Annotated in this window: 60 protein-coding genes and 1 other RNA gene (2 of these 61 cut by a window edge); 19 read left to right on the forward strand and 42 right to left on the reverse strand. The window is 71.2% G+C overall.

Going from position 1 to position 55,097, the window contains the following annotated elements; genetic code table 11:
* The 3 genes from BM223_RS11885 to BM223_RS11895 all read right to left on the reverse strand — a co-directional run.
* On the reverse strand, positions 1-358 hold the beginning of the coding sequence (locus BM223_RS11885; RefSeq protein WP_038677663.1) for an SGNH/GDSL hydrolase family protein. The gene continues 401 nt to the left of window position 1, outside the view; 358 of the gene's 759 nt are visible here — the first part of the coding sequence; the start codon lies at positions 356-358; the stop codon falls past the left edge of the window.
* Between the two features lie 86 nt (positions 359-444).
* Positions 445-1,242: an ABC transporter permease gene (locus tag BM223_RS11890; protein WP_038677661.1), complete on the reverse strand. Its 798-nt coding sequence runs from the start codon at positions 1,240-1,242 to the stop codon at positions 445-447.
* Entirely contained in the window at positions 1,239-2,177 is a 939-nt protein-coding gene (locus BM223_RS11895) for an ABC transporter ATP-binding protein (protein ID WP_052138362.1), read from the reverse strand. Before BM223_RS11895 ends, BM223_RS11890 begins: the two co-directional genes overlap by 4 nt.
* 130 nt (positions 2,178-2,307) lie before the next feature.
* Between BM223_RS11895 and BM223_RS11900 the strand changes: the two genes are divergently transcribed.
* Positions 2,308-3,507: a sensor histidine kinase gene (locus tag BM223_RS11900; protein ID WP_038677659.1), complete on the forward strand. Its 1,200-nt coding sequence runs from the start codon at positions 2,308-2,310 to the stop codon at positions 3,505-3,507.
* Complete coding sequence (locus BM223_RS11905) at positions 3,504-4,169, forward strand: response regulator (RefSeq protein ID WP_038677657.1); 666 nt, start codon at positions 3,504-3,506, stop codon at positions 4,167-4,169. The genes BM223_RS11900 and BM223_RS11905 overlap by 4 nt, the downstream gene beginning before the upstream one ends.
* A 4-nt stretch (positions 4,170-4,173) precedes the next feature.
* Here BM223_RS11905 and BM223_RS11910 read toward each other — a convergent pair whose 3' ends face one another.
* Both BM223_RS11910 and murI read right to left on the reverse strand, forming a co-directional pair.
* Entirely contained in the window at positions 4,174-4,998 is an 825-nt protein-coding gene (locus tag BM223_RS11910; protein ID WP_082003589.1) for an MBL fold metallo-hydrolase, read from the reverse strand.
* Positions 4,995-5,828, reverse strand: coding sequence for a glutamate racemase (murI, locus tag BM223_RS11915; protein WP_200887091.1), 834 nt, complete (start codon positions 5,826-5,828; stop codon positions 4,995-4,997). Before murI ends, BM223_RS11910 begins: the two co-directional genes overlap by 4 nt.
* 81 nt (positions 5,829-5,909) lie before the next feature.
* Between murI and BM223_RS11920 the strand changes: the two genes are divergently transcribed.
* A complete protein-coding gene (locus BM223_RS11920; protein ID WP_038677655.1) occupies positions 5,910-6,977 on the forward strand; it encodes an alkaline phosphatase family protein in 1,068 nt (355 codons plus the stop codon).
* 40 nt (positions 6,978-7,017) lie between these two features.
* On the opposite strand, the gene BM223_RS11925 is transcribed toward BM223_RS11920, so the two are convergent.
* The 11 genes from BM223_RS11925 to BM223_RS11975 all read right to left on the reverse strand — a co-directional run bounded on the left by BM223_RS11925 (position 7,018) and on the right by BM223_RS11975 (position 16,932).
* Entirely contained in the window at positions 7,018-7,860 is an 843-nt protein-coding gene (locus BM223_RS11925; protein WP_052138361.1) for a DUF3152 domain-containing protein, read from the reverse strand.
* 16 nt (positions 7,861-7,876) lie between these two features.
* Positions 7,877-8,902: a FecCD family ABC transporter permease gene (locus tag BM223_RS11930; RefSeq protein ID WP_052138360.1), complete on the reverse strand. Its 1,026-nt coding sequence runs from the start codon at positions 8,900-8,902 to the stop codon at positions 7,877-7,879.
* A complete protein-coding gene (locus BM223_RS11935) occupies positions 8,899-9,873 on the reverse strand; it encodes a FecCD family ABC transporter permease (RefSeq protein WP_038677653.1) in 975 nt (324 codons plus the stop codon). The genes BM223_RS11930 and BM223_RS11935 overlap by 4 nt, the downstream gene beginning before the upstream one ends.
* The gene (locus BM223_RS11940) at positions 9,870-10,850 is read right to left on the reverse strand and encodes an ABC transporter substrate-binding protein (RefSeq protein WP_158510184.1); all 981 of its coding nucleotides are present in this window, start codon (positions 10,848-10,850) and stop codon (positions 9,870-9,872) included. Before BM223_RS11940 ends, BM223_RS11935 begins: the two co-directional genes overlap by 4 nt.
* A 127-nt stretch (positions 10,851-10,977) precedes the next feature.
* A complete protein-coding gene (locus tag BM223_RS11945) occupies positions 10,978-11,814 on the reverse strand; it encodes a helix-turn-helix domain-containing protein (protein WP_052138358.1) in 837 nt (278 codons plus the stop codon).
* Positions 11,814-12,782 (reverse strand): PLP-dependent cysteine synthase family protein, encoded by a 969-nt coding sequence (locus BM223_RS11950; RefSeq protein ID WP_038677651.1) that lies wholly within the window; start codon positions 12,780-12,782, stop codon positions 11,814-11,816. The genes BM223_RS11945 and BM223_RS11950 overlap by 1 nt, the downstream gene beginning before the upstream one ends.
* A gap of 21 nt (positions 12,783-12,803) precedes the next feature.
* On the reverse strand, positions 12,804-13,082 hold the full coding sequence (locus tag BM223_RS11955; protein ID WP_038677649.1) for a MoaD/ThiS family protein: 279 nt from the start codon (positions 13,080-13,082) through the stop codon (positions 12,804-12,806).
* Position 13,083: 1 nt separating this feature from the next.
* Positions 13,084-13,530: a M67 family metallopeptidase gene (locus tag BM223_RS11960; protein WP_038677648.1), complete on the reverse strand. Its 447-nt coding sequence runs from the start codon at positions 13,528-13,530 to the stop codon at positions 13,084-13,086.
* Positions 13,531-13,573: 43 nt separating this feature from the next.
* Entirely contained in the window at positions 13,574-14,515 is a 942-nt protein-coding gene (locus BM223_RS11965) for an acyl-CoA desaturase (protein WP_038677645.1), read from the reverse strand.
* Positions 14,516-14,554: 39 nt separating this feature from the next.
* Positions 14,555-15,250, reverse strand: coding sequence for a response regulator (locus tag BM223_RS11970; protein ID WP_235319201.1), 696 nt, complete (start codon positions 15,248-15,250; stop codon positions 14,555-14,557).
* Complete coding sequence (locus tag BM223_RS11975) at positions 15,247-16,932, reverse strand: sensor histidine kinase (RefSeq protein ID WP_075018567.1); 1,686 nt, start codon at positions 16,930-16,932, stop codon at positions 15,247-15,249. Before BM223_RS11975 ends, BM223_RS11970 begins: the two co-directional genes overlap by 4 nt.
* Before the next feature lie 106 nt (positions 16,933-17,038).
* Here BM223_RS11975 and BM223_RS11980 point away from each other — a divergent pair, with 106 nt between their 5' ends.
* Genes BM223_RS11980 through BM223_RS11995 form a run of 4 tightly spaced genes read left to right on the forward strand, consistent with a single transcriptional unit; the run spans position 17,039 to position 20,458 of the window.
* Complete coding sequence (locus BM223_RS11980) at positions 17,039-18,013, forward strand: Bug family tripartite tricarboxylate transporter substrate binding protein (RefSeq protein WP_038677642.1); 975 nt, start codon at positions 17,039-17,041, stop codon at positions 18,011-18,013.
* Entirely contained in the window at positions 18,010-18,540 is a 531-nt protein-coding gene (locus BM223_RS11985; RefSeq protein ID WP_038677640.1) for a tripartite tricarboxylate transporter TctB family protein, read from the forward strand. The genes BM223_RS11980 and BM223_RS11985 overlap by 4 nt, the downstream gene beginning before the upstream one ends.
* Positions 18,540-20,066 carry a tripartite tricarboxylate transporter permease gene (locus tag BM223_RS11990; protein WP_038677638.1) on the forward strand — a complete coding sequence of 509 codons (1,527 nt, stop codon included), beginning with the start codon at positions 18,540-18,542 and terminating at the stop codon, positions 20,064-20,066. Before BM223_RS11985 ends, BM223_RS11990 begins: the two co-directional genes overlap by 1 nt.
* Positions 20,063-20,458 (forward strand): universal stress protein, encoded by a 396-nt coding sequence (locus BM223_RS11995; RefSeq protein ID WP_038677637.1) that lies wholly within the window; start codon positions 20,063-20,065, stop codon positions 20,456-20,458. Before BM223_RS11990 ends, BM223_RS11995 begins: the two co-directional genes overlap by 4 nt.
* Before the next feature lie 14 nt (positions 20,459-20,472).
* Here the strand turns inward: BM223_RS11995 and BM223_RS12000 are convergent, their stop codons facing one another.
* Genes BM223_RS12000 through BM223_RS12010 form a run of 3 tightly spaced genes read right to left on the reverse strand, consistent with a single transcriptional unit; the run spans position 20,473 to position 21,953 of the window.
* Complete coding sequence (locus BM223_RS12000) at positions 20,473-21,057, reverse strand: DUF2017 domain-containing protein (protein ID WP_038677636.1); 585 nt, start codon at positions 21,055-21,057, stop codon at positions 20,473-20,475.
* Positions 21,058-21,070: 13 nt separating this feature from the next.
* A complete protein-coding gene (gene clpS / locus BM223_RS12005; protein WP_038677635.1) occupies positions 21,071-21,379 on the reverse strand; it encodes an ATP-dependent Clp protease adapter ClpS in 309 nt (102 codons plus the stop codon).
* 31 nt (positions 21,380-21,410) lie between these two features.
* Positions 21,411-21,953: a DUF1697 domain-containing protein gene (locus BM223_RS12010; RefSeq protein ID WP_038677633.1), complete on the reverse strand. Its 543-nt coding sequence runs from the start codon at positions 21,951-21,953 to the stop codon at positions 21,411-21,413.
* A gap of 66 nt (positions 21,954-22,019) precedes the next feature.
* On the opposite strand from BM223_RS12010, the gene BM223_RS12015 reads away from it, so the two are divergent.
* The 4 genes from BM223_RS12015 (at position 22,020) to BM223_RS12030 (ending at position 25,247) form a co-directional block, all read left to right on the forward strand.
* Positions 22,020-22,454 (forward strand): MarR family winged helix-turn-helix transcriptional regulator, encoded by a 435-nt coding sequence (locus tag BM223_RS12015; RefSeq protein WP_038677632.1) that lies wholly within the window; start codon positions 22,020-22,022, stop codon positions 22,452-22,454.
* Positions 22,451-23,728 (forward strand): MFS transporter, encoded by a 1,278-nt coding sequence (locus tag BM223_RS12020; protein ID WP_038677631.1) that lies wholly within the window; start codon positions 22,451-22,453, stop codon positions 23,726-23,728. Before BM223_RS12015 ends, BM223_RS12020 begins: the two co-directional genes overlap by 4 nt.
* An 89-nt stretch (positions 23,729-23,817) precedes the next feature.
* Complete coding sequence (locus BM223_RS12025) at positions 23,818-24,357, forward strand: SigE family RNA polymerase sigma factor (RefSeq protein WP_052138357.1); 540 nt, start codon at positions 23,818-23,820, stop codon at positions 24,355-24,357.
* Positions 24,354-25,247 carry a hypothetical protein gene (locus tag BM223_RS12030; protein ID WP_038677630.1) on the forward strand — a complete coding sequence of 298 codons (894 nt, stop codon included), beginning with the start codon at positions 24,354-24,356 and terminating at the stop codon, positions 25,245-25,247. Before BM223_RS12025 ends, BM223_RS12030 begins: the two co-directional genes overlap by 4 nt.
* Here BM223_RS12030 and BM223_RS12035 read toward each other — a convergent pair.
* Complete coding sequence (locus tag BM223_RS12035) at positions 25,240-25,704, reverse strand: PaaI family thioesterase (protein WP_052138356.1); 465 nt, start codon at positions 25,702-25,704, stop codon at positions 25,240-25,242. The genes BM223_RS12030 and BM223_RS12035 overlap by 8 nt on opposite strands.
* Positions 25,705-25,769: 65 nt before the next feature.
* Between BM223_RS12035 and BM223_RS12040 the strand changes: the two genes are divergently transcribed.
* On the forward strand, positions 25,770-26,285 hold the full coding sequence (locus BM223_RS12040; RefSeq protein WP_038677627.1) for a winged helix-turn-helix transcriptional regulator: 516 nt from the start codon (positions 25,770-25,772) through the stop codon (positions 26,283-26,285).
* On the opposite strand, the gene BM223_RS12045 is transcribed toward BM223_RS12040, so the two are convergent.
* The 6 genes from BM223_RS12045 to BM223_RS12070 all read right to left on the reverse strand — a co-directional run bounded on the left by BM223_RS12045 (position 26,282) and on the right by BM223_RS12070 (position 31,684).
* Positions 26,282-28,048 (reverse strand): DEAD/DEAH box helicase, encoded by a 1,767-nt coding sequence (locus BM223_RS12045; RefSeq protein ID WP_038677625.1) that lies wholly within the window; start codon positions 28,046-28,048, stop codon positions 26,282-26,284. The genes BM223_RS12040 and BM223_RS12045 overlap by 4 nt on opposite strands.
* Positions 28,045-28,311, reverse strand: coding sequence for a DUF3039 domain-containing protein (locus BM223_RS12050; RefSeq protein ID WP_052139255.1), 267 nt, complete (start codon positions 28,309-28,311; stop codon positions 28,045-28,047). The genes BM223_RS12045 and BM223_RS12050 overlap by 4 nt, the downstream gene beginning before the upstream one ends.
* A gap of 29 nt (positions 28,312-28,340) precedes the next feature.
* Positions 28,341-29,840: an MFS transporter gene (locus BM223_RS12055; protein ID WP_052138355.1), complete on the reverse strand. Its 1,500-nt coding sequence runs from the start codon at positions 29,838-29,840 to the stop codon at positions 28,341-28,343.
* Positions 29,837-30,397 (reverse strand): TetR/AcrR family transcriptional regulator, encoded by a 561-nt coding sequence (locus BM223_RS12060; protein WP_038677622.1) that lies wholly within the window; start codon positions 30,395-30,397, stop codon positions 29,837-29,839. The genes BM223_RS12055 and BM223_RS12060 overlap by 4 nt, the downstream gene beginning before the upstream one ends.
* Positions 30,398-30,506: 109 nt before the next feature.
* Entirely contained in the window at positions 30,507-31,076 is a 570-nt protein-coding gene (locus tag BM223_RS12065) for a YqgE/AlgH family protein (protein ID WP_038677620.1), read from the reverse strand.
* A 107-nt stretch (positions 31,077-31,183) separates the two neighbouring features.
* Entirely contained in the window at positions 31,184-31,684 is a 501-nt protein-coding gene (locus BM223_RS12070; protein ID WP_235319199.1) for a hypothetical protein, read from the reverse strand.
* A gap of 237 nt (positions 31,685-31,921) precedes the next feature.
* On the opposite strand from BM223_RS12070, the gene BM223_RS12075 reads away from it, so the two are divergent.
* Positions 31,922-32,656, forward strand: coding sequence for a TetR/AcrR family transcriptional regulator (locus BM223_RS12075; protein WP_038677617.1), 735 nt, complete (start codon positions 31,922-31,924; stop codon positions 32,654-32,656).
* 27 nt (positions 32,657-32,683) lie between these two features.
* Here the strand turns inward: BM223_RS12075 and BM223_RS12080 are convergent, their stop codons facing one another.
* Entirely contained in the window at positions 32,684-33,718 is a 1,035-nt protein-coding gene (locus BM223_RS12080; protein WP_158510183.1) for a DUF3048 domain-containing protein, read from the reverse strand.
* A 312-nt stretch (positions 33,719-34,030) separates the two neighbouring features.
* Here BM223_RS12080 and BM223_RS12085 point away from each other — a divergent pair, with 312 nt between their 5' ends.
* The gene (locus tag BM223_RS12085) at positions 34,031-34,603 is read left to right on the forward strand and encodes a peptidoglycan recognition protein family protein (protein WP_052138354.1); all 573 of its coding nucleotides are present in this window, start codon (positions 34,031-34,033) and stop codon (positions 34,601-34,603) included.
* A complete protein-coding gene (locus tag BM223_RS12090) occupies positions 34,603-35,205 on the forward strand; it encodes a hypothetical protein (protein WP_141267467.1) in 603 nt (200 codons plus the stop codon). The genes BM223_RS12085 and BM223_RS12090 overlap by 1 nt, the downstream gene beginning before the upstream one ends.
* Positions 35,206-35,225: 20 nt before the next feature.
* Here BM223_RS12090 and BM223_RS12095 read toward each other — a convergent pair whose 3' ends face one another.
* From BM223_RS12095 to BM223_RS12110, 4 genes are all read right to left on the reverse strand, one after another.
* Positions 35,226-35,996: an SDR family NAD(P)-dependent oxidoreductase gene (locus BM223_RS12095; protein ID WP_038677612.1), complete on the reverse strand. Its 771-nt coding sequence runs from the start codon at positions 35,994-35,996 to the stop codon at positions 35,226-35,228.
* A gap of 79 nt (positions 35,997-36,075) precedes the next feature.
* The gene (locus BM223_RS12100; RefSeq protein WP_038677610.1) at positions 36,076-37,863 is read right to left on the reverse strand and encodes a DUF429 domain-containing protein; all 1,788 of its coding nucleotides are present in this window, start codon (positions 37,861-37,863) and stop codon (positions 36,076-36,078) included.
* The gene (locus tag BM223_RS12105; protein ID WP_038677609.1) at positions 37,860-38,276 is read right to left on the reverse strand and encodes an HIT family protein; all 417 of its coding nucleotides are present in this window, start codon (positions 38,274-38,276) and stop codon (positions 37,860-37,862) included. The genes BM223_RS12100 and BM223_RS12105 overlap by 4 nt, the downstream gene beginning before the upstream one ends.
* A 306-nt stretch (positions 38,277-38,582) precedes the next feature.
* A complete protein-coding gene (locus tag BM223_RS12110; protein WP_038677607.1) occupies positions 38,583-39,740 on the reverse strand; it encodes a glycerophosphodiester phosphodiesterase in 1,158 nt (385 codons plus the stop codon).
* Between the two features lie 131 nt (positions 39,741-39,871).
* On the opposite strand from BM223_RS12110, the gene BM223_RS12115 reads away from it, so the two are divergent.
* A complete protein-coding gene (locus tag BM223_RS12115) occupies positions 39,872-40,639 on the forward strand; it encodes a thioesterase family protein (protein ID WP_038677605.1) in 768 nt (255 codons plus the stop codon).
* Between the two features lie 21 nt (positions 40,640-40,660).
* Complete coding sequence (locus tag BM223_RS12120) at positions 40,661-41,320, forward strand: NAD(P)H-binding protein (protein ID WP_038677604.1); 660 nt, start codon at positions 40,661-40,663, stop codon at positions 41,318-41,320.
* Positions 41,321-41,347: 27 nt separating this feature from the next.
* Here the strand turns inward: BM223_RS12120 and BM223_RS12125 are convergent, their stop codons facing one another.
* Both BM223_RS12125 and BM223_RS28970 read right to left on the reverse strand, forming a co-directional pair.
* On the reverse strand, positions 41,348-41,968 hold the full coding sequence (locus tag BM223_RS12125; RefSeq protein ID WP_038677603.1) for a hypothetical protein: 621 nt from the start codon (positions 41,966-41,968) through the stop codon (positions 41,348-41,350).
* Between the two features lie 26 nt (positions 41,969-41,994).
* On the reverse strand, positions 41,995-42,168 hold the full coding sequence (locus tag BM223_RS28970) for a hypothetical protein (protein ID WP_158510182.1): 174 nt from the start codon (positions 42,166-42,168) through the stop codon (positions 41,995-41,997).
* Positions 42,169-42,330: 162 nt separating this feature from the next.
* Here BM223_RS28970 and BM223_RS28370 point away from each other — a divergent pair, with 162 nt between their 5' ends.
* A complete protein-coding gene (locus BM223_RS28370; RefSeq protein ID WP_141267466.1) occupies positions 42,331-42,651 on the forward strand; it encodes a hypothetical protein in 321 nt (106 codons plus the stop codon).
* 5 nt (positions 42,652-42,656) lie between these two features.
* Positions 42,657-43,145, forward strand: coding sequence for a DUF4145 domain-containing protein (locus tag BM223_RS12130; protein ID WP_038677601.1), 489 nt, complete (start codon positions 42,657-42,659; stop codon positions 43,143-43,145).
* Between the two features lie 30 nt (positions 43,146-43,175).
* On the opposite strand, the gene BM223_RS12135 is transcribed toward BM223_RS12130, so the two are convergent.
* From BM223_RS12135 to ftsE, 9 genes are all read right to left on the reverse strand, one after another.
* Positions 43,176-47,636, reverse strand: a complete 4,461-nt coding sequence (locus BM223_RS12135) for an NACHT domain-containing protein (RefSeq protein ID WP_038677600.1) — start codon at positions 47,634-47,636, stop codon at positions 43,176-43,178.
* A 475-nt stretch (positions 47,637-48,111) separates the two neighbouring features.
* Positions 48,112-48,432 (reverse strand): hypothetical protein, encoded by a 321-nt coding sequence (locus BM223_RS12140; RefSeq protein WP_141267464.1) that lies wholly within the window; start codon positions 48,430-48,432, stop codon positions 48,112-48,114.
* A gap of 901 nt (positions 48,433-49,333) precedes the next feature.
* Positions 49,334-49,704, reverse strand: a transfer-messenger RNA (tmRNA) gene (gene ssrA, locus BM223_RS12145).
* 86 nt (positions 49,705-49,790) lie between these two features.
* A complete protein-coding gene (locus tag BM223_RS12150; RefSeq protein ID WP_038677598.1) occupies positions 49,791-50,633 on the reverse strand; it encodes a trypsin-like serine protease in 843 nt (280 codons plus the stop codon).
* Between the two features lie 72 nt (positions 50,634-50,705).
* Complete coding sequence (locus tag BM223_RS12155) at positions 50,706-51,611, reverse strand: amidohydrolase family protein (RefSeq protein ID WP_038677596.1); 906 nt, start codon at positions 51,609-51,611, stop codon at positions 50,706-50,708.
* Entirely contained in the window at positions 51,604-52,107 is a 504-nt protein-coding gene (smpB, locus tag BM223_RS12160) for an SsrA-binding protein SmpB (RefSeq protein WP_038677595.1), read from the reverse strand. Before smpB ends, BM223_RS12155 begins: the two co-directional genes overlap by 8 nt.
* Before the next feature lie 67 nt (positions 52,108-52,174).
* On the reverse strand, positions 52,175-53,473 hold the full coding sequence (locus BM223_RS12165; RefSeq protein WP_052138353.1) for a M23 family metallopeptidase: 1,299 nt from the start codon (positions 53,471-53,473) through the stop codon (positions 52,175-52,177).
* 56 nt (positions 53,474-53,529) lie between these two features.
* On the reverse strand, positions 53,530-54,477 hold the full coding sequence (ftsX, locus tag BM223_RS12170) for a permease-like cell division protein FtsX (RefSeq protein ID WP_038677594.1): 948 nt from the start codon (positions 54,475-54,477) through the stop codon (positions 53,530-53,532).
* Positions 54,478-54,498: 21 nt separating this feature from the next.
* On the reverse strand, positions 54,499-55,097 hold the 3' portion of the coding sequence (ftsE, locus tag BM223_RS12175; protein WP_038677592.1) for a cell division ATP-binding protein FtsE. It continues 91 nt past the right edge of the window; 599 of the gene's 690 nt are visible here — the last part of the coding sequence; its start codon lies beyond the right edge, outside the window; the stop codon is at positions 54,499-54,501.

Genomic DNA, 55,097 nt, shown 5'->3' on the forward strand with positions numbered 1-55,097 from the left:
CGTGCCAGCGCACGGTCATCAGGGTCGCGCCCCCGTCGGTCAGCGCGCCGGCGACGTGGAGCAGGTCCGCACGCAGCCGCTCGGGGTCCCAGGTCGAGCGCAGCGTGTCGTTGACGCCGACCAGCAGCGAGGCCAGGTCCGGCCGGTGCGCGAGGGCTTCGTCGAGCTGCCGCTCCCGGACCACGCCGGCGGTCGCGCCGGACACGGCGACATTGCAGAACGAGACGTCGTACGACGTCCGGAGCGACTCCGCGAGGAGCCGGGCCCACCCTCGCCACCCGCCCCCGGGGACCGGGTCGCCGAGCCCGACGGTGGTGCTGTCGCCGAGGGCGGCGAACCGCAGGTATCCGTTGCCCACGGAACACAACCGTGGCGGAGCCCGCTACCAGCAGGCTCCGCCACGGTGACGTGTCCGGCAATCTTCGGTGAAGCGCCGGGGTGGTGCTACTTGAACTCGATGCGCATCAGCCGCATGAGGCCCAGCGCCAGCGGCACGACCAGCCAGATGAAGCCGGACGTCGCGATCTGCGCCCACTCCTGCCCCGAGGGCTGGTAGTCACCGCTGAACAGCGGCATCTGGGCGGTGTTGAACTCGATCCACGGCGCGACCTTCTCGAAGCCGGAGCTCAGTGCGCTGAGGATGCCGGCCGCACTCGGGAGGATCAGGCTGTACGCGAAGTAGGCGACGATGCCGGCCGGGGTGTTCATCACCAGCATCGAGATCGCGAAGCCGACCAGGATGCCGATCACGTTGGCGAGCACGAAGCCGTTGAAGAGCAGGTTCCCGTCGATCGTCCACGACGGCGACTCGCCGGTGAGCGCGCCGAGGACGGTGAACGCCGCGGCGAGGATGACCGCGAGCACCATCACGGTGCCCGCCAGGCAGAGGCCGGCGAGGAACTTCGCCGCGACCACGCGGGAGCGCTGCGGCTCGAGCGTGAAGGTCACCAGTCCGTTGCGCTGGGACTGCTCGCTGGTCACCAGCATGATGACGAGGATCGGCAGGAAGTAGCCGAGCACGCCACCGGCGACGCTGAGCAGGTCGCCGAAGTCCTTCTGCCCGTCGACGAGCAGCGTGAAGATCATCAGGACGACGAGGACCAGGCCGAGGATCGAGGTGGCCAGCCAGAAGCCGGCGCGGGTGTCGATCGCCTTGCGGAACTCCACGCCGACCAGCCGCGTGATCGGGGTGCGCGGCGTCCCGGAGACGTCGAGCATGGGGATGGGGGTCGGGGTGCTCATGCCGGGGTACCTCCGGTGGTCGGGGCGCCGACGCCGGGGACGGCCTCGCGGGCCGTGTCCGAGGTCAGCTCGAGGAACAGGTCCTCCAGACCGGCGCCGCCGGACCGGAGGTCGGTGAGGACGACGCCGGCGGACAGGGCGGCGCGGCCGACCTGCTCCGGGGTCGCCTGCACCTTGAGGCCGTCACCCATGGGCTCGACGCCGTGGCCGCCCTGCGAGAGCGCGGCACCGAGCGCGGCGTTGTCGAGGGAGGTCACCAGCGTCGTCGCCGAGCCGTTGGCACCGGCGAGCAGCGACTTCTTGTCGCCCTGCGCGACGATCTTGCCGTGCCCGATGAGGATCATCTCGTCGGCGATCATCTCGACCTCGTGCAGCAGGTGGCTGGAGAGCAGCACCGTGCCGCCGCGGTCGGCGTACCCCTTGAGGAGGCCGCGCATCCACCGGATGCCGGCCGGGTCGAGACCGTTGGCCGGCTCGTCGAGGATGAGGACCGACGGGTCGCCGAGCAGCGCGTGGGCGATGCCGAGGCGCTGCTTCATGCCGAGCGAGTAGTTGCGCAGGCGGCGCGTCGACTCGTTGTCGTTGAGACCGACCAGCGCGAGCATCTCGTCGACGCGGCTGGACGGCAGGCCCATGGTCTTCGCGGCGATGGTGAGGATCTCGCGGCCGGTGCGCCCGACGTGCTGGGCCGAGGCGTCCAGCAGCGTCCCGACGTGGCGGCCGGGGTTGGGGATGTCGTGGTACTTCAGGCCCCCGATGGTGACCTGCCCCCGGGTCGGCAGGGTGAGCCCGACCATGACCCGCATCGTGGTGGTCTTGCCTGCGCCGTTGGGGCCGAGGAAGCCGGTCACCCGGCCGGGCTGGCAGGCGAAGCTGACGTCGTCCACGGCGGTGTACGCGCCGTAGGTCTTGGTGAGTCGATCAACGGTGATCATGGCTCCAGCCTGCCCGATCCCCACCCCCTGCACATCGAACCCGCGTCGCGAGCCGCCCCGACCAAAGTAGGTGCCGCTCCGGTCCCGGGATGCTGCCGCGCCCCCACCCCGAGGCCCTAGGGTCGCTGTCGTGGATGAGCCGACGCCGGACGACTACCAACCGCGGCTGCGGTGGTACGGCCACGTCTGGCGCTACGCGCTCATGCTGGTGATCAGCGTCCTCGTCTGGTCGCCCGCGGTCGACGAGCAGGTCGACCAGGTGCCGCTGCTGTTCTGGGTCGACGTGGTCCTGGGGGTCGTGTCGTACGTGCTCGTGGCGTACCGACGGCGCTGGCCCGTGCCGATCGCGATCGCGACGGTGCTGATGACGCCGTTCAGCTCGATCGCCGCCGGACCCGCCACGCTGGCGACGGTCTCGCTGGCGACCCGGCGGCGCTGGTGGCAGGTCATCGGGATCGGCGTCCTCAACCTGCTCGGGGGCTTCGCCTACTACTGGGTGCAGCCGATGCACGACACCGACCCGTGGTGGCTCACGGCCACCGTGAGCGTCGCGGTGTGCGCGGCGATCCTGGCCTGGGGCATGTTCATCGGCTCGCGGCGCGAGCTCATCTGGACGCTGCGCCAGCGCGCTGAGACGGCGGAGGCCGAGCGCGACCTGCGGGCGACGCAGGCGCGCTCCAACGAGCGCGCGCGGATCGCCCGGGAGATGCACGACGTGCTGGCCCACCGGATCTCGCAGATCTCGATGCACGCCGGCGCGCTGACCTACCGCGAGGACCTCAGTGCCGACGAGATGCGCAGCAGCGTGACGGTCATCCAGGCCAAGGCGCACGAGGCGCTGCGCGACCTGCGCGAGGTGCTCGGCGTGCTGCGCGAGGTCGAGGGCGCCGGGCCGCTCACCGGCCCCCAGCCGACGTACGGCGACCTGGGCGTCCTGGTCGACGACGCCAGGGCCGCCGGCACCGCGATCGAGTACGACGACCAGGTCGTCGGCGAGCTGCCCGACATCGTGGGCCGCACCGTCTACCGGATCGTCCAGGAGGGCATCACCAACGCCACGAAGCACGCCCGCGCGGCGACCTTGCGGGTCACGCTCAGCGGCTCGCCCGCCGACGGCGTCGACGTGGTGCTGCGCAACGCCCTCGGCTTCGGGCCGACCCGGACGCCGGGCGCCGGCCTGGGCCTGGTCGGGCTGACCGAGCGGGCCGAGCTGCGCGGCGGGTGGCTGACCTACGGGATCGAGCACTCGGCGGACCCGGCAACCCCCGAGACCTTCGTGCTCCACGCCTGGCTACCGTGGGCCGCCGAGCAGGAGGAGATCCCGTCATGAGCGAGCAGATCCGCGTCATCATCGTCGACGACGACCCGCTGGTGCGCTCGGCGCTGTCGCTGATGCTCGGCGGCCAGGCCGACCTGGCTGTCGTCGGCGAGGCCGCCGACGGGCGCGCCGGCGTCGCGCTGGCCCGTGAGCTCGCGCCCGACGTCGTCCTCATGGACATCCGGATGCCCGTCCTCGACGGGCTCGCCGCGACCCGCGTCCTCCACGCCGATCCGCAGCCGCCGCGGGTGATCGTGCTGACCACCTTCGACGCCGACGACTACGTGGTGGGCGCGCTCGCCGCGGGCGCCGACGGCTTCCTGCTCAAGGACACCCCGCCCGCCGAGATCGTGGCCGCGCTGCGCAAGGTCGCCGACGGCGACCCGATGCTCTCCCCCTCGGTCACCCGCACCCTCATCGACCGGGTCCGCACCGAGTCGGGCGACGGCCGCACCGCCGACGCCCAGCGCCGGCTCGACCGGCTCACCGAGCGCGAGCTCGAGGTGGCGTGCGCGGTGGGTCGCGGGCTGTCCAACGCCGAGATCGCGCGCGAGCTGCACCTGTCGGTGCCGACCGTGAAGGGGCACGTCTCGCGGCTCTTCGAGAAGCTCGAGACCACCAACCGGGTGCAGATCGCGCTGACCATCCGGGACGCCGGGCACCCCGTGGAGTGAGCGCTCAGAGCTCGTAGACCGCGCCCTGCACGGCGAGCTCGAGCGGGCCGTCGTAGGACGTCTGGGCCTCGGCGAGCATGGTCTGCGCGTCGTGCCACGGCGGGACGTGGGTCACCACGAGCCGCTTGGCCCGGGCCTTGGTGGCGACCTCGCCGGCCTCGAGGCCGGTCAGGTGCAGGTTGGGCGGGTTGTCGTCGCACTCGCGGAAGGACGCCTCGCACAGGAACAGGTCGGCGTCGGCGGCGATCTTGTAGAGCGCGTCGGTGGGGCCGGTGTCGCCGCTGTAGGCGAGGACCTTGCCGAACGCGGAGACCCGCAGGCCGTAGGCGGGGACCGGGTGGTCGACCTCCCAGGACTCCACCGTGAACGGGCCGATCTCGACCGGGTCGCCGTAGACCCGGAACGAGAACTCCTCGCGCATGCCGGGCTTGCGGGGCAGGTCGTAGGCCTTCGCCAGCCGCTTGCCGGTGCCCTTGGGGCCCCAGACCGGGATCTTCGGCTGGGTGCCGGTCGGGTGGTACTTGCGCAGCACGTAGTAGCTGGTCATGTCGACGCAGTGGTCGGCATGGAGGTGGCTGATGAAGACGGCGTCGACCTTGAGCGGGTCGACGTAGCGCTGCAGGACGCCGAGCGCGCCGTTGCCCATGTCGAGCACGAGGCTCCACGTGCGCAGCGCGTCGGTGGCCTGGACGAGGTAGCAGCTCGCCGGCGACTCGGGGCCCGGGTAGGAGCCCGAGCAGCCGACCACCGTCACGGTGACCGCGTGGTCGGCGCCCTCGACGGGGATCTTCAGCCGCGTCGTCTCCGGTGCCACCACGTCGTCACTCATGCAAGACCCCCTGCGAACTGTCCGGCCGCCACCAGCTCGGGGCCGAGGAACCGGCGCCCGATCGTCTCGAACTCCGCCGGGGAGCCCGTCGTCGTGAAGATGTACGACGGCTCGCCCGACGGCCGCATGAGGCCGGTGTCGGCCAGCATCCGGTAGACGTCCTTGGCGCACTCCTCGGCACTGCTCACCAGCGTGACGTCGTCACCCATCACGTAGGAGATGACGCCGGTGAGCAGCGGGTAGTGGGTGCAGCCGAGGATCAAGGTGTCGATGCCCAGCTCGGTGAGCGGGTCGAGGTACTCGCGGGCCACCGCGATGAGCTCGTCGCCGCCGGTCACCCCCGCCTCCACGAAGTCGACGAAGCGCGGGCAGGCCCGCGTGGTGAGGGAGATCTGAGGGGCGGCGGCGAAGGCGTCGTCGTAGGCCATCGACTCGGCGGTCGCCCGCGTCGAGATGACGCCGATCCGGCCGTTGCGGGTGGCCGCGACGGCGCGGCGGGTGGCGGGGTAGATCACCTCGACCACCGGGACGTCGTAGCGCTCGCGGGCGTCGCGCAGCATCGCGGCGCTGGCGGAGTTGCAGGCGATGACGAGCGCCTTCACGCCACGCTCGACGAGGTGGTCGAGGCACTCGAGGGCGTACTCGCGGACCTCGCCGATCGGCTTGGGGCCGTAGGGCTGGCGGGCGGTGTCGCCGACGTAGGTGATCGACTCGTGGGGCAGCTGGTCGATGACCGAGCGGGCGACGGTGAGGCCGCCGAAGCCGGAGTCGAAGATCCCGATCGGGGCGTCGACGTCGACGTTCGCTCGGGGGTCGTCCAGGTGCCGCACCCGGTCAGACTACGGCGTCGGGGTGCCCGCAGTCGGCATTCCGGGACGCAGATCACGTCGGGCCCGGCGTACCCTGGGCCGGTGACCTCGCTGTCCCGGACCCGGTCCGTGCTCGTCCTGCTCGCGACGCTCTCGGCGCTCCTGACCGGTGCGGCGACCGCGCCCGGTCACGCCGCGCCGCAGACCGCGGCGCAGGCCGCCCCCGGTGCCGCGCCCGAGGTGACGTCGCGCGCCGTCAACGGGAAGCACGTCATCGCGATCTCCGTCGACGGGCTCAACCCGCGCGCCCTGAACAAGCTCGGCCGGGCCCGGACGCCGTACCTCCACCAGCTGATCTCCGAGCAGGGCGCCGGCACGCTCAACGCGCGCGCCCAGCTCGAGATGACGGTGACCCTGCCGAACCACACGAGCATGGTGACCGGACGCCGGATCAAGGCGAGCCGCGGCGGGCACGGCGTCACCTGGAACGACGACACGGTGACCAAGACCGTCCAGCAGGCCGCCGGGCACCCGGTGTCGTCGGTCTTCGACGTCGTCCACGCCGGCGGCGGCACCACGGCGGTCTACGCGACGAAGTCGAAGTTCTGGCTCTTCGAGCGCTCCTGGCCGGCGGCGGTCGACAAGAACGTGATCAAGGTCGAGAAGAACGCTGCCGTGGTCCGCGCGCTGCGCCAGGACCTGGCCCGCAAGGCGCCGTCGTTCGCCTTCCTCCACCTCGGCAAGCCCGACCAGATGGGCCACGAGTACGGCTGGCTGAGCCCGCGCTACCTCGCCGCCGTCGCCACCGTCGACCGGCTCGTCGGCTCGGTGCTCAACCAGGTCCGCGGAACGCCGTCCCTGCGCAGCTCGACCGTCGTGGTGCTCACCTCCGACCACGGCGGCATCCCCGGCACGACCCGGCACAGCGACCAGCGCAACCGCGAGGACTACCGCGTGCCGTTCGCCGTCTGGGGTGCCGGGATCGCCCGCGCCGACCTCTACCGGCTCAACCCGACCCGGGCCAACCCCGGCCGCACCCGCCCCGGCTTCGGCGCCGCACGCCAGCCGATCCGCAACGGCGAGCTGGCCAACGTCAGCCTCTCGATCCTCGGCCTCGGCCCGGTCCCCGGCAGCCTCTGGGACCGCCGCCAGGACCTCCGCTGGCGCTGACCCACCCGCCCCGCGAAGTGCGGGGGTTGCGGGTCCGAAGTCAGCGCCGGCGCAGCTCGCGCGGGGTCGGCCAGGGGTTCGCGCGGCAGCCGTGCAGCCCCTTGGACTGCTGCATCATCACCGGGGCGAGCGCGCCGGCGCGCGGGCAGGACGCGTGGCCCCGGCCGAGCCAGTGACCGGTCTCGTGGTTGACGACCATGTGGCGGTAGTCGCGCAGCGAGCGGCCGAGCCGGTTCCAGGCCGGTGACGCGTGCTGCCAGCGCTCCACGTTGATCACCACGTTGCGGCCCACCCGGCACGACCACTGGGCGCTGCAGACCGACGAGAAGCCGGGCACCCGGGAGGCCTCGGAGAGCCAGAGCGTGAACGCGCCACCGCGACGCACCTGGACGAAGCGGACGCCCTTGGCGCGCCAGCCGCGGGCGTCGTCGTAGGTCTCCTGGGCGAGACGGCGGAAGGCCGCGACGTCGGCGCCGGGGCCGAGCCGGCCCTTGACCCGCACGCTGTAGCGGACCGTGCGCCGCACGTCGACCCGGTGCTTGATCCGTGGGGTCGCGACCTGGACCGGGGTGTCGGCGTACCCGGGGGCCGACGCGGTGACGACGAGCGTGAGCCGGTGCCCCACGTCGGCCGGCTGGACGGCGTACCGGCGGCCGGTGCCGACCGGCGTCCCCTCACGCCGCCACTCGTAGCGCACCCGGGCGGCGCCGGGGGCCCAGCTGCCGGGCGCGGCCACGAGGGTGCGGCCGTAGCGGGCGACGCCGTCGACCGAGGGTGGGCTGACCGGGACGAGCGGCGGTGGCTCGGCAGCACGGGCGGTCGCGGGCACGGCGCCCAGGCCGAGGCCCAGGGCGAGAGCGAGGACGGTGAGGAGGCGGCGCACTCCCCCACCGTAGGCATCACCGGCGCCGGGAGAGCAACCACGCGAGGTAGCAGCCACCGAGGACGACGGTCACCATCCCGACCGGCAGCGAGGTCGGGGCGAGGACCCGCTGGGCGAGCAGGTCCGATGCGGCGAGGAGGGCCGCGCCCATCGCGGCCGACGCGACGAGCGCGGGCGGGGAGCCGCCGACGACGCGCCGGGCGAGCTGGGGCGCCGCGAGGGCGACGAACGAGATCGGTCCCGCGGCCGCCGTGGTGACGGCGGTCAGCGCGACGCCGACGGCGATGGCGAGGACCCGCCGAGAGCGCATCGGGACCCCTAGCGCGACGGCCACGTCGTCCCCCAGCTCGTGCAGCGCGAGCGGGCGGGCCAGGAGCAGGCAGCCGGGCAGCAGCACCAGCCCGCACACCGCGGCAAGCCGGAGGTCGCCCCAGGTGATCTCGTTGAGCGTGCCGACGCCCCACTGCGAGGCCTGCAGGCCCTCCTCCGCGGTGACCCGCAGCACCAGCCAGGTGTTGACCGACGAGAGCAGCGCGGCCGCGGCGATGCCGAGGATGACGAAGCGCGCGCCGCGCAGTCCCTCGTGCCCCGCCAGGCCGAGCACGACCGCCGCGGTGAGCAGACCGCCCAGGGTCGCCACGAGCGGGACCGCGGCGCCGCCCACCTCGAGCACCAGGAGCGCCACGAGCGCGCCGGTGTAGGCGCCGCTGGAGAAGCCGATCACGTCGGGCGAGCCGAGCGGGTTGCGGGTGACGACCTGGAAGATCGCGCCGCTGAGCCCCATCATCGCTCCGAACAGGAGCGCGGCCAGCACCCGCGGCATCCGCCAGTCGAGGACGACGAGGTCGGCGACCCGCGTGCCCCGGCCCGACAGCGCGTCGATGGTCTCGCCGAGCGACACGCCGGCATCGGGGCTGGGCAGCGAGGCCACGCCGACCGCGGCCGCGACGAGGAGCAGCACGCCGGCCCCGAGCACGCCGCGGACCCGGACCCGGCCGCTGATCCGTCCGCCGAGGAGCCGCACGGTCAGCACCCGGTTCACGGCCGCCTCCGGATCACGACGGCGAGAAGGACGGCGCCGACCGCGGCCGCGACCACGCCGACCGGCAGCTCGCGGGGCTGGGCGACGTACCGGCCGAGGAGGTCGCAGCCGAGCACGAGGACCGGCCCGGCGAGCAGCGAGCAGACCATCACGCGGCGGTGGTCGGGGCCGATCAGGGCGGTGACGATGTGCGGCACCATCAGGCCGACGAAGACGATCGGCCCGGCCGCGGCGGTCGCGGCTCCGCACAGCAGGGTGACCGCGACCAGGGCGAGGACCCGGGTCCGGACCAGGCGGACGCCGAGGGCCCGCGCCGTGTCGTCGCCGAGCGCGAGCGCGTTGATGCTGCGGCCGAGAACGAGCGCCAGGACCACGCCGGCCGCGATGAACGGCGCGACCGCCAGCACCCGGTCGTAGCCGACCACGGTGATCGAGCCGGCGTTCCAGCTGCGCATGCTGTCGAAGGCCCGGGGGTGCAGGAGGACCAGGCCGGAGGTGAGGCCGGTCAGCACCGCGCCGACAGCGACACCGGAGAGCGTGAGCGTGACGACGTCGCCGCCGCGCCGCGGGCGGCCGATCGCGGCGACGACGAGCGTGGTCAGCGCGGCCCCGGCGAGGGCGAACCCCACCTGCCCGCCGGGAGCGACGATCCCCCACTGGGTGATCGCGAGGGCGACGCCGAGCGCCGCGCCGGCGTTGACGCCGAGGATGCCCGGATCGGCGAGCGGGTTGCGGGTCAGCCCCTGCATCAGCGCGCCGGACAGCCCGAGCGCGGCGCCGACCAGCAGGCCGACCAGCGTCCGCGGGACCCGCAGGTCGCGGATCACCTGGTCGTGCGCGGAGCCGTCCCCCGACCACAGCGCCTGCCCGATCTCGACGGGTCCGAAGACCCGGCCGCCCAGGCACAGGCTGGCCACCGTCGCGAGGGCGACGGCGGCCAGCAGCGCGCCGAGGGTGCGTCCGGTGGTCACGAACGCGCGGCGAGGGGTTCCAGGATCGTCGTCTCCACGGCGTCGAGGAAGGTCAGCGCGGTGTCGTAGTCGGTGACGCCGTAGGGCAGCTCGAACACGGAGCCCGACTTCGCGGCCGGCAGCGCGGTGAACAGCGCGTTGCCCTTGATAGCGGCGAACGGCTCCCACGCGGTCCCGTCGGCGTCGGCCGGGGCGACGACGACGTCAGCGGTGGTGAGGATCGCGTCGAGACGCTCGAGGGAGTAGCTCGCGTAGCCCGGCTCGGGCGCGGCGTCGGGGATGCCGGGGGCAGCCACCGCGCCCAGCTCCTCGAGGAGGGCACCCGTGGTGCCCGTCGGGTAGAGCACGGAGAACTCGGCCTCGGCGTCGCCGACGGAGACCGCGGCCCACCTCAGGGCGAGCTGGTCGGCGTACTTCTCCTTGAGCCCGGCCACCTTGGCGTCGTACGCCTCCTCGCGCTCGCGGAGGGCCTCGCCGGCACCGGTCGCCTCGGCGAGCCCGGCGACGATCGCCTTCCAGTCGCCGCGGGAGCTGCCCTCGACGATCACGGTGGGGGCGATCTCGGAGAGCCGCCGGTACGACTTCTCGTCGATCTCGTAGGCGTCACCGACGATCACGTCAGGGTCGGCCTTGACGATGGCGTCGTAGTTGGTCTCGCCGAACGAGCCGATCGTCGCGACGCCCTTGACGAACGCCTGCTGCTCGGTGGTGAACGAGTCGATCCACTTGCCGTAGTCCTGGGTGGCGACCGGCTTCACGTCGAGGGACTGCAGCTGCCAGGGCGTGTCGTAGCTGAGGGCGACGACCCGCTCGGGCCGCGCGGGCACCTCGACGTCGCCGTAGGCCGACGTGACGGTGCGGGTCTCCGCGCCGGACGTGCCCGGGGCGTCGTCCTCGCTGCCGCAGGCGGACAGGGCCAGGGCCGCCGCCAGGGTGAGGGCCACTCCGAGACGGCCGAGATGACGGGTCGTGCGCACCAGGATGCTCCGCTCTGTTCTTTGGTTAGGCTTGCCTGACCAAGAGTGGAGATCGCGGCGCCCGCTGGCAACGGCTACGGCCGCCGGTTGGTGCGCGAACCGGACAGAGGATGTCGCGAACGCGACATCAGGTGACGTGGGTCATGTGCTGCCGGTGCCGGGCCGGGCTGGTTCCGGTCGTCCGGCGGTAGGCCGCGATGAACGCGCTCGGCGTGCGGTAGCCGACCTGGCGGGCCACCGAGGCGACCGTCCGGCCCTGGTCGAGCAGGGTCGCGGCCAGCGCCATCCGGGCCCGGCTGCGCCACTGCCCGAAGGCGAGGCCGGTCTCGGCGACGAAGGCGCGGTTGAGGCTGCGCGCACTCATCCCGAACTCGCCGGCCCACTCCTCGGCGGTGCGCGGCACGGTCAGCTCGGCGAGCACCGCGTCGGCGACCCGGCGCGCGGCGGCGCTCGTGGGCCGGGGCACGGAGAGCGGACCGCGGACGTCGGGAGCCAGCAGGTCGAGCGCGAACTCCTCGGCCCGGCGCCGGCGCTCGGGAGCCGTGGCGTCGATGCGGAGGTGGTCGAGCAGGTCGACGAGCAGGGGCGACATCGGCAGCAGCACCGGCTCGGTCGCGTCGACCGGCGAGCGCGCCCGGTCGATCCAGGTGCAGTTGAAGCCGGTGCCCGACACCGCGCACGCCGCGTGCGGGACGCCGGCCGGGATCCACAGGCCGTAGCTGGCCGGCACCCAGTAGTCCCGCCCGGCGACCTGGACGCCGACCTTGCCGTCGGAGCCCCAGAGCATCTCGTGGTCGGGGTGCACGTGCTCGCCCCAGGAGACCGGCAGCCGTGGCGTGCGGATCCAGTTGGTCGCGATGAGCACCGACCGGCCGGCCGCGGCGGGCCCGACGAGCTCGCGCCACCACGCCGTGTGGTGGCCGAGGGAGTCGATGACCTCCGGCTCGCCGGTCTGCGGAGCCATCAGGCCCAGAGCTGACCCTCGAGCCGGTCCTCGGCCTCGTCGACGGTGCCCTCGTAGGCGCCGGTGGAGAGGTACTTCCAGCCGCCGTCGGCCACCACGAACGCGATGTCGGCCGCCTCGCCGGCCTTGACCGCCTTGGCGGCCTGGCCGAGCGCGGCGTGCAGGATCGCGCCGGTGGAGATGCCGGCGAAGATGCCCTCGAGCTCGAGCAGCTCACGCACCCGCCGGACGGCGTCGCGCGGGCCGACGGAGAACCGGCTGTCGATCAGCTCGGCGTCGTAGAGCTCGGGCACGAAGCCCTCGTCGAGGTTGCGCAGGCCGTAGACCAGCTCGCCGTAGCGCGGCTCGGCGGCCACGATCCTGACCTCGGGCTGGGCCCGGCGGAAGAACCGCGAGACGCCCATCAGCGTGCCCGTCGTCCCCAGGCCGGCGACGAAGTGGGTGATCGAGGGCAGGTCGGCGAGCAGCTCGGGACCGGTGCCCTCCTCGTGCGCGAGGGCGTTGGCGGCGTTGCCGTACTGGTAGAGCATCACCCAGTCGGGGTGCTCCGCCGCGATCTGCTTGGCCACCCGGACCGCCTCGTTGGAGCCGCCGGCGGCCGGCGAGGAGACGATCTCGGCCCCCCACATCCGCAGCAGCTGGCGCCGCTCCTCGGAGGTGTTCTCGGGCATCACGAAGACGGTGCGGTAGCCCTTGAGCTTGGCCGCCATGGCGATCGAGATGCCGGTGTTGCCCGACGTCGGCTCGAGGATCGTGCAGCCGGGACGGAGCGTGCCGTCCTTCTCGGCCTCCTCGATCATCTTCAGGGCCGGGCGGTCCTTGATCGAGCCGGTCGGGTTGCGGTCCTCGAGCTTGGCCCAGATCCGCACCTGCGGAGCACCCGCGGTGTTGAACGGCGCCGACAGCCGCGGGAGCCCGACGAGCGGCGTGTTGCCGACGGAGGCGAGCAGGCTGTCGTAGCGCGTCATCGGATCAGCGGATCTGCGGGATCAGCGCGCGCCGCCGGCGACCGCCGGCAGGATGACGACCTGGTCGCCGTCGGAGAGCGCGGCCTCGAGGCTGCCGATGAAGCGGACGTCCTCGTCGTTGATGTAGATGTTCACGAACCGGCGCAGGTCGCCGCCGTCGATGAGGCGGTCCTTGATGCCGGGGTGGTTCGCCTCGAGGGAGTCGATGAGCGCGCTCAGGTTGGCGCCGTCGGCGTTGACCGCCTTCTCACCACCGGTGTAGGTGCGCAGGATGGTCGGGATCCGGACCTCGATGGCCATGTCAGCTGCTCTCCTCTGAAGGGGCGACGGCGTCGACGATGGTGACCTCTTCCTCGGTCACGACGCCGTCGATGATTCTGTAGGACCTGAACTCCACGGGGCCCTCGTTATTCCCGTGCTCCCGCGTGCTGACCAGCACGTAGTGGGCACCGGGCTCCCCGGCCAGGTTGATGTCGGTCACGCTCGGGTACGCCTCGGTCTCGGAGTGCGAGTGGTAGATCACCACCGGCTCCTCGTCGCGCTCGTCCATCTCCTTGTAGAGCTGGAGGAGGTCGGTCGAGTCGTACTCGTAGAACGTCGGGCTGCCCGCGGCGTTGACCATCTCGATGTGCCGCTCGGCGCGGTCGCTCCCGATCGGGCCCACCACCATGCCGCACGCCTCGACGGGGTGGTCCCGCTTGGCGTGCGCGACGAGGGCGTCGTACGTCGTCCGGTCGATCTGCAGCACCGGTCCAGGGTAGGGCGTCGGCCCCACCCCGGCCGAACCGGGCTCACGCCACGGACTTGGCCCGGATCCGCTCCGCCGTGGGCCACCGGACGTCGCGCACCCAGCCGGCCTTCTCGAGCAGCCAGATGATCCGGGCCGAGGAGTCGAGCTGGAAGCGCTTCACGCCGTGCCGCGCGGACGTCGGGTCGGCGTGGTGGAGGTTGTGCCACGACTCGCCGCCGGACGGGATCGCCAGCCACCACACGTTGCCCGAGAAGTCGCGGGAGGCGAACGGCCGCTCCCCCAGCGTGTGGCAGATCGAATTGATCGACCAGGTGACGTGGTGGATCAGGCCGATCCGCACGACGGTGCCCCAGAAGAAGGCGGTGAGCGCGCCCTGCCACGACCAGGTGAGCAGGAAGCCGAGGACCGGCGGCAGGAAGATCGAGGTGAGCACCCACACCCAGAAGGTGCGCGAGATGCGGACCAGGTCGCGGTCCTTGGCCAGGTCGGGGGCGTACTTGTCGATCGGGGTCTGCTCGGGGTCGAAGAGCCAGCCGACGTGGGCCCACACGAAGCCCTTGGTGAGGCCGCGCAGGCTGTTGCCGTAGCGCCACGGCGAGTGCGGGTCGCCGTCCTTGTCGGAGAACTTGTGGTGCTTGCGGTGGTCGGCGACCCAGCGGATCACGGGCCCCTCGATCGCCATCGAGCCGGCGATGGCGAGGGTGATCTTCACGGCCCGGTTGGGCTTGAACGACTTGTGCGTGAAGAGCCGGTGGAAGCCGACGGTGATGCCGTGGAGGGTGAGTCCGTACATCACGAAGGTGATCGCGATGTCGCTCCAGCCGAGCCAGCCGCCCCACGCGATCGGGATCGCGGCGAGGATGGCGAGGAAGGGCACGGCGATGAAGAGGGCCAGGGCGAAGCGCTCCCACGGGCCTTGGTGGTCGGCACCCATGGTGGCCCGGAGGGCCGGGGGCTCGGGGCGGTCGTCGATCGCGGTCATGATGGCTCCAGCTGGGTCGGCGGACTCGCTGGGACCAGCCTACGACGTGACGCGGTAGCGACGCTCCGGGCGTCCGGTCCCGCCGTACTGCAGCCGCACCTCGGCCGTGCCGGCGTCGACGAAGTGCTCCAGGTAGCGCCGCGCCGTGACCCGGGCGAGGCCGAGCTGCTCGGCGGTCTCGGAGGCGGAGATCTCGCCCGCGCGGCGCGCGGCGGCGAGGACCAGGTCGGCCGTCTCGGCACTGAGCCCCTTCGGCAGCGACGCCGGCAGGCCGCCCGCGCCGCCGGGACCGCCGGCCCGGGCCGCGCCGAACGCGCGGTCGATCGCCGCCTGGTCGACCTCGGCGCCACCGAGGCTGGCGAGCGTGGCCGCCACCGTGCGCAGGCGGTCGGCCAGGTCGTCGTACTCGAAGGGCTTGACGAGGTACTGGAGCGCGCCGCCGTGGAGGGCCGCGCGGACGGCGGTCGCGCCGCGCTCGGCGGTCACCATGACGACCGCGACGTCGTCGCCGCGGCCCCGCAGCCGCTCGAGCACCTCGAGGCCGGTGAGGTCGGGCAGGTGCACGTCGAGGAGGAGCAGGTCGGGGCGCAGCTCGGCGGTGAGCGCGAGCGCCTCCTCGCCGGTGCGCGCGGTGCCGACGACCTCGAAGCCGTCGGTCTGCTCGACGAAGCGGCCGTGGATGCGCGCGACCATGAAGTCGTCGTCGACCACGAGCACCCGCAGCACAGTCGTCACGGTGCACCATCCTGGCCGAGCACCGGCCGCAGCGGGAGGACCACCCGGAACTCGGCTCCACCGCCGCCCGCGCGGCCGCTGCCCGGGTCGGCGTCGTCGACGACGACCGTGCCGCCGCGCTGGGTGCAGATCAGCCGGACCAGGGCCAGCCCGATCCCACGGCCGCCGACGACCCCGGCGTGGTCGTGGTCCTTGGTGGAGAAGCCGCGCACGAAGACGGTGTCGCGCAGCTCGGGCGCGATCCCCGGCCCGGTGTCGCGCACCCGCAGGTGGACCGCCTCGTCGTCGGCGTGCAGCCAGACCTCGACCGTCGCGTCGCGGTGCCCCGCGCAGGCGTCGACCGCGTTGTCGACGAGGTTGCCGAGGACGGTCGTCAGGTCGGCACCCAGCCCCGGCTCGAGCGCACCCAGCCGGGAGCCGGGGTCGAGCTCCAGCGTGACGCCGCGCTCCTCGGCGACGGCGTGCTTGGCCAGCACCAGCGCGGCGACGGCGGGGTCGGCGAGCCGCTTGGCGACGTACTCCTCGATCTCGGCCCGGCGCCGGGTGAGGGTGCCGACGAGCGCGGCCAGCTCGTCGTACTCCCCCAGCTGGACGAGGCCGGAGATCGTGTGCAGCCGGTTGTCGAACTCGTGGGTCTGCGCGCGGAGGGTGTCGGTGATGGAGAGGTTCGAGCTGAGCTGGCTCTGCAGCGAGACCAGCTCGGTGCGGTCGCGCAGCGTGGTCACCGTCCCGATGCCCCGCCCGCCGGACGACGCCCGCCCGCGGTTGAAGACGACGACCCGGGTGCCCACGAGCGCCAGCGCGTCGCGGACGTCGGCGCCCTCGCCGGTCAGCAGCGCGACGACGTGGGGGTCGAGGCCGAGGTCGTCGACGTGCCGACCGACGGGATCGGGTCCGGCGTCGAGGCCCAGCGTGGTGCGGGCGGCGTCGTTCATCGCGGTCACCCGGCCGTCGGTGCCGACCCCGACGACGCCCTCGCGGATCGCGTGGAGCAGGGCCTCGCGGTGGTCGGCGAGGTTGGCGAGCTCGGTGGTGCCCAGGCCCCGGGTGGAGCGGCGGACGACGCGCGAGACGAACCAGGTGCCGATCAGCCCGAGCAGCGCGCCCAGGCCGAGGAAGAGCCCGAGGTCGGGGGCGGCCGTGGCGACCTGGTCGGCCAGGGTGGGGTACTCCACCTCGGCCGTCACGATCGCCAGCAGGGCGCCGTCGGCCTCGGAGATGACGGGCACGTGGGCGGCGACGGCGGGATGGCCGTCGGGCGCGACGTCACCGGACCACCCGCGGCCCTCGAGCGCGTCGCTGCTGCCGAGCGCGGCCCGGTCGCCGACCCGGCTCGGGTCGGTCGCCGCGAGCACCACGCCGTCGACCGACACCACGGTCACCGTCTGCGCACCGCGCGTGGCGATCCCCCACTCGAGGTAGGGCGCGAGCGTCGACGGGATGCCGCCGGCCGCGGCCTCGCCGTGGCGCACCCGGTCGAGCTCGCCGCGCACGACGGGGAGACCGGCGACGTACTCGGCGGCGTTGCGCATCTGCGCGCCACGCTCCTCGGCGAAGTCCGCATTGGACTGCCGGATGCTCAGCACGCCGACCGCGACGAGCAGGGTCACGATGACGGTGAGCTGCAGGAGCAGCACCTTCGCCGCGAGCGTCAGCTCACCGCGCCGCAGGGGCGACCACAACGACCACAACCTCCTCTACGTCCGCAAGCGTGACGACCGCCACAGCCCACCGCCATGCTGGCACGGATCGCACGTGACGGCGGTCACGACCCGACCCGGAGGTTCCATGCATCGCCTACTGGCGCTCCTCATCGCGCTGGCGCTCACCGTGCTCGCCGCCGGCTGCGGGGTCACCCGCGGCGCCGACGACCCGGACAACCGGCGCCTGCGGATGTTCATCCCGAACAGCCCCGGCGGCGGCTACGACCTCACCGGTCGCGCCGCGGCCCGCGCGATGCAGGACAACGAGCTGACCGGCCGCTTCGAGATCCGCAACATCCAGGGTGCCAGCGGCACCGTCGCGATGCAGCGGCTGCTCAACGAGAAGGGCTCCGACGACCTGATGATGGTGATGGGCCTCGGCGTCGTCGGCGCGGTCTACACCAACAAGTCCGAGGCCACGCCGCTCAAGATGACGCCGATCGCCCGGCTGGTCGAGGAGCAGGAGGGCATCCTCGTGCCCGCCCACTCCCCCTTCAAGACGCTCGCCGACCTGGTCGAGGCCTGGAAGAAGGACCCCGGCAAGGTCACCGTCGGCGGCGGCTCCAGCCCCGGCGGTCCCGACCACCTGTTCCCGATGCAGCTCGCCGACACGGTCGGCGTCGCGCCCAAGGACGTCCGCTACATCCCCTACGACGGCGGCGGGCCGCTCACCACCGCGCTCCTCGGCGAGAAGATCGACGTCGGCATGTCCGGCCTCGGCGAGTTCGAGTCGCAGATCGAGGAGGGCAAGCTCCGGGTCCTCGCGGTCTCCGGCGACGAGCGCCTCGACGGCATCGACGCACCGACCCTCACCGAGGCGGGCGTCGACCTGATCTTCACCAACTGGCGCGGCGTCCTCGCGCCGCCGGACATCTCCGACGCGCAGCGCACCTACCTCACCGACCTCCTCACCGAGATGCACGCCACGAAGGAGTGGAAGGAGGCGCTGGCCGACAACGGCTGGAGCGACAACTTCGCGACCGGCCAGGAGTTCGAGGACTTCCTCGTCGAGCAGGACGCCCGCGTCGCCGACACCCTCAAGGAGCTGGGACTCGCATGACCACCACCGACACCAATCCCACCGGGGAGACGCGGGCGAGCGCCACGGTCGTCGACAAGGCCCAGTACGGCCTCGCCGGCTTCCTCGTGATCGCCGGCGGCTACGTCCTGTACGACGCCTCGACCCTCGACAAGGCGTTCGCCGACCAGCCCGTGCAGCCCTACGCGCTGCCCTACCTCGTCGGCGCCGCCCTGCTCCTGCTCGGCGTCCTCCTCGCCGTCGCGACCGCCCGCGGCGACAAGCCCGAGGCCGAGGAGGGCGAGGACGTCGACCTCAGCCAGGGCACCGACCTGCGCACGATCGGCCTGCTGGTCGCCGTCCTCGTCGCGAACCTGCTGCTCATCGACTGGCTCGGCTGGGCGATCACCGGCGCACTGCTGTTCGCCGGCACGACGTACGTGCTCGGCAGCCGGACCTGGGTCCGCAATCTCGCGATCGGCGCCGCGCTCTCGTTCGGCAGCTGGTACGGCTTCTACGTCGGGCTGGGCCTGCCCATCCCCGCCGGCATCCTGGACGGAGTGCTCTGATGGACCTGCTGCTCGACGGCTTCCAGACCGCCCTCACCCCGGAGAACCTGCTCTTCGCGCTCATCGGCGTGCTGCTCGGCACCGCCGTCGGCGTGCTGCCCGGCATCGGCCCGGCGATGGCACTGGCGCTGCTGCTGCCGGTGACCTACAGCGTCGGCGTCGACAGCGCGATCATCATGTTCGCCGGCATCTACTACGGCGGCATGTACGGCGGCTCGACCACCTCGATCCTGCTCAACACACCCGGCGAGTCCTCCTCGGTGATCACGGCGATCGAGGGCAACAAGATGGCGAAGTCCGGGCGCGCCGCCCAGGCCCTCGCCACGGCCGCGATCGGCTCCTTCGTGGCCGGCACGATCGGCACCGTCCTGCTGTGGGTGCTGGTCCCCCGGGTCGCCGACATCGTGGTGACGCTGGGTGCGCCGTCGTACTTCGCGGTGATGGTGCTGGCGTTCTTCGCGGTCACGATGGTGCTCGGCTCGTCCAAGCTCCGCGGCTTCATCTCGCTCTTCCTCGGCCTGGGCATCGCCCTGGTCGGCACCGCGACCGGCCAGGCCCGGCTCACCTTCGGCAATGCCCAGCTCGCCGACGGCATCGACGTCGTCGTGGTCGCGGTCGGCATCTTCGCGATCGGCGAGGCGCTCTGGGTCGCCGCCCACCTGCGCCGCAAGCCGCTCGAGATCATCCCCGTCGGGCAGCCCTGGATGAGCCGCGACGACTGGAAGCGCTCCTGGAAGCCGTGGCTGCGCGGCACCGCCTTCGGCTTCCCGTTCGGCGCCGTGCCGGCCGGCGGCGCCGAGGTCCCGACCTTCCTCTCCTACGCGACCGAGCAGAAGCTCTCGAAGCACCCCGAGGAGTTCGGCAAGGGCGCCATCGAGGGCGTCGCCGGCCCGGAGGCCGCCAACAACGCGTCCGCCGCCGGCACCATGCTCCCCCTGCTCACGCTCGGCCTGCCGACCACCGCCACCGCGACGATCATGCTGCTGGCCCTGCAGAGCTACGGGATCCAGCCCGGACCGCAGCTGCTCACCAACGAGCCCGCCCTCGTCTGGGGTCTGCTCGCCAGCCTGGTCATCGCCAACGCGCTGCTGCTCGTCATCAACCTGCCGATGGCGCCGCTGTGGGCCAAGCTGCTGCAGATCCCGCGGCCGCAGCTCTACGCCGGCATCCTGTTCTTCGCCACGCTCGGCGCCTACACCGCGAACTTCGCTCCGTTCGACCTCGCGCTCCTCGTCGCGCTCGGCCTGCTGGGCCTGGCGATGCGCCGCTTCGGGCTGCCCGTGCTGCCGCTGATCGTCGGCGTCATCCTCGGCCCGGCGCTCGAGCTCCAGCTCACCACCGCGCTGCAGATCTCCGACGGAGACGTCAGCACCCTGTGGGGCGAGCCCGTCGCCGTGGCCGTGTACGCCGTGATCGGCCTGATGCTCGTCGCCATGGCCGTCGGCGCGGTCCGCGGCCGCCGGACGCCTGCCGCCCCCGCCACCCCCACCGAGAACGACGAGACCGAGGAGCTGGTGAACCGATGAGCATCGTCGTCGCCTACAGCGCCGATCGCTACGGCGAGGCCGCGCTCGACCACGCCGTGGGCCTGGCCCGCAAGGACGGCACCCGCCTGGTGATCGTCAACGCCACCCAGGGCGGCAGCCTCGTCGACCGCCGCTTCGCGCACGACGCGGACATCGAGGCCGTGCGCGACCGGCTGGTCGCCGAGGGGCTGACCGTCGTCGTTCGTCACGAGGTGGTGCCGGACGTCGCCGACGCCGTCGTCGCGGCCGCCGAGGAGGAGCAGGCAACGCTGATCGTCGTCGGCATCCGGCACCGCACGCCCGTCGGCAAGCTGCTGCTGGGCAGCGTGGCGCAGCGGATCATCCTCGAGGCGCACAGCCCGGTGCTGGCGGTGAAGCCGGCCGCCGAGTAGCGGCACCGGCAGGCTCAGGACAGCGAGCCGACCAGCGTCTCCTGCAGGAAGCCCAGCCACTCGTAGATGTGGTGCGCCTGGGCGCGCGGGTCGTCGTCGGGCAGCGAATACCAGTAGTCCTCGTCGCCGTCCTCGACCTCGAGCCGGGTGCCCAGCGCCAGGCGCAGGTCGGTGAACGACCGCATCCAGACCAGCGCGGTCTCCTGCTCGAGCTCGACGTCGATGGTGAGGTCCTCGTCGGTGGGCTCCGGCGGCAGGCCGGCCTCGTCGAGGACGTCGATGATCGTGCCGGCGGCGCGGGCCTTGCCGTTGCGGAGGTCGCCCTCGGTGAAGCGGCGGAACTCGGCAGCCGCGTCGTCGTCGCAGCGGTAGGCGTTGGGGAAGAGCCGGCGCAGCACCGGGTCCTCGGGCTCGGTGGTGGGCCCGGAGAAGTCGAGGAGCTTCTCGAGGGGGTCGACCTCCGTGGCGGCGACGGCGGACTCGTCGTGGAGGAGCTCGACGAGCTGGGCGGCGAGCGAGCGCAGCAGGTCGGCCTCGAAGGCCGAGAAGGTCGCGATGATGCGCTTGCTCCGGCGGTGCCGGACGAATCCAGAGGTCATGTCGCTGGTGTGCCTACTCCGCCTTCGAAAGGGTCGCCCACAGGCCGTACTCGTGCATCGCCTGCACGTCGCGCTCCATCTCCTCGCGGGTGCCGCTGCTGACCACGGACTTGCCGTCCTCGTGGACCTCCATCATCAGCTTCTCGGCCTTCTTCTTGCCGTAGCCGAAGTGCTTCTGGAAGACGAAGGTGACATAGGACATCAGGTTCACGGGGTCGTTCCACACCACCGTCACCCAGGGGGTGTCGGCGAGCGTGATGTCGTCCGGGGCGAGGTCCTTCTGGACTCCCGGATCGACCTTCTCCGGGCTCGCGGTCGTCACGGTCCCATGGTGTCACAAGGGTTCGGCGCGGCTACGAGCACCACTTGTCGGCCAGCGTGGTGACCACGTTGAAGTTGCGGTTGGTGGCGACCACGCGGAGCGCCTTCTCGGTCTTGTAGGGGTCGACGCCGCCGGCCTGGTAGCCCGGCCCGAGCAGGAGGTGTGCCGCGCGCTCCCGGACGACGATCGCGTTGACGTCGTCGCTGCGCGCCTCGACCTCGGCGACGAGCGCAGGGTCGGGGTCGTCCTTGAGCAGGTAGACGTAGTGCCGCTCGAGGTCGGGCCGCGCGGCGCTCAGCTCGCGGGCGTCGTCGGCGATCGCGACGAGCTCGGCGGGCGTGTAGACGATGGTCGGGACGGCGAACCCGGCCTGCGCCTCGTAGGCCGCCTCGAGCGCCGCCTCGACCTTGGCCCGCGAGCGCAGCGGCGTGGTGAGCAGGACGTTGCCCGTGTTGATGTGCGTCTGGACGCCGGTCGCACCGGCCGCCTCGGTCGCGGTGAGGATGTCGGCCTTGGCGAACTTGCGGTTCGGCCCGAGGTTGATGGCGCGCAGGAAGGCGACGTAGGTCGGCATGGCACCAGTGTGGCGTGTGCCACCGACACGTGACATGCATAGGTTTCCAATGTAAATTGGGCGGACGTGAGCACCCCCGACGTCGACGCCCTCGCCGGCGACCTGACCGTCCAGGCCGCCCGTCTCGTCCGGCTGGTCCGGCGCGAGCACGCACCCAGTGCCGGCACCCGGGTGCTCTCGATCCTCGACGAGCTCGGCCCCCTCGGGATCACCGCGCTCGCCCAGGTCGACCGCTGCTCGCAGCCGACGATGACCGGCCAGGTCCGCCAGCTCGTCGAGCTCGGCTGGGTGACCAAGGAGCCCAACCCGGCCGACGCCCGCGGCAGCCTGGTCGCCCTCACCGCCGACGGCCGCGCCGAGCTGCGCCGCATCCGGCGGCTCAGCGCCGCGCTCGTCTCCGAGCGCCTCGCCCGTCGTACCGATCTCACCGCCGACGACCTCGCGACCGCCGTGGCCGTGCTCCAGGCCGTCCTCGAACCCACCTCGGAAGGAACCTCGTGACCGCCACCGCCGACTCCGGCACGCACACCCCGACCCACGCCGCCCCCGGCGGCTCGTTCCTCCGCCAGCCGCGCGCGGTCTGGGCGGTCGCCTTCGCCTGCGTCATCGCCTTCATGGGCATCGGCCTGGTCGACCCGATCCTCAAGGAGATCGCGGCCAAGCTCGAAGCGACGCCCAGCCAGGTGTCGCTGCTGTTCACCAGCTACATGGCCGTGATGGGCGTCGCGATGCTCATCACCGGCGTGGTCTCCACCCGGATCGGCGCCAAGAAGACGCTGCTCACCGGCCTGGTCCTCATCATCGTCTTCGCAGGCCTGGCCGGCATGTCCGGCTCCGTCGGCGCCGTGATCGGCTTCCGGGCCGGCTGGGGCCTGGGCAACGCGCTCTTCATCGCGACCGCGCTGTCCACCATCGTCAGCGCGTCGAAGGGCTCGCTGGCGCAGGCGATCATCCTGTTCGAGGCCGCTCTCGGCCTCGGCATCGCCTCCGGCCCCCTCGTCGGCGGCCTGCTCGGCGAGCACTCGTGGCGCGGGCCCTTCTTCGGCGTCTCGGTGCTCATGACCATCGCCCTGGTCGCCACCGCGATCTTCCTGCCCGCGACCCCGCCGGCCGCCCGCCGCACGACGCTCGCGGACCCGTTCCGCGCCCTCGCCTATCCCGCGCTGGCCGTCATCGCCGCGGTCGCGGTCTGCTACAACCTGGGCTTCTTCTCGCTCCTCGCGGCCGGCCCCTTCGCCCTGCCCGAGGCGGGGATCATGCAGATCGGCTGGATCTTCTTCGGCTGGGGCATCCTCCTCGCCGTCGCCTCGGTCGCCCTCGCCCCCTGGATCCAGCGCCGGATCGGCACCGTCCCCGCCCTCATCGGCGCGCTGACCCTGTTCGCCGCCGACCTGATCGTGATGGCCCTCGGCGCCTCCCACTCCGGCGTCGTCACCGTCGGCATCATCGTCGCCGGCGCCTTCCTCGGCGTGATCAACACCCTCGTCACCGAGGCCGTCATGGGCGCCGCCCCCGTCGAGCGGCCCGTCGCCTCCGCGGCGTACTCGTTCGTGCGGTTCACCGGCGGCGCGGTCGGCCCCTACGTCGCCCTCAAGCTCGCCGAGCACCAGGGCTCGGCCGCACCGTTCTGGTTCGGCGGGATCGCGGTCGCCGTCGGCGTCGCGGTCATGCTGGCCGGCGCCCGCACGGTCCACACCGCCCTGCACGGCGACGCCGTCCCGGCACCGCACTCGCCCGAGGAGGCGCAGGCCGAGGCGCTCGGCGACCTGGCCTGAGCCACGAGCCTGCGGCTCCGAAGCAACCTCGCTCGCCCCTCGCGCCTCCAGCATGATGAGGAACCACCGGGACGGCGACGAGGAGAGCGATGCTGGGCAGGACCGGGCACGGAGCGGACGACGCCCGCGACGACTTCACCGTCTTCGCGGGCGCGGCCCAGCAACGGCTCTTCCGCCAGGCCTACCTGCTGTGCGGTGACCGCGCCGCGGCCGAGGACCTGGTCCAGACGACGCTCACCGCGATGTACGTCGCGTGGCCGCGGATCGAGGACCCGGCACCGTACGCCCGGCGCACGATGCTGCGCGAGCACTGGCGCACCGCGCGTCGCCGGGACCGGGAGCAGGCCCTGCACCGGCTGGGCGACGGCGCCGGGCCGGACCGCGACCCGGCCCGCACCCTGACCGTGGTCGAGGCACTCGGCACGCTGCCGGCGCGGATGCGCGCCGTCGTCGTGCTCCGCTACTGGGAGGACCTCAGCGTCGAGCAGACCGCCGCCCTGCTCGGCACCAGCACCGGCAACGTGAAGTCCAGCGCCAGCCGGGGTCTCGCCAAGCTGCGGGACGCCCTGGGCGACAGCTTCGCCGAGCGGGTCTCCGTCGTACCGACCAGCCAGGAGGAAGCCCCATGAGCCCGACCACCGAGGATCTCCGCACCGCCATCGCCGACGAGCTGGCCACCCTGGAGCCGATGACCGACGTCGTCGGCCGTGCCCGCGTCGCGGGGCGACGACGGCTCCGGCGCCGCCGCACATTCCGCGCGGGCGCGTCGGCCGCGGCCGTCGCCGTCGTGGCCGGGCTCGGGTACGCCGCCGTCGACAACGACCCGCCCGCCGCCCCGGACGTCGCGACCGATGCCACGGCCCGGAGCCCCCGCCCTCCCGCCGACCCGCGGCGCACCACGGCGGAGGAGGCCGTCGCGCGAGCGATGGCGAGCCCGCGGATCACCGAGCAGGCCTGGCTCGATGCCTTCGCGGCGACCTGGGAGGCCCTGCTGCCGCGTCGCTTCGGAGGAGTCACCCTCACCCGCGAGCCCGGCTCGGCGCCGCTGCTCCGCACGGTCTCCGGAGCCCCGCGCCTCGACTCCTGGCTGACCATCGGTGGCTACGAAGGGCCGCGCGCCGACCAGCCCGGCACGAGCGGCTGCGCCGGGCTGCGCCAGGTCGCGGCCGAGGCCGACTTCCGCTGGGACGTCACCGACTGCGTCGACGGAACCATCGCGGGCGAGCTCGACTACCTCGCCGACCGGGAGTTCACGGTCGGGGGCAACCAGTCCGACAACCCGGGCCGGGGCAGGCACGGCGCCGGCGTGCTCGTGGTCGGCGACAACTTCTTCCTCGAGTGGGGCGTGCAGGCGGTCGGCCCGGACGCGGAGGTCGGCCTCACCGCCGACGAGATGGCGACGATGCTGGAGGACCCGCTCTTCCTGCACCTGGCCGAGGTCGGCACGCGCTACTTCGCCGAGCGGCCGGACGAGCCGTCGATCGTCCGCCAGGTCGACCCGACCTGGCCGCTCAGCTGAAGATCATGCAGGACGACGACGCGTAGGCGACGAGCTTGCCGCTCCCGTCGTACAGCTTGGCCTCGGCGAGCGCCGTACGACGTCCGCGCTGGAGCACGCTCCCGACCGCGCGCAGCCGGCCGGAGTCGACGGTGACCGCGCGCAGGAACTTCACGGTGAGGTCGAGCGAGGTGTAGCCCTCCCCCACGCCGAGCGTCGAGTGCACGGCGCACCCGCACGCGGAGTCGAGCAGGGTGGCGTAGACGCCGCCGTGCACGCTGCCGATGGGGTTGTAGTGGCGCAGCTCCGGGTCGAGCTCGAAGATCGCCGTCCCCCGCTCGGGGACGTCGAAGCCGGCGAAGCCGAGGGTCTCGGCGATCGGCGCCGCGGGGAGCAGGCCGTCGCGCATGGCCTGCAGCTGGGCGAGCCCGTCGAGCTCGGCGGGGTTCACCTGGGTCTGGATCGCGGACTCAGTCATGGCGCCATCAGACCAGTCCGAGGCTGGGTCTGTCAACGAGACCTAGATCGCTCTATGCTGGCCCGATGAGCAGCACCGCCGCCCCCACCGAGACCAGCCCCCCGGCCCTCGCCTGGTCGGTCGACAACTGCACGCTGGGACGGGCGATGGCGATCCTGGGCGAGCGGTGGACGGTGGTCGTGCTGCGCGAGGTCTTCCTGGGCGTGCGGCGCTTCGACGACATCCGCCGGCACGCGGGGATCCCCCGCCAGGTGCTCACCAACCGGCTGGCCGCGCTCGTCGACCAGGGCATCCTGCGCAAGGTCCCCTACCGCGCCGACGGCGCGCGCACCCGGCACGAGTACCGGCTCACCGCGATGGGGCTCGAGCTCCAGCCGGTGCTGCTCGCGATCAGCCACTGGGGCGACCGGTACCTGGCCGATCCCGGCGGCCCGCCGACGGTCTTCGTGCACCGCGACGACGAGTGCGCCGAGGAGGTGCACGTCGAGGTCCGCTGCGCGGCCGGGCACCACCTCGCCGACCCGCGCGAGGTCGCCACCCGCCCGGGGCCGGGCGTCCGGCCCTTCGAGCCGCAGGACTAGGAGGTCTTGCGGACCGACCACTCCCGGATCCGGTCGATCCGCTTCTGCAGCTGGTCGGCGTTGGCGACCGCGGCCGCCGGGCCGCCGCACTCCTTGCGCAGAGCGGCGTGGGTGATGCCGTGCGCCTGGCCGGTGCGGTGGTGCCACGAGGCGACGAGCCCGTTGAGCTCGCGGCGCAGCAGTCCCAGGTGCTCGTGGGTCGTCACCTCGGCGACGGTGTCGGCGGCGCGCTCGTCGGCCGCCGGTCCGGTCCGGGTACGACGGCGGTCGGCCTGGCGCTGCTGGAGCAGGGCGCTGACCTGGTCCGGCTCGAGCAGGCCGGGGATGCCGAGGAAGTCCATCTCCTCCTCGGAGCCGACGTGCACCTCGCCCTCGTGCCCGAACTGCGCGCCGTCGTACAGCGCGTGGTCGAAGCGGGCCTCGGAGCCGAGCGCCTCGAAGGGCAGCGCCTCGAGCTCGTCGGAGGCGCCGTCGGCGGCATTGGCCTGGGCCAGCAGCTCGTCCTCGGCGGCGAAGATGTCGCCGTCGTCGCTGACCTTGCGCTTGAGGACGTGGTCGCGCTGCGCCTCGAGCTCGGCCGCGAACGACAGCAGGTTCGGCACCGACGGCAGGAAGACCGACGCGATCTCGCCGCGCTTGCGGGCCCGGACGAACCGGCCGACGGCCTGGGCGAAGAAGAGCGGGGTCGAGGTGGTGGTCGCCCACACGCCGACCGCGAGCCGGGGCACGTCGACGCCCTCGGAGACCATCCGGACCGCGACCATCCAGCGCGAGTCGCCCTCGCTGAACTCCGAGATCTTCTTCGACGACGCCTTCTCGTCGGACAGGACGACGGTCGCGGACTCGCCGGTGATCCCCTTGATCAGCTTGGCGTAGGCCCGCGCACTGTCCTGGTCGGAGGCGATGACGAGGCCGCCGGCGTCCGGGACGTGCCGGCGCACCTCGGAGAGCCGCTTGTCGGCGGCCGCGAGCACCGACGGCATCCACGAGCCCTGCGGGTCGAGGGCGGTGCGCAGCGCCTGGGAGGTCATGTCCTTGGTGAGCGGCTCGCCGAGCGACGCGGCGACCTCGTCGCCGGCCCGGGTGCGCCAGCTCATCTGGCCGGAGTAGGCCAGGAAGAGCACCGGCCGCACGACGTGGTCGGCCAGCGCCTCGGAGTAGCCGTAGGAGTAGTCCGGGACCGACGTCGGGAAGCCGCCCTCGCCTGGCGCGTAGGTGACGAACGGGATCGGGTTGATGTCGGAGCGGAACGGCGTGCCGGTCAGCGCGAGCCGGCGCGCGGCCGGCTCGAACGCCTCGCGCACGCCCTCACCCCAGTTGAGCGAGTCGCCCGCGTGGTGGATCTCGTCGAGGATCACCAGCGTGCGGAAGCGCTCGGTGCGGATCCGCAGCGCGAGCGGGTTGACGCCGACGCCGGCGTACGTCACTGCGACGCCGACGTAGTCGCTGGAGATCTTCCCCTTGCCCGCCGAGTACGTCGGGTCGATCGGCAGCCCCGCCCGGGCGGCCGCCTCGGCCCACTGCGACTTCAGGTGCTCGGTGGGCGCGACGATGATCAGCCGGTCGACGACGCGACGGCCCAGCAGCTCGGCAGCCACGGTGAGCGCGAACGTCGTCTTGCCGGCGCCGGGGGTCGCGACGGTCAGGAAGTCGCGCGGGTTGCGGGTGAGGTAGTCGTCGAGCGCGGCAGACTGCCAGGCACGCAGCGACGGCGCCGTGCCCCAGGCTGCCCGCTCCGGCCAGGCCGGACCGAGCGAGGTCATGCGTCGGAACCGGACCCTTCGCCGTCGCCGCCCTGCGGGATGCTCTCCCAGATCTCCTTGCAGTCCGGGCAGACCGGGAACTTCTCCGGCGCCCGGCTCGGCACCCAGACCTTGCCGCAGAGCGCGACCACGGGGGTGCCCATGACCATGGCCTCGGTCAGCTTGTCCTTGTCGACGTAGTGAGAGAAACGCTCGTGGTCGCCCTCGTCGGTCGGGACGGTACGGCGGTCCTCGCGGACGTCCGTTTCTGTCGAGAAGCCGATCGTGGTCACGGGCCCCACTCTAGTCGCCGTCAGTGCCCGCCGGAGACATCGACGTCCTTCGGGAGCTGTCGCCAGACCAGGAAGGCGACCAGGAGCGTGACCACCGCGCCGACCAGCCCGACCGCCCCGAACGCATCGGTGTACGACGCGAGGGCGGCCGGCTCGACCGGGGTGCCGAGCGCGCCGGTGAGCGACTCCTCCGCGGCGTGGCCCGCTCCCGCGGGCAGCCCCTGGCGGTAGACCAGCCCGGCGATGCTGCCGAGCACGGCGATGCCGAGCACGCCGCCGACCTCGTAGGACATCTCCTCGACCGCGGCGGCCGAGCCCGCCTGGTGGGCCGGCGCGGCGCCCATGATGAGCGCCGAGGCCAGGCCGAGCGCGGCCGAGCCGAAGCCGACGAGGAGCAGGGCCACGGCGACGCCGGCGTACGGCATCGGGCGGGGCAGCAGCCACAGCGTGAGCAGGCCGGCCGCGAGCACGACCAGGCCGGCCACGATCACGGTGCGCGCGCCGATCCGGGCGGCGATCGCGGGGGCCAGCGGCGGTCCGATCAGGCCGCCGAGCGCCATGGGGAGCAGCGCGACGCCCGCGACGAGCGGGGTCCAGCCCTGGACCAGCTGGAGCCACTGCGAGCCGACGAACAGCAGCGCCATCACGACCGTGCTGCTGACCAGCGCGGTGATCACGCCGGAGCGGAAGACCGGGTTGCCGAACAGCCGGACGGCGAGCATCGGCTCGGGCTGGGCCAGGCAGCGCCGCACGAAGGCGGTCAGCAGCGCGGCGCCGACGGCGAGCGCGACGAACGTGACGGCGTCCAGGTCGCCCTTGCCGAGGTGCTTGATGCCGTACACGGCGGCGACCATGCCCCCGACCGACAGCAGCACGCCGATCGCGTCGACCCGGCCGGGCCGCTCGGAGCGGCTCTCGGGGAGCAGCAGGAGACCGGCGACGAGGGCGGCGACCATGAGCGGCACGTTGACGAGGAAGGCCGCGTGCCAGCTGAACGCGCTGAGCAGCGCGCCGCCGACGATCGGGCCGACCGCACCGCCGACGGCGGCGGTCGCGGCCCACAGGCCGAGTGCGAAGGCCCGCTCGCGGGCGTCGGGGAAGAGCGCGCGGATCAGCGACAGCGTGGCCGGCATGATCATCGCGCCGCCGATGCCGAGCACCGCGCGGACGACGATCACGTCGCCGGGGCTCTGCGCGACGAGCGCACCGAGCGAGGCGAGCGCGAAGATGACGAAGCCGGTGAGCAGCATCCGGCGCCGTCCCCACCGGTCGGCCACGGCCGCGAGCGGGACGAGCAGGCCGGCCAGGACCAGCGAGTAGACGTCGACGATCCACAGCTGGGCGAGGCCGCCCGCGTGGAGGTCCTCGGTGAGGTCGGGCAGCGCGACGTTGAGGACGGTCATGTCCATCACGACGACGAGCAGGCTGGCCGCGAGGACGGCGAGCCCGCCCCACCTGAGGCGGCTCTGGCGCTCGGTGAGCGTCGCGGCCGTGGCGTCGGCCGGGATCGGCGGGGTCATCGGGCAGCACCCCCCTCGAGGAACGTGGACCGGACGAGCGCCTCGGCGTCGCGGCGGGCGATGTCGCCGCTGACGAGCGCGTCGCGGACGGCGATGAGAAGGCCGTAGAGCGAGTGCCCCAGCCAGCGCGCCGGGACGTCGGCGCGCAGCACGCCGGCGTCCTGCGCGGCGGCGTAGAGGGTGACCTCCTGCGTGAAGAGCGCGTCGGCCCGCTCGCGCAGGTCGGGCGCGTTGAGCACGGTGGGGTCGGTCAGGGCGATGCCGATCTCGTCGGCGTCGACGACGAAGGCGTCGATGAGCACCTCGAGGCAGGCCCGGATCCGGTCCGCGTCGCCGGCGGCGACGACCTCGGCGAGACCGGCCGCACGCTGGCTCTCGGCCCACCGCTCGAGCGAGCGGACCCCGATCTCGTGCAGCAGGTCCTCGCGGCTCGCGAAGTGCCGGTGGACGGTCGCGCGGCCGACCCCGGCCGCGGTGGCGATCTGGGCCATCGACGCGGTCGGGTCGGTCGTGAGCAGGCGCTGGGCGGCAGCCAGCACCGTGTCGCGGGTGGACATCGTGCCTCCTGGTGAGTGAGACACTAGAGTCTCACATGAGACAGCGGTGTCTCAAGTTGGAGGTGTGCGTTGTCCGTCACCACCGCGCCCCACCCCGCCCAGGTCCCCGCTAGTTCAGCTCAGGATCACTCGGCCGGGTCGCGTGCAGCGCCAGGTCCCCCGGCTGCCGGCGCAGCACCTGACGGCGCAGGTCGCGGGTGTCGCCGAGGAAGACGTCCTCGACGTGCCCGGGGACGACGTACCAGCTGCCCTCGGCGATCTCGGCCTGGAGCTGGCCGGCCCCCCAGCCGGCGTAGCCCGCGAAGATCCGGAGCCGGTCGACCGTGCCCTCGACGAGCTCGCGCGGGGTGTCGAGGTCGAGCAGGCCGATCCGGTCCCACAGGGGCTGGAAGCCGGCCGCCTGCTCGCCACCGGGCGCGGCCAGGGCGACGGCGAGCGCGCCGTCGGTCGAGACCGGGCCGCCCTGGAAGAGCAGCTCGGGCTCCTCGACGACGTCGCCCCACTCCCCCAGCACCTCGGCGACGGGCAGCGCCGTCGGCCGGTTGAGGACGACGCCGAGCGCGCCGTCGTCGTTCACGTCGAGCAGGAGGACGACGGTGTCGGCGAAGTTCGGGTCGAGCAGCTCGGGTGCCGCGAGCAGCAGCTGACCGGGGGCCAGGGCGCGCACCTCGCTCGACATGTCTCCATCATCCCCCAGCCGGGGGCAGCGGGAGGCAGGCGACCCCGGACCCGCGCGAGCGATGGGAGGGAGCTCGCGACGGGCCCGGGGCCGTACTCAGAAGGGTCTCAGGCGGCGACGACCGCGCGCAGCCGCTCGAGCAGCGAGCCGCGCACCTCCGGCTCGGCGTACGCCGCGTCGGGGGTGATCATCGGGGTGCCGCGGTGCAGCAGGCGGGCCCGCTCCTCGATCTCGCCGCCGATCCGGTCGGCGGCCTCGTCGCCGATGCTGGTCCGGCCGGCCATCACGGCGAGCAGGTGGTGCTCCTTGAACCGCGCGGCGGCCATGGCGTGCGCCATCGCGTCGTCGACGGGGTGGGCGCGGTAGTGGTCGATGATCATCCGGACGCCGGGCAGCTCGTGGGCGGTGTTGCTCCAGGCGATGGCGACGGCCTGGTCGAGGTCCATCGGCTGGTGCGCGAGCATCCGCTCGATCTGACCGGACAGCCGGGTGTGCCACTTGAGCGTGAGGGCGGCGAGCAGGTCGAGCTCGTCACGGAAGGACGCGGCCACGCCGTCGACGTCCATGGGCAGCAGTCCGTCGCGGCGGACGGCCGAGGTCGCGATCACGGAGCGGAGGGTCTCGCCCCGTGAGTGAAAGGCCTTCCAGGTCATGGTCAGCTCCTTGGTCTCGAGCGGCGCCGGCTGAACTCGGGGTATCCGACATACCGCTGGTACGTACTACGAGTATGGCGCAGACCAGGGGTATGCCAAACGGCACGACACCGTGATCCCGCCCACCCCCGTGGTGACCGGCATCCGTGACCGCTGTCACTCGCGACGTGGCGCCACACCTATGCTGAGCGGGTGGCGAAGGCATCGGTCTCGAAACTCGTCCCCAAGGTCCCCGGGGTGCCCGGGGCCTCGCGCCGGGCGGCGTACTCGGCCTCGACGAAGCGGGCCCTGGTCGACGTCGCCGAGGGTCTCTTCGCCGAGAAGGGCTACGCCGCGACCTCGCTCGACGCCATCGTCTCGGGCGCGCGGGTCACCAAGGGCGCGCTCTACCACCACTTCTCGGGCAAGCAGGCCCTCTTCGAGTCGGTCTTCGAGCGGGTCGAGCTCGAGTCCTCGAAGCGGATCCAGAAGGCGCTGCGCGCCGAGAAGGACCCCTGGCTCAAGGCCCTGCGCGGACTGCGCTCCTTCCTCGAGGTGGTCCAGGAGGCGCGCTACCGCCGGATCGTCATCCAGGACGGCCCGGCCGTGCTCGGCTACGAGCGCTACCGCGAGCAGGAGGAGCGCTCGACCTTCGCCAATATCGTCGAGATCGTCCGGGCCACCCTCGACGCCGGCTCGTGGCAGCTCGACGAGGACATGCTGCAGACCTTCTCCCGGATCTTCTTCGGCGCGATGTCGTCGGCCGGTGAGTCCGTCGCGACCGCCACCGACCCCGAGGCCGCGGCCCGCCGGGTCGAGCACGCCATCGGCTTCCTGCTCGCCGGCGTGCAGAGCCTGGTCGAGCAGGGCATCGAGATGCCCAGCGCCTTCGACGACCCCACCGACGCGGACGCCCCCGAGGACGACGACGCCGCCGAGCCCGAGTAGGGCGCGGCGGCGTCAGCCGTCAGTGGCTCACTTGCCGTAGGTGACCGACCCGTTGTCGGCGTCGACCGGGACGAGCTCGATCCAGACCTTGCCGGCCGGGACCTTGAGCGGGGCGCCGTCCGCGGTGGCGAGGGAGACGGCCGAGGCGAGCTTGTCCTTGCTCCAGGTGCCCTCGACGACCTGGCCGTTGTGGAACAGCTGGGCCTTGCCCTTGCCCACGAAGTGGCTCTCCGGCACGAAGTTGCCGGCCGGGTCGCGGTAGCCGGCGTCGGTGATCTTGACCCGGATCACCAGGATGCTGTCGGGCTGGAAGCGGTCGCCCTGGGCGGCGTTGGAGTTGCTGTTGACGTACTTGCCGCCCTGGAACTGCCAGCTCGTGGTGTGGCTGCCGAAGTCGGCCTGCAGGGAGCCGGCCGGCTGCCCGTTGGTGAAGTCGGCCTCGGTGCCCCACGGCAGGTAGTCGGCCGGACGCGCGTCCTTGCCGTCCTCGGCCGCCTTGGCGACCTTCTTGAGGTCGGTGAACAGGTTGTACGGCGCCCGGCGGCTGTTGTCGCGGTAGAAGCCCGGGCCGCCCTCCTGGAAGAACTTGATCTTCGCGCCCTGGACCCGGCTGATCGTCTGCCCGGCCGCGCCGCTCGTCGCGATCACGCCGTCGGCCGGCGAGACGATGCCGATGTCGCTGGCCCGCATCGAGCGGATCGGCCCGATGTTGGCCGGCAGCTGCGAGTAGTAGAACGCCGCGAGCCGGGTGATCCCGCCCTCGACCAGCTCCTCGACGACGAGGTCGGCCTTGCTCAGGCCGATCTGCGGCGAGCTGGCGGTGGAGTTGTCGATCTTGGTGACGACGACCGGGTGGTCGAGCTCGACGGACTGCCCGTCCTTGGCCTCCAGCCCGGTCAGCGGCCAGGTGGCCGGCTCCTCCGGCGCGGGGGCGGGCGCCGACGACTCGTCCGCCGCGGGCTTCTTGCCGTCGTCACCACCGCAGCCGGCGAGCACGAGGCTCAGCGCGACGAGGGTGGCGGGCACGGCGGTACGGGCGGTACGGAGGGTGGAAAGGCGCACGCGGCAAGTGTTCCTCACCCGGCCCCGGTACGACGGAGCACCCGCCGCGTGTCGCACCACAGCAGCCGGTTCTCGCGTTTTTGCGAACTGGATCTGTCTTCTCATGGACATCCGCGGGCGCCTCAGCGCTACTCGGAGCATGGCCCGCAATCCAAGAAGCCAACCTTCGCAGGAACGCCCTCTGACCCGACGAGGCCTGTTGGCTGGCGCGGCCGGAGGCACGATCAGCGCGACAGGTCTCGCCGCGACAGCCGCGGCGGCACCGCCGTCCACCCCTGAGTGTGTCGCCGACCTGGTCCCAGGAGCGAGCTGATGGCCGACGCCACGTGGCTGGCGCAGCGCCTCTACCGCGACGAGTTCCTCACCGTCATCGAGCAGTCAGGGTTGCGCTCCCGCAGGCGCCCCGGCAGCTTCGCGCCGGCCGGGGTCTTGATGCACCACACGGGCTACCGATCGTCCAACGCCGACCCTTTCCCCGGCTTGAGCACCGTGATCAACGGGCGTCCCGACCTTTCCGGTCCCCTGTGCCACCTCCTCGTCGGCTACAACGGCAAGGTCCGGGTGATCGCTGCAGGTCGCGCCAACCACGCCAACACCGCGCGAGCCAGCGGCCCGATGCCCGCCGGCGACGGCAACACGATGTACATCGGCATCGAGGTCGACTACGCCCCTCAGCTCGGCCAAGCGCCCTCGTCCGCCCAGGTGAATGCCGCGATGCAGGCCGCGGCCGCCGTGGTGACCCGTCTTGGTCGCGGCAAGCGCTACGTCCGCGCCCATGCGGAGACATCCACGACGGGCAAGTGGGACCCAGGCGGGGCGTTCCCGGCTCCCGGGGCATTCCGCGACAAAGTGGGCTGGTGGATCAACAACTACTGGAGGCCCTGATGACGCGCCCCCGCAGCATCTCCCGATGGGCCACAGTGGCGTTGTCCTGCCTGGCGCTCGCGTCGGCCCTCGCGGCCTGCAGCGCACCGTCCGACGAGGCGAGCGACAGCACCTCACCAGCTTCGGTCCCGGCCAGCAGCGCGCCGACGGCGCCTCCAGCGGACCCTGTCGACACGGCGGTGCGCGACGCCTACCGTGCCGCGACCGGCGAGAGCGTGCCCACCTGGGCGCCCGAGATCGCGATCCACGTCGGTGGCCGGCTCGCAGGCCGCATCACCGCCGCCGAGGCTTCGGCTGGATCGTCATGGGACGCCTGTCCCCAGGGTGAGCAGGAGTACGCCGGCCGGCCCTGCCCTGTCGGCCCCGCGGCGGCGCTCAATGCCCTGCTGGCCGACGGCGGAGCCCCGACCGCGACCGAGGGCGCTCCGGCGGTCGTCGGTTGCGACAAGCCGGAGCGCCCCCGCGTCGCGGGGGCCGTCGATTCGGTCTCGATCGTCCCCGACCAGCAGCACCAGGACTGCTTCGCAGCGTTCAGCTGGACGCTCTACCTCAACGGCGAGGACGAGATCGTGGCGACCGATCTCGTCCTCAGCAGCCCCTAGGCCCGATGCCCGGACGGGGCTCACGTCCCCAGCGAGATGCCGCCGTCGACGTAGATGGTCTGGCCGGTGATGTACGAGGCCTCGTCGCTGGACAGGAAGGTCACCGCCGCGGCGATGTCCTCGGGGTGCCCGACCCGGCGCACCGGGTTGGCCTCGGCATTGAGGCGGCGGAACTCCTCGACGTCCATCTTGAGCCGGGCCGCGGTGGCGTCGGTCATCTCGGTCGCGATGAAGCCGGGCGCGACCGCGTTGACGTTGATCCCGAACGGGCCCAGCTCGATGCCGAGCGTGCGGGTGAAGCCCTGGATGCCCATCTTCGCGGCCGAGTAGTTGGCCTGGCCCCGGTTGCCGAGCGCGGAGATCGAGGAGATGTTCACGACCTTGCCGTACTTCTGCTCCACGAAGTGCTTCTGCGCGGCCTTGGTCATCAGGAACGCGCCCTTGAGGTGCACGCCCATGACCAGGTCCCAGTCGTCCTCGGTCATCTTGAACAGGAGGTTGTCGCGGGTGATGCCTGCGTTGTTGACCAGGACGTGGATGCCGCCCAGCTCGGCCACGACCCGCTCGACCGCGGCCTCGACCGACGCGCCGTCGGAGACGTTGGCGCCGATGCCGACGGCCTTCGCGCCCTCGACCAGCGGGAGCTTCGCGGCAGCCTCGGCCGCGGCGCTCTCGTCGAGGTCGACGATCGCGACCGACGCGCCCTCCTGGGCGTAGCGGGTGGCGGTGCCGAAGCCGATCCCGCGCGCGGCTCCGGTGATGACGGCGACTCGCCCGTCGAAACGACCCATCTGATTACCTCAGCTCTTCTCAAGTCCGGTTCGATCGGGGTGCAGCCTACGACGTCCACGGGAGCTACTAAGCGGCTGCTCAGTCCTCGTCGCGCATCTTGGCCAGCCGGGCCCGCAGGGCGGCGGCCCGGTGCTCGTTGCCGCGCAGCTCGACGTACCGCTCGCCGTGCACCCACAGCAGCGCGTCGTCGAGCCGGCGGACGGCGCCCGGCGGGTAGCGGTAGTCCATCCGCTCGCGCAGCGCGTCGTCGTCGACCGAGCGCAGCGTCACGCCGAGGGCGGCGAGCGAGGTGATGCCGAGCTCGAGCACCAGCGCGGAGATCCAGTCGTAGTGATCGGTGCGCGACCAGCCCGCGTCGGCGTACTGGCCGGCGAGGTAGGCGGCGAGCTCGCGGGGGCTGATCCGCGGGTCGGCGTCGGCGCGCTCCTCGTCGACCGCCGCGGCGACGGCCTCGACACTCTCGGCGGGCGCGTCGCGGAGCAGGTCGCGGATCGTGGAGAACTCCCGGTCGGCCAGCTCGAGGAGCCCGGCGGCGAGCGTGAAGCGGCGGTCGAGCTCGTGCGCGTGCTCGGGCGGGACGGCGCCCTTGTAGCGGACGTCGTGCTCGAACTCGGCCCACGCGTGCTGCAGCACGGTCCGGATCTGGAGCGCGGCACGGTGTCCCTGGAGCAGGTCGTCGTCCCCCTCGCGGGTGGGGTCGAGGCCGACGAGCAGGTGCCGGCTGGCGTAGCCGAAGCGGCCCTCGCTCGCGGTCTCGCGGCCCAGGTCGCGGTCGTCGAGGACGACGATCTGGTCCTCGAGCAGGTCGACCACGGCCTGCACGTCGCTGTGCACGTAGGTGATGACGCGGACGCCGACCTGGTCGGTGATCTCGTGCAGCGGGTCGGCGAACATCGGCCGTCCGTCGACCGTCTTGGCCGCCTTCAGCGCGAACGACGCGACCGACTTGGTGCGCCCGGTGACGGTCAGGTAGTTGATGCCCGCCTCGTCGAGGATCGAGGTCACCAGGGCGACGAAGCGCTCGGTGACCGGGAGCAGGCCGGGCTGGAGCTCGGCGTAGCGGCGCACCGCGGAGCCGACGTCGAGCGGCGTCTCGGAGCCCTGTCGCAGCCGCGGTGTCGGCTCCAGGTCGTCGGGCAGCGTGGGGGTGACGATGTAGCCGGTCGCGAGGTCGCCGTACGTCGTGGTGCGCTCGGGACGGCGCTCGGCGTACAGGCCGACGTAGGCGCACACGACGGCGTCGACCTGGTCCTCGACGACGCGCAGCTCGCTCTTGCGCTCCGCGGTCTCGGCCGCCGTGCGCAGCTCGCGCCAGGCCGGCAGACCGCTCACGTGCAGCGGGACCTCGGCGCTCGCGAGCCCCTCGAGCAGGCCGAGCAGCACGAGCAGCTGGCCGCGCCGCTGCTCCAGGTCGCGGCCGGGCTTGTCCTTGTACTTGAGGGTCCGCCCGAGCCGGAACAGGGCGACGGTCGCGGGGTGCGGCGCGACCTCGATGGCGCGCCGCGGGCGGCGCGACCGGGGGTTGATGTCGAGCCCCAGCCGGGCCGCGACGCGGGCCGCCCGGGGCTGGTCGCGGAACTCCGGCTGGCCCGTGTTGGACGGGTGCACGCCCGCGTCGAAGCGCGCGAAGTCCTGGTTCAGCGCGGCCTCCGCCGGCCGGTTACCGGCGGCGTTCGGCACCACGATCGGCGCGTCGATCGCGACCAGGCAGTCCCCCTCGACGTACGGCGCCAGGGCGGCGACGATCTCGTCGTCGGTGCGCACCGCGGCGACGGCGACCAGGACGCCGTCGGCGTCGAGCACCGCGAGACCGGTGGGCCGGCGCTCGCCCCAGGCGAGGTCGATGCCGACGACGTGCGTGCTCACGGGGCCTCCAGCGCGGCGCGCAGCCGGGCGGCGTAGTCGGCGGACTCCCCCGCGGCGTACTTGGTGCGCGGCCAGAAGAACCCGCGCAGCCCGTCGCCCTTGGTCCGCGGCACGACGTGCAGGTGCAGGTGCGGCACGGACTGGCTCACCACGTTGTTCATCGCCACGAAGCTGCCCTGCGCGCCGAGCCCGGCGACGACCGCGGTGGCGAGGCGCTGCGCGGCGGCGAGGAAGCCGTCGCGCTGGGCGGCCGGCAGGTCGGGCAGGGTCACGACGTGGTCGCGCGGGACCAGCAGGACGTGCCCCTTGAAGACGGGGCGCCGGTCGAGGAAAGCGAGCAGGTCGGGCTCGTCGAGGACGATGTCCGCCTCCGCCCCACCCGCGATGATCGTGCAGAACACGCAGTCGGCCATGGCCAGAGCGTACGGGCGACGGGGCCGGCCCCGACGATGTCGGGACCGGCCCCGTCCGGAAACCCGGCGGGCGTCCTGGATCGTGCTCTCCGGCGCGGACCTGCATCCGCCCCGGAGGGCCGTCGGGAACGCCGATCAGGTGTGCCTGCCGGATACCCCCGTTGGCGGCCGAGGCCGCCGGTAATCCCCCCTAAGAGATCACCATTCAAGAATGCCCATCTCCGGATGGTGAGTCAAGGGATCCGGCGGAGCGTGCGCGAAACGTCGATCGCGCCGGCGCGGAGCGAACCTCCCGGACCGGGCGGCTCAGCCTGCGGCGGGGTGCCGCCCGGCCGCCCAGTCGTCCCGGGCGGCCACCGCGATGTCGGGGTTGTCGGAGAACAGCGCGTCCACGCCCGCGTCGAGGAACCGGCGCACCTCGCCGGCCAGGTCGCCGGGCGCGACCGGATCGGTCCCGATCCGGTGGTTGGCCGGCAGGAACTGGTTCTCGCGGCGCATCGTCCAGGTGACCACCTCGAGGCCGGCCCGGTGCGCGTCGCGGACCAGCGGGCTCGGCGTGCCGATGGCCCCGGTGCCGTCCGGCGGCAGGATCAGGCTCTTGGCCGGCGCCACCCAGTCGGCGTACCGCGCGATGCCGGCCAGCCCGGCCGGCGTGACCAGGTCGCGGTAGGTGGTCGTGCTCCCCGCCGCCTTGAGGTCGTACGGCGCCCCGGCGCCGTCGACGAGCTGGGCCAGCGGGACCCGGGTCATCGTGGCGAGCTGGCGCAGGTTGCCGGTCTCGAACGACTGGATGACGACCTTCGCGCCTGGCCGGTCGAGGCCGCTGCGGCGCAGGGTGCGCACGAGCGGCTCCTCGAGCGAGAGCCCGATCGAGTCGAAGTACGTCGGGTGCTTGGTCTCCGGCGCGATGCCGATCGTGCGCCCGCTGCGGCCGGACGCGCGCTTGACCAGGCGGATCACCTCGTCGAGCGTGGGGATCTCGAAGCGGCCGTCGTACCGCGTGTTGCCGGGACGCACCTGCGGCAGCCGCTCCTTGGCCCGCAGGGTCTTCAGCTCGGCGAGCGTGAAGTCCTCGGTGAACCACCCGGTGACCGCGACGCCGTCGATGACCTTGGTCGTCCGGCGTCCGGCGAACTCCGGGTGCGCGGCGACGTCGGTGGTGCCGCTGATCTCGTTCTCGTGGCGGGCCACCAGGACGCCGTCCTTGGTGGAGACGAGGTCGGGCTCGACGTAGTCGGCGCCCTGGGCGATGGCGAGCCGGTACGCCGCGAGCGTGTGCTCGGGGCGGTAGCCGGACGCGCCGCGGTGGGCGATCACGAGCGGCTCGCTGCTGGGGTGGCGGTCGGGACGCCGGCCGGGGTCGGCGTGGGCACCGGCGGGGACGGCGAGGGCGACGCCGGCGGTGGCGAGGACGGTGGTGGCGGCCAGGAGGGCGCGCCCGAGCGGGTGCTTCCGAGAGGTCATGGCGCCACCCGACCAGCCGCAGGTGGCGACCGGCCGAGGCGCAGGTGAAGGGACGTCGACCGCCGGCCGACCATCGCGCTCCCCCCGATAGGGGGTACGCCGGGTGCCCGGGCACCCGGAAGAATGGGCCGGTGGCCTACTGGCAGCGCACCGCACCGCACACCTTCACCCCCACCGAGCACGTCGGCGGCGCCTGGGACCTCGCGACCCAGCACATCGCCCCCGCGCTCGGCGTCCTCGCCCACGAGATCGAGCGGGACCGCGACGCGCGCCGCTCCGACGGCCTCGTCGTCAGCCGGCTGTCGTACGACATCCTCGGCACCGTCCCGATCGAGGCGATCGACGTCGAGGTCGAGGTGCTGCGCCCGGGCCGCACGATCGAGCTCGTCCAGGCCACCGCCCGCCACGGCGGCCGCGCGGTCGTCGTCCTGCGGGCGTGGCTGGTGGAGCCCTACGACACCACGCCCCTCGCCGGCACCGACCTCCCCTCGATCCCCGGCCCCGACGAGCTGGAGCCGTGGGACATGGCCGGCCTGTGGCCGGGCGGCTTCATCGCGTCGATCGAGGTCCGTCGCAAGGACCTCGGCCCCGGCCGCTCCATGGTCTGGGTGCGCACCGACCACGCCCTCGTCGCCGACGAGCCGGTCAGCCGCCTGGCCGCCGTCGCCGGCCTCGTCGACGTCACCAACGGGATCGCCGTCCGCAGCGACCCCACCCAGGTCAGCTTCCCGAACCTCGACCTCACCGCCCACTTCCTGCACGCCCCCGCCGACGGCTGGCTCGGGCTCGACACCACCCAGTCCTACGGCCCCGGCGGCATCGGCGTCACCAGCTCCAAGATGCACGACGAGAACGGGCCCCTCGGCACGATCGCGCAGACGCTGACCGTGCGGCCCTGACCTCCGGCGTACGGTGGGCGCATGCGCATCGCCGTCGTCGGAGGAAGCGGTCAGATCGCCCGCCTCCTGCACCCGCTGCTCGTCACCGCCGGCCACCACCCGGTCGCCCTGGTCCGCAACGAGGCCCAACGCCCCGACCTCGAGGCCCTCGGCGCCGAGGTCCGCCTCCTCGACATCGAGAACAGCGACGTCGCCGGCTTCGCCACCGCCTTCGCCGGGTGCGACGCCGTCGTGTTCGCGGCCGGCGGCGGGCCCGACGGCAACATCGACCGCAAGCGCACCGTCGACCTCGAAGGCTCCCTGAAGTCCTCCGCCGCCGCCGAGAGCCTCGGCATCCAGCGCTTCGTCCAGATCTCCGCCATCGACGTCGACACCCCCGTCTCCCCCGACGCCCCCGCCGTCTGGGCCGCCTACGTCGCCGCCAAGCGCGACGCCGACATCGCCCTCCGCGACGGCCCCCTCGCCTGGACCATCCTCCGCCCCGGCCGCCTCACCGACGACCCACCCACCGGCCTCGTCTCCCTCGGCCCCTCAGTCGCCCGCGGCGACGTCACGCGTGGCGACGTCGCGGCGGTGGTCGCGGCGGTGGTGGACGACGAGCGGACCGTCGGGAAGCAGTGGAACCTGGTGGGCGGGGAGACGCCGGTGGCCGAGGCGGTCGCGGCGGCCGTCCTCGGCTGAGCCTGGCCGCGAGCCGCTCGACCGCCGCTATCCCCGACCACACATCTCGCGATCGGTCTCGGTGCCGCAGCCGACCATCCGCCACGGCGCGTGCACCTCGTGCGACTTGTCACCGATGTCGTAGGAGATGGTGAATCCGTCGATGTCAGCTCCCTCCTTCGGAACCTTCATGACGATCTCCAGCTCCATCTTGGCCGACCAGGACTCCGACGCGTCCGCACAGGACTCGGTGACGCGCGTGCCGTCGAAGTCGTAGGAGAAGTCACCCCGGACCGGCGTGTCCTCGAAGGCGCCGGGCTTCCCCAACGCGTCGAGGATGGGCGACCAGCCTCCGGGAGGACCGTCTCGGTCGGCCTCCTCGGGGATGCGCCGGATGACCGGCTGCACCTCGAGCGGCTTCAGCCTCGTGTTGAAGGAGACCGAACGCAGCACCGGCGCCACCTCGGACGAGCCGCCGTCGCGGCAGATCAGGAACCCCTGCGTGTAGAAGTACGGCGAGTGCGACGGAGCGTAGGCCGCCTTGGCCCCCGCCTCCGTTCGCACGACCAGGGCACCGGTGGCCGCCGGCTCCGCGGGCGATCCACCTTCGCCGTCCGACGAGGCGGTGGAGCAGCCCGTCAGCGCCACAGCGACGGCGACACCGAGCACGCGACGCCCCACCCGGCCCACCGAGGTCAGGGAAGCCACTTCGTGTCGAACTTCCGCTCCCGCAGCTTCCCGGACTGCGACGGCCAGTCGTTGTTCCCGCACAGGACCTTCTTACCGACGACGTTGTAGTTCACGGCCTGGTACCTGGAGTACTTGCGCGAGATGCCGAGGTCGACGCCGATGGCGTCCTTGAGCTTCACAGCGGCACCGTAGTCGTACGTCTTTCCGCTCGTGCTGTTGCGGCTGAACGGGCGCGGCCTTGACGCACTTGCGCCAGTCCGGCCAGTTGATGCCCTGGGTGTTCTGGTCGGTGCCACCGGTCTCCGTGTCCGCGATCCAGTGGACGTGGTCGACTCGCAAAGATGGGTCCCAACCAGTCCGATCCGACTTCCGGCCGCGATGTCGGTGGCTTCTCTTACGCTCCGGCCATGGAGATACGGCACTACTTAGGCAACGTCGAACTGAAGCCCGGCGTCCGACTTCCACACCACACAAACCTGCTGAACCGCGCCGTGACGATCGACCTGATCTGCGAAACCGTGCAGCCGATGTGCTGGCGGGCGGAGGTCAAGGTCTTCGGTCACTCAATCATCCAGACCGAGACATTCAGCAACGATGACGCCGCGGGCCGGGCGGCCGAGCAGGCATTCGTCGAGAAGTTCGTCGGCCTATTGAAAGACTGAGCACCGTGATCGAGGAGGAGTTCGAGGTCGAGCCGGACCCTCGCATGAGTCTCTTTATCGGAGGTTTCGATGCGAACGGGAAGCCGCTACCCATGAGCCCCAGTCGACTCCGCCATACCGCGGGGACCTGGGCGCTGAGTACCGCCACACCACCCGGCATTGCCGACCTCCTGAAGACCAGCCGTGCGCTCTTCGTCCAAAGCTACTTCGCGTACGAGTTTCTAACGCTAGGCGTGCTCGTCTCCTTGCAGGCAGTCGAGACCTCGCTGAGAGTTCGACTCGAACAACCACGAGAACGCTTCCACCGTTTGATTGATCGCGGCGCTTCGGACGGTCTGTACGACGACGACACCCGAGAGCGACTCCATGCCGGCCGAGAACTGCGCAATCTATTCAGCCACCCCGATGAGCAGGTCGTATGGAGCTACGGGATGACGGCGCCACTTATCTCCGCTTCACACGAGATCGTGGCTGCGCTGTTCCGGCAGCCATAGGTACTTCACCTGGCCGCTGCGTGCCCTCGTCTAGAAGCGTTCCGACTCCGCGATGGCGTCGTTGATGCCGTGGACGCCAAGTTCCAAGAGTAGATCGAGAACATCGAGCAATGCCGCTCGATGCGCGCGGTCTCGCGATTGGGCCAGGCCGCGCACGACTAGCTCACTGATGTAGTGGGCATCGCCGGCTGCACCAGTACGGATGTCGGCGGCGTCCTTGCCGAAGACGTCGATAAAGCGCTGCGCCGCCTTCAGCACCAACTCATCGACCTTGTCGGGTGCGTACTGCAGGGTGAGGAGCAACTGCGGGGTGGCGTGGTCGTAGGACGGCGAGTCGATCAGCGCCGTCAGAAGTCCAACGAACGGCTGCAGCGGGTGTTCCCGCAGATGCGGCGCCACTGCGGCGGCTGCCCTACGCACCTCATCCTCGTCGTCGTTCATCAAGCGGATCAGACTGGCCGTGGCCAAGTCGGCGTTCGAGGTGCGATCCACGCGTCCGGCGCACACCTCCGCGACGCCTTTGCGAACGTGGACGTCACCGGCCAACGCCTGGTCCATGAGTTCGGGCCGGCTCCACTCCAGAGCTGCGAAAGCCGCCATGACACCGCCTGCCTCGCGGGCCTCGGCGTCTTCCGACGCCAGCATGCGTTGAATGACTGGATCGATGATCTCGGGATTGACGTTGCCGATGTAGAGCATCAGCTGCTGTACGAACTCGGCTGCCAGGAGCCGATCATCGGCATCAATCAACACCTCGAAAGCGGTCAGGACCTCTGGACGAGCGTGCCGGAGTGAAGCGGCCAAGGTGTGTGCGACACACGACCGCACGCTCAGCACCGGGTCGCTTGCCATCGTGTCCAGATACGGCACGACGAGCGCAGTGCGCTGTCCATCGCTGTCGGCAACCAACAGATCACCGAGCGCCTCGGCCAAAGACCCACGAGCAGTGTTCATGCCGTTCATGCGCATGTCCGCGGCGCTCTGTCCGTCAGTGCCGTCGCGGATGATCACCGGCGAGCTGTCGGTCGGATCGGGCGCGTGCAGGGTGCGGTCTCGGACAAGTTCGACGAGGTCAAGCGGCACCTCACGGTAGTACTTTCGAAGGGCCATGCCGATCCAGCGATCGTTGTCCGGCAGTCCGAGCGAGGCAATGTGGCGGACGGCGTCGAAGACAAGCGGTGCCGCGCCGTCGCGCACCTCGGCGTCGCCGAACCCCATCAGCAGCGCGTCCATGTAGGCCGCGTTGAACTCGGCCGTCAGCTGAAGCGCCAGGCGCGCGAATCGTGCCGGATCAGCAGCAACTTGGTCCTTCAGTACATTGGACAACTCGCGGGCGCCGCCAGTGAAGCTGACCCAATCGGTCTTGTCTGAGTCATGCTTCGCCATCGCACCGAGCCACTGCGCGTCGGTCATCTTCTGCGCTGCGCTGGATGAGATCGGCGAACCGATGAACCCGCCCCGCACACCACTTGGCTTCGCTGGCGCCTCTTCCTCAAACTTCCGCCGGTACTCCCCTAAGCGGCGCTGTCCGTTTGACGTGAGCCGAGGCTCGTCAAGCGCCGACAGGAACGTGAACGCTGCACGCCCGGAGCTGTGACGTGTCTCGTACTCGTTGCGCATGTCCCGGAACAAGTCCTCGAGTTGCCGATGAATCTCATCGGACACGTAGGGCGCCGTCGCCCTGACTAGCTCCCGCGCTACCCAGTCGGAGTCTGAGATGTAGCCACAATCGAGACGCCGTCCGCCTTCGAGCAACAGGCTCGCAGACCAGTCTGCGAAGTACTCGCCGCCGGCCGCCAAGGCTCGGTAGAGCAGGAACTGTGATGCGTCGTAGGGGTCAGCGGCCAGTTCTTCGAGCAGGCCGCGAATCGCCTCGGGGTCAGTCTTTGCCAGCGTTTCTAGGGAGCGAACCGACGCTGCCAGCAAGGCATCGCCAAGCTCTCGATCGTCCAGTTCGTCGACCTCGAAGCGCGCACTGAAGTGATGGTCGCGAATCGGGTCGTCGTCACGAGGCTCGTAAGCCGTCGCGGCCATGACCTGCCGCAGATAGGGAACGATCGTCTGCACGAACTCCAGCGGTTTCGCGCTGGCAGCATCCTTCACAAGCTCGGCCGCGCCGTACTCCCGCATTCCAAGCACAGCGACCTTGCCGCCGTCGCTGACGGCCAGAGCACCGACGTGACCGATCAGTCGGGCTTGAAGTAGCTCAATCGCCCAGAGCGGTTCGTGTTTCGCCAGCTCATGCGCCGTCAGCCATAGTTCGTGCTCCGTCACGTCGTAGGCACCTTGCCGGACGGCTTCCAGTACGAGATCGAATAGCTCACGGTTCTGCTGAATGGCAGCGAAACGGGTGACCCATCGCAACCAATCGAGATACTCACGGGCCTCCTTTCGATCGCTGAGCAGACTTGCGATCAAAACAGGGTGTTCTTTGACAGCGCTAACCATCGTGTTCAGCGCATGCAGCCGCATGCCCACGTCCTGGCCGTCGAGCCAAGTGGCAATCTGGCCGTCTTCATAGAAGCGCGCGAACCACTGTGATCGGCGCAACTGCTGCCAAAGCCGTTCTTCAAATCGCGGGTGAGTGGCTGCGACCCGGAGCATAACCGCGGCGTCATCGGTCGTTGGCACAGCAAGATTGGCAACGACGGCGAGCACCGTCTCCTTGATGTGAAACCGAATGTCGTCAGCCGTCAGCACCGCCTCGGCCTCTGTGCGGAATCGGTCGGACTCCCGCTCATATAGATGCTGCAGGATCTGGCGGACCTGGGCGCGACGGAACAACTCCTGTTCGTCGTGGAGGAGGAAGTCGACCAGCGATTCCGCCCGAGACGCCCACTGCCGCGCGAAGGCGTAGTCAAAGAATGTTTCGTGGAAGAAGGCGATCCGATCGCCATCACGAGCAAGCACATGCTCAGAGACGAGAACGTTTGCATCCTCAATCAGATCGCCATCGTCCAGGATCTCGATCGGGACGGACAGCATTTGTCGATCACTTGCAGCATTGGCGATCCGGCTGACAACGTCGTTGAACCTGACTGTCGGCCGTCGAGCGCGCGCTGTCTGCCGCTTGCGCTCCCAGAATGCCTCGAACAGAGAGCCCTTTGACTGGAACGCCAACGCGTCACCCTGAGACGCGATCGTCTGCAGCAGCACGAGGTGCAGCGGGGTCTGCAGTAGTACCCGTTGCGACGAAGTCAGCTTCGTTGGGTCCAGACCCATGCTGGCCACAGCGGCGTCGACATCCTCGACTGAGAGTAGGCCGACCTCCACCTGGGTGACGTCGGCGCGAGACGCCAATGCCCGGATCCGGTGGTCGTTATCAATGTCGAACTGCCGGCACGCCAGGACAATGCGCACGCCACCCACCGACAGCGCTTCGCCGATCAGATCCATGACGACGTCGAAACTCTCCGGCATGCGGCCGGAGGCAAGGCTGACGGCGTCGAGTTGGTCAATCACCAGGTAGGCGTCACGATCGTCCGCTGCCAGCGCCAGAGCCACCGCGGGCGAGGTCTCAAAGCCGAGCTGGCGACCCAGATCAGCGGTCGACGCGAACGGGTCGAGTCGGTCCAACCGCAATGCCAGCACTTCAGCGCCGGCCGACTCCAGCGCGGCGACCGTCTGTTCAAGAACAGAACTCTTCCCACCGCCGGCTGTACCTGCGATGAGCCCGATCCGGTTGAGGTCGAGTGCCTCGACGAGTTGCAAGGCCTCCGCTCGCGCAATCGCCGGTTGCAGTAGCTCCCGTTGGATTGAGTGGCGCCAGCTGTCAGTGATCGCCAACGCCTGTGCGTGCGCGGTCTGATGCGATCCCCGTGCCAACGGCTTGATGCCCTGGTCGGCGAGCAGCGCCAGCAGTTCGGTCCGCGTCAAACGCTTGCCGAGGTTGTCGAGCAGGATGTCACCGATGGCCAACGAGGTCAGGTGGCCGGTTGCACCACCAAGGTTGCACTCAGCGAGCATGCTGTTCATCCGGACGATGTCGTACTCGTCCTGTACTGAGAACCGCATTCCGCGCAGGGTTTCCCAAGCCGCCTGTGGACTGCCCAAGACCTCGGCCGCTGTCAGTTGATCAAAGACGGCTGCAAGCTCGCTGGTCAGCCAGGACTCAGTAAGCGAGGCGAGGTCATCGGACTTGCGGGCGCGCTCGGACAACTCCTGCAGCGGTCGACAAGGGACAAGAGAGACGAAGTGGTAGCGGCGGCCAGCCGCCACATGTTTCGCGGCCGCCTCGAAGATCTTCAGATCGGCTAGGGCCTTGACGGTCCAGCTGTTGCTGTTGCCGTTCTGGCGCTTGAGCTGATGAGCCTCAGTGACGAGCCCCGTTTCGTAGCTGAACTCTGAGCCTTTGCCGACCTCGGGATCGATGTCCTCAGCGGTCAGCGCCCGTCGGTCGTCAAGGATGCAGTAGAGCGCGTGACGGATGGTCCACGCAAGCTCGTACTTGTTGCCGAGCTTGTCCGTCTCTCCACCAGGCCTAGGCGACATGCTTGTCCTTCGCTACGACTATCCACGCGGGTTTGCCCGCGCAGACAGTACCGCGCACTAACACTTCGGAGCCGAAATTGTGGGTGTCGCATATGCAAGCTCCAAACTCGATCAATTAGAGCAACTATATACAACAGTTGCAGTTTCAGCATCATTGTTGAAGACCATAGGGCCGATCCAATTGTGGACTGCAAGAGTCCTTACTGTCAGGTCCACTAGAATCGCTCAAGGTCAACACGATATAAAATAAGCGCAGACGCAAACTGATGGCAGCTTAGCGCCGCAATATCTCGATGAGGCTCGGGAGCTGTTTCGTCCGGCTGAGCAACGGACCGCTGCCGAGAAAGACATCCTCATGGGAAGTGCAGCCGCAGCCGCGTTCGAGACCCACTGGGCAAGACGTCGATTCTTCGCCAGGCTTGGAAACTCCGCCGTAGACCCAGCGAATACGACAATACCGGATCACCAGCCCTGCCTAAATGCCCGGCCGGATCGAGACGTGACCCGGCATCGAATCTGCCGGCGCCTTTAACTGGAAGCCGGCCTCTCGGTAGATCACCTCGATGTTGTACATATGCGTCAGCATGATGTGCCGATGGCACATGTAGGTCCAGTCGAAGCCGCGCTCGAATGCGCATGTCGGCATCCAGGACTGCACCCAAGCCACCCAACGGTCGAAGAGCGACGCCCCTGAGCTGTTCGAGGGCCGCACGGTGCGGTCCGTGGTGGTCGACGAGGAGCGCGCACCGTTTATCAAGACGGCATACGAGCTGTACGCCACGGGCTTGTACGGCATGCCGGAGCTGAGTAAGAAGCTCAACGACGCCGGCCTCCGGACCCGGCCGACACGGAAGGACCCCGCGGGCACGCCGATCTCTGCACGGGCTCGGCAAACTGCTCCGCGACCCCTACGACTGCTGCGTGATCGTCTACGACGGCGCGGAGTACCCCGGCCGTCACGAAGCGCTGATCTCCGAAGAGCTGTTCCAGCGTGTCCAAGCCATCCTGTTCGGCGAGCGACGGGCGGGGACCCGGCGACGAGTCCACCACCACTACCTCAAGGGGCTGCTGTGGTGCGCTCGCTGTGACCGGCGGCGATCATCTCGCCCGGCCGCAGCAAGTCCGGCGAGCAGCACTTCATCTACCGCTGCCGAGGCCGCCAGGAGAAGACCTGCGACCTGCCACCGATCCCGGTCGTCAGAATCGGGCCGGCGTGCTGGCGCACTACGTGACGGCTATCTCGACCTCATCGGCGACCCCGACTAGCCGCAGCCAAGGTCCGGGAGCGACTGAAGGCGGTTCGGCAGCAGGAGGCATCGCTCCGGCGGCAGTTGGAGACCGCGGAGACCGACTTCGATGCCGGACGGTCCCTGATGCTGCGAACGATCGATCTACTTGCCCAACCGCAGGAGCTGTACCGAAGCGAACGAGCCGGCGCGGCGGCCGTTGCACAAGGCCATCTTCGACCGTCTGTACGTCGACCACGACGGCGAGCAGGGCTTCATCGTCAAGGACACCCTGAACGAGCCGTTCTCCGACCGTGGTGACCCCACAACCGGACCCACCGCACGAGCCGGACCTCACGCGGACACACAAAAACAGCGCCCAGGTCTCCCTGAGCGCTGTTCCTGCTGATCGTCCCTTGGTCGCCATGCTCGAGTCGGCTCTGCGTAGGCAGAGTTCGAGTAAGGCCACCATGGTGGAGCTGCGGGGAATCGAACCCCGGTCCTCGAGCGCCGAGCCAGGTCTTCTCCGGGTGCAGTCAGTGGGTGGCGTGTTCTCGGTCCCGGCGCTCGCACTGACACGTCGCCGACAGACCCAGCCGGGTTTGAGTCCCGCGCCGCCCTCCCGGCGAGAGCGACGCAGCAAGTCTCCTAGATGACGTCTGGGTCCGGGACGGAGACGGATGCCCGGTCAGACGCTTCGATCACTGCTCAGGCAGCGAGAGCGAAGGAACTGCGCTTAGCGTTGGCAGTTATTGGTTTCCAGCGATCGTTTACGAGATGACGCTGGCTTCTCGACCCGCTTCCCCTGGAACAAACGTCCCAAGTCGAAACCGATCAGCCCCTCTTGAGTTGTCAACCGACCGCGCGCCGCCGCGCCGTCGGGTCCAGTCTAGCGACCCCAACGACGACGGCGGCACCGGTTATTCCGTCAGAGGCCGAAGCCCGCCAGCCACGCGCGTACGACGGGGATGTCGACGCGCTGGTAGCCGTCGATGTAGCGGCAGTTGGCCGTGTACCCGTACGACGTCACGCCGACGATCGAGCTGCCGAGCCACAGCGAGCCGCCGGAGTCACCGAAGCAGGTGCCGCCGGTGCCGAAGGGGTCCTTCTCGTTGCCGTTGGTCTGGATGATCTGGGGCGTGATCTTCTGGCCGGGCATGTCGACGTACCGGCGCAGGAGCGGGTAGCTCATCGGGACGGGCTTCTGGGGGCCGGAGTCGGGCTGGCGGACCTCGGTGCCGTAGCCGACGGCGCGGAAGAGGGTCTTGCGCGGCTGCTTGATCGCGTCGGCGGTGCCGACCGGGGCGAGGGGCGCCGGCGCGATGGTGGTGACGGGGGCGTCGAGGACGATGACGCCGACGTCGTTCCAGTTGCGCAGGTCGGTGAAGTCGCTGTACTGCGGGTGCGTGTACGCCGTCCCGGACAGGTAGCCCGCCGCGGCGAGCTCGGCGGAGGTGTAGCCGGCGCTCGGGTCGGCGGCGACCGGGAGCGGGGACGGCGGTGCCTCGGCGATGACGCTGTCGAAGGTGACGAGGGTCTTGCCGAGCGTCCCGGAGGTGCAGTGGGCGGCCGTGATGAGAACGGTGGGACTGACCAGGGTGGCCGAGCAGCGGAACCGGCCGTCGGCGTCGTAGAAGGCGATCAGGCCGACGTTCGGATGCAGGTTGCCGTCGGCGGTGCCGCCGGTGCTGGCCGTCGCGGGTGAGGCCGGGAAGACGAGGCCGGTCGCGGCGAGTGCGGCGACGACCAGGGTCAGGAGACGAGCACGCATATCTATTTCCCCCTTGTGTGAGCTCGCCACCAGTGGAGCACCGCGCGGCGGCTCAGGGGAAGGGGTTGCGGGTCAAGAAGCGGCGACCGGGTCGCCGACGAGACGCACGGCGTTGTGCCAGCACACGTCGCGCAGCCAGTCATCCCCCAGATCGAGGTCGGCGAGCCAGCCGAGCTGCTCGGCGTAGCGGAACGGCAGGGTCGGGAAGTCGGAGCCGTAGACGACCTTGTGCCGCAGCGCGCCGAGGCGCGGGACGAGGTCGCGCGCCGGCTCGCCGCGGCCGCCGTGGGGGTCGGTGAAGAAGGGGGCGAGCGCCATCGACGTGTCGAGGTGGACGCCGTCGTAGCGCTCGGCGAGCGTGACGAAATCGGCGGTCTCGGGTGCACCCAGGTGGGCGACGACGACCTGCAGCCGCGGGAACCGCGCCAGCAGCCGGGTCATCGCCTCGGGCCCCGTGTACGGCGTCCCGACCGGCCCTGACCCGACGTGCGCGACGACGGGCGTCCCGCTGTCCTCGAGGACCTCCCAGACCCCGTCGAGCAGCGGGTCGTCGACGTGGAAGCGGCCCACCTGCGAGTGGACCTTGAACACCGCGACGCCGTCGCGCACCAGCTCGGCGACGTACGACGGCGCCTCGGGCTCCGGGTAGAAGGTCGCGGTCCACAGCACCTCGGGCACCTCGGCGGCGAACGCCCGGCTCCAGTCGTTGAGGAAGCCGGCCACGCCGGGCTTGTGCGCGTAGGGCAGCGTCGGGAACCGGCGCACGCCGAAGTCGCGCAGCAGCCGGAGCCGCTCGTCGGCGTCGAAGCGGTAGCGGATCGGCCAGTCGCGCCCGATCAGCTCTCCCCCGTTGTCGAACTCGCGCCACACGGCACGCTCGATCGGCGGCGGGAGGAAGTGGACGTGCAGGTCCATCAGGCCGGGCAGCCCGAGGCGCTGCCAGAAGGCGCGGACCTCGGCGGCCTCGCCGTCAGTCACGCATGCCCTTGAGCCGGCGGCCGATGGCCTCCTGCTTCTCGCGGTCGGCGGTGCGCTCGGCGATCGCCTGGCGCTTGTCCCAGGACTTCTTGCCCTTGGCCAGCCCGATCTCGACCTTGGCCCGGCCCTTGACGAAGTAGAGCGCCAGCGGGACGACGGTGTGCCCCTTCTCGCTGACCTTGCGCTCGATCTTGTCGATCTCGAGGCGGTGCAGGAGCAGCTTGCGCTTGCGCCGCGCCGCGTGGTTGGTCCAGGTGCCCTGGGCGTACTCGGGGATGTGCACCCCGTGCAGCCAGGCCTCGCCGCCGTCGATGTCGACGAAGCCGTCGACCAGGCTCGCGCGACCCAGCCGCAGCGACTTCACCTCGGTGCCCTGGAGGACCAGGCCGGCCTCGAAGGTGTCCTCGATGTGGTAGTCGTGGCGCGCCTTCTTGTTGGACGCGACGAGCGTGCGCCCGCTCGCGTCCTTCTTGTCCGCACCCGACTTCTTGGCCATGCCCACGATTCTCTCAGGACGCCGCAACCGGATTCCGCCCAGGTCGCCCGTCCGCGTCGTACCGGGGTCAGAGGTACTGCATGGGGTTGACGGCCTCGCCGTTGCGCAGCACGGTGAAGTGCAGGTGGCAGCCGGTCGACCAGCCCGTGGTGCCGGAGTAGCCGACGACCTGGCCGCGCTTGACCCGGGCGCCCTGGCTGACGGCGTACCGGCTCAGGTGGTTGTAGACGAGCGTGATGTTGGCGCCGTTGACCTTGCCGATGGCGAGGTAGAGGCGGTTGCCGTAGACCTCGTCGTAGTACTCGCTGATCACGGTGCCGGACTCGCCGGCCCACAGCGCCGCGCCGCAGCCGGTGCCGAAGTCGGTGCCGTTGTGCAGGCCGTAGTAGCCGTAGATCGGGTGGATCCGCCAGCCGAAGGGCGAGGTGACCGGGCCCGGGCCGGGCTTGGCGAGCAGGCCGCCGGTGTCGCCGTTGTAGCTGCCCCCCTGCTTCTTCGAGAGCGCCGCGATGCGCGAGCGGATCTTGGCCTCGCGCTTCTCGAGGCGGCGCAGGGCCGCGCGGTCGGCCTCCCGGGCCTGGACGACGGCCGCCCGGGCGCTGCGGGTGCGGGTGACGAGCGAGGAGACCTGGGCCTCGGTGGCCGCGGCGCGGTCGACGAGGACCTGGACGGTGCGGACGTTGTCGTCGGCGGCCTTCTTGGCGACGGCCACCTCGTCCCGGGCGGTGCGGACGGCGTCGCGCTGCTGCTGCATCGCGTCCTCGGCCTCCTCGAGCTTGACCAGGGCCTGGTTCTGCCGCCCGGTCACGACCTCGTACGCCGTCTGGCCGGTGAGGACGTCCTCGATGGTGCCGCTGGTCAGGTAGGACTCCATGAGCGCGATCCGCGCGTCGTCACCGGTGGCCATCGAGACGACGGCGCGACGGCTGTCGGTGCGCTGGACGACGACGTCCGCGCGGGCCTGGACCAGCGCCGCCTTGGCGAGCGTGAGCTTCTGCTCGGCGTCGGTGAGCTTGGTGGCGAGCGTCGCCGCGGCGGCCTGCGCCTTGCCGAGGTCGCTGCGCACGGAGGCGAGGCGGGTGCGGGCGGTCTGGAGCTGGCCCTTGGCCGTCTCGAGACGGCCGGCGATCCTGGCGACCTTCTGACTGGCCTCGTGGATCTCCCCCTTGACGCTGGAGATCTGGCCCCGCACCTCGTTCTGGCGGTCCTTGAGGTCGTTGCGGTCGTCGGCCTGGGCCAACGGCATCGCCAGACCGACGACGGCAGCCAGGGTCGCGCCGATGACGACGAGCCATTGCGGGTGAGCCCATCCCGGCAGCCGATCGAAGGCACGGCGGAGCCAGGGGGCGCTGGGGAAGAAGCGCACGGGTCAGACCAATCAGTGTTCGGGGAAGTGAACTGTTCGACCGTAACCGTCCCGGCTCACACTTTGACGTATTTGCGGGTCAGCAGGAGTGTCGGGACCAGCGTGAGCAGCGGTCCGAGGATCACGATGCCGGGGATCCCGGGCAGGAAGCCCACCAGGGACTGGAAGTAGTCGCCCCAGTCGACCCACGGCAGGAACTGCACGTGCTCGGCCAGGCCGCGTTCGACGCCCCAGTACTGGAAGGCCGCCAGCGCACCCGCGGCGAGCCCGACGCCGACGATCGCGGTGACCAGGGCCTCGAGGAGGAAGGGCAGCGCGATGTAGAGGGTCGAGGCGCCCACCAGGCGCATGATCGCGATCTCGCGGCGCCGCGCGAGCGCGGCCAGCCGGATCGTGTTGGTGACCTGGAGGAGCGCGGCGAAGATGAGGAAGGCGGAGCCGATCCACGAGCCGTACTTGAGGACCTTCATGATCCCGAAGATCTGGCCGAGCGCCTTGCGCTGGTCCTTGATCCCCGAGACGCCGTCGAGGCCCACCAGGGCGCTGGAGATGCCGTCGGCCTCGTTGGGGTCCTTGAGCGTCACCCAGTAGCCCTGCGGCCACTGCTCGACGGTCACCACCGGGTTGGGCCCGGAGATGGCGCTGTCGGGGATCTGCCCGGACTTGCGGGCGTTGTCGAAGCCCTCCAGCTTGGAGACGTAGCGGAAGGAGCGGACCTCGGGGTTGTCCTCGATCTCCTGCTCGATCCGCTGCTTCTGCTCGTCGGTCACCTCACCGCTGCCGCAGTTGGGGCTGTTGGAGGGGTCGTCCTGGGTGCACAGGTTGACGAGGATCTTGAGCTCGTCGCCCAGCGTGGACCGGGCGATCTTGGCCTCCTGCTGGAGCAGGATGCCGATGCCCGCCAGGGACAGCGAGACGAAGAGCGTGACGATGACCGCGAGGTGCATCGACAGGTTCCGCCGCAGACCGGTGCGGAGCTCGGTGAAGACGTAGCGCAGCTGCATGGGAAGGAAGACTCTCCTGGATCAGTGCTGGAAGCCGTAGCTACCGGAAGCCTCGTCGCGGACGACCCGGCCGTGCTCGAGCTCGATCACCCGCTTGGTGAACTGGTCGACGATGCCGTGGTCGTGGGTGGCCATCAGGACCGTCGTCCCGGTGCCGTTGATGTCACCCAGGAGGTTCATGATCCCCACGGACGTCGCGGGGTCGAGGTTGCCGGTCGGCTCGTCGGCGATGAGGATCATCGGCCGGTTGACGAAGGCGCGGGCGATCGCCACCCGCTGCTGCTCGCCGCCGGAGAGCTCGTCGGGCATCCGGTCGCCCTTGTCCTTGAGGCCGACGAGCTCAAGGGTCTCGGGGACCACCTTGGCGATCTCGCGGCGGGACTTGCCGATCACCTGCTGGGCGAAGGCGACGTTCTCGCTGACCGTCTTGTTCGGCAGCAGCCGGAAGTCCTGGAAGACGGTGCCGATCTGGCGGCGCAGCCGCGGCACCTTCCAGCCCGCCATCCGGTTGATCTCCTTGCCCGCAACGTGCACCCGGCCGGTGGTCGGACGGAGCTCGCGCAGGACCAGCCGGAGGGCGGTCGACTTGCCGGAGCCCGAGGTTCCGACGAGGTAGACGA

It is taken from the genome of Pimelobacter simplex (genome assembly GCF_900114845.1).
In the GTDB taxonomy this organism is placed as follows: Bacteria; Actinomycetota; Actinomycetes; order Propionibacteriales; family Nocardioidaceae; genus Nocardioides; species Nocardioides simplex.

Excerpts from the sequence above, each read along its gene's own strand:
- BM223_RS11890 (WP_038677661.1), bottom strand. The coding sequence starts at position 1,242 with ATGAGCACCCCGACCCCCATCCCCATGCTCGACGTCTCCGGGACGCCG.
- BM223_RS11895 (WP_052138362.1), bottom strand. The coding sequence starts at position 2,177 with ATGATCACCGTTGATCGACTCACCAAGACCTACGGCGCGTACACCGCC.
- BM223_RS11905 (WP_038677657.1), top strand. The coding sequence starts at position 3,504 with ATGAGCGAGCAGATCCGCGTCATCATCGTCGACGACGACCCGCTGGTG.
- BM223_RS11910 (WP_082003589.1), bottom strand. The coding sequence starts at position 4,998 with ATGAGTGACGACGTGGTGGCACCGGAGACGACGCGGCTGAAGATCCCC.
- BM223_RS11945 (WP_052138358.1), bottom strand. The coding sequence starts at position 11,814 with ATGGCTCCGCAGACCGGCGAGCCGGAGGTCATCGACTCCCTCGGCCAC.
- BM223_RS11950 (WP_038677651.1), bottom strand. The coding sequence starts at position 12,782 with ATGACGCGCTACGACAGCCTGCTCGCCTCCGTCGGCAACACGCCGCTC.
- BM223_RS11955 (WP_038677649.1), bottom strand. The coding sequence starts at position 13,082 with ATGGCCATCGAGGTCCGGATCCCGACCATCCTGCGCACCTACACCGGT.
- BM223_RS11965 (WP_038677645.1), bottom strand. The coding sequence starts at position 14,515 with ATGACCGCGATCGACGACCGCCCCGAGCCCCCGGCCCTCCGGGCCACC.
- BM223_RS11980 (WP_038677642.1), top strand. The coding sequence starts at position 17,039 with ATGCATCGCCTACTGGCGCTCCTCATCGCGCTGGCGCTCACCGTGCTC.
- BM223_RS11985 (WP_038677640.1), top strand. The coding sequence starts at position 18,010 with ATGACCACCACCGACACCAATCCCACCGGGGAGACGCGGGCGAGCGCC.
- BM223_RS11990 (WP_038677638.1), top strand. The coding sequence starts at position 18,540 with ATGGACCTGCTGCTCGACGGCTTCCAGACCGCCCTCACCCCGGAGAAC.
- BM223_RS11995 (WP_038677637.1), top strand. The coding sequence starts at position 20,063 with ATGAGCATCGTCGTCGCCTACAGCGCCGATCGCTACGGCGAGGCCGCG.
- BM223_RS12000 (WP_038677636.1), bottom strand. The coding sequence starts at position 21,057 with ATGACCTCTGGATTCGTCCGGCACCGCCGGAGCAAGCGCATCATCGCG.
- BM223_RS12010 (WP_038677633.1), bottom strand. The coding sequence starts at position 21,953 with ATGCCGACCTACGTCGCCTTCCTGCGCGCCATCAACCTCGGGCCGAAC.
- BM223_RS12025 (WP_052138357.1), top strand. The coding sequence starts at position 23,818 with ATGCTGGGCAGGACCGGGCACGGAGCGGACGACGCCCGCGACGACTTC.
- BM223_RS12030 (WP_038677630.1), top strand. The coding sequence starts at position 24,354 with ATGAGCCCGACCACCGAGGATCTCCGCACCGCCATCGCCGACGAGCTG.
- BM223_RS12035 (WP_052138356.1), bottom strand. The coding sequence starts at position 25,704 with ATGACTGAGTCCGCGATCCAGACCCAGGTGAACCCCGCCGAGCTCGAC.
- BM223_RS12040 (WP_038677627.1), top strand. The coding sequence starts at position 25,770 with ATGAGCAGCACCGCCGCCCCCACCGAGACCAGCCCCCCGGCCCTCGCC.
- BM223_RS12045 (WP_038677625.1), bottom strand. The coding sequence starts at position 28,048 with ATGACCTCGCTCGGTCCGGCCTGGCCGGAGCGGGCAGCCTGGGGCACG.
- BM223_RS12055 (WP_052138355.1), bottom strand. The coding sequence starts at position 29,840 with ATGACCCCGCCGATCCCGGCCGACGCCACGGCCGCGACGCTCACCGAG.
- BM223_RS12060 (WP_038677622.1), bottom strand. The coding sequence starts at position 30,397 with ATGTCCACCCGCGACACGGTGCTGGCTGCCGCCCAGCGCCTGCTCACG.
- BM223_RS12065 (WP_038677620.1), bottom strand. The coding sequence starts at position 31,076 with ATGTCGAGCGAGGTGCGCGCCCTGGCCCCCGGTCAGCTGCTGCTCGCG.
- BM223_RS12085 (WP_052138354.1), top strand. The coding sequence starts at position 34,031 with ATGGCCGACGCCACGTGGCTGGCGCAGCGCCTCTACCGCGACGAGTTC.
- BM223_RS12090 (WP_141267467.1), top strand. The coding sequence starts at position 34,603 with ATGACGCGCCCCCGCAGCATCTCCCGATGGGCCACAGTGGCGTTGTCC.
- BM223_RS12095 (WP_038677612.1), bottom strand. The coding sequence starts at position 35,996 with ATGGGTCGTTTCGACGGGCGAGTCGCCGTCATCACCGGAGCCGCGCGC.
- BM223_RS12105 (WP_038677609.1), bottom strand. The coding sequence starts at position 38,276 with ATGGCCGACTGCGTGTTCTGCACGATCATCGCGGGTGGGGCGGAGGCG.
- BM223_RS12110 (WP_038677607.1), bottom strand. The coding sequence starts at position 39,740 with ATGACCTCTCGGAAGCACCCGCTCGGGCGCGCCCTCCTGGCCGCCACC.
- BM223_RS12120 (WP_038677604.1), top strand. The coding sequence starts at position 40,661 with ATGCGCATCGCCGTCGTCGGAGGAAGCGGTCAGATCGCCCGCCTCCTG.
- BM223_RS28370 (WP_141267466.1), top strand. The coding sequence starts at position 42,331 with ATGGGTCCCAACCAGTCCGATCCGACTTCCGGCCGCGATGTCGGTGGC.
- BM223_RS12135 (WP_038677600.1), bottom strand. The coding sequence starts at position 47,636 with ATGTCGCCTAGGCCTGGTGGAGAGACGGACAAGCTCGGCAACAAGTAC.
- BM223_RS12140 (WP_141267464.1), bottom strand. The coding sequence starts at position 48,432 with ATGCCGTACAAGCCCGTGGCGTACAGCTCGTATGCCGTCTTGATAAAC.
- BM223_RS12150 (WP_038677598.1), bottom strand. The coding sequence starts at position 50,633 with ATGCGTGCTCGTCTCCTGACCCTGGTCGTCGCCGCACTCGCCGCGACC.
- smpB (WP_038677595.1), bottom strand. The coding sequence starts at position 52,107 with ATGGCCAAGAAGTCGGGTGCGGACAAGAAGGACGCGAGCGGGCGCACG.
- ftsX (WP_038677594.1), bottom strand. The coding sequence starts at position 54,477 with ATGCAGCTGCGCTACGTCTTCACCGAGCTCCGCACCGGTCTGCGGCGG.